This is a genomic window from Agrobacterium sp. 719_389 (assembly GCF_900188475.1).
Lineage (GTDB): Bacteria > Pseudomonadota > Alphaproteobacteria > Rhizobiales > Rhizobiaceae > Agrobacterium > Agrobacterium radiobacter.
In genome coordinates, this window is record NZ_FYEM01000002.1 from 57672 (window position 1) to 113181 (window position 55510).

Sequence of the window (55510 nt, forward strand, 5' to 3'; positions counted from 1 at the left end):
GCTGACGTCGGCTGTCAGGTCGAGATAGCGGTTGAGACCCCAGGTCAGGCCGGCGCCTGCGGTATATTCCACGGCATTTTCGATGTCGGAAGAGGGGAATGTGCGGTGCACGATCTGTCCCGTCAGGCGGGCGACGAGGTTGCTGCGCAATTCGTGGGTCAGGCCGGCATCCAGCCTGTAAGAAATCCAGCCACCCTGCGGCCCGCCGGCAAAGTCCTCTATCGTCGTGCGCAGGCCGAGGTTGACATTCGTGCCACGCTGGGGCGACCAGTTGAGTTCGCCATCCAGTGTCAATGCACCGATCGAGGCGAGGCGATCGTCATCATATTGCTTGCGCAGATAACCGATGGCGGCCTCGCCGCGTGTCTTCTCGCCAAGATCGACTTCCGCGCCGACCTTTGCCCCGTAGGAGTTGGAGGAACGGGCATAGCCCGAATTGTCGAGACGCCTGTCATATTTGGTCGTCCCCGCATTCAGCTCGAGGAAGGGGATGAGCGCCGGCGACAATTCGTAGCCGATGCGTCCGCGCAGGTTGGCGCCATTCTGGTCGCGGTCGCTGAGGCTGATCGGTCGTCCGTCTGTGCCCTTTGCATCGGTATAGACCGTGCGCGAGAGATCGAGCGCCGCCAGACCACGCAGCTTGCCGAAGTCCCGCTCTATCGACGCGCCCGTGGTGAAGCGGTGTTCGCCGCCCTGTACGGCAGCACCGGTCAGAGCGTTGGGGTCCGTCGTGTCCTCGCGGCTGAATTCGTAACCGGCCTTGAGATTGGCTGTCGTTTCTTCGCCGAGATCAAGACGCAGGTCGGCCTCTATCCTTGCCCGGGGCTCTTCGCCATCCTTGTCGCTGCCGAAGTTTCTTTCCCAGGCGCCGTCACCTGTCACCGTCAATGCGTGGCGGGACCAGTCGCTGGTGAGCGTGCCGCGTATACCGGTCGTCAGATAGTTGCGTCTGGAAGGGCCACCGGTATTCGTTTGTTTTTCCGTATTGATCGTCTGGCTGATCGAAGGCCGTAGCAGGAATGTACCGAGCCGGATGCCGGGCGTCTGTCCGGGCTGTGTCGCTATCCGTGGATTTTCGCCGCCGTCCATCGTCGGCTCATAGGGGTTTTCGGCGTCGGCATAGGGTTGGCCCGCGTCGTCCTGCTGTTCGTAGATCGGGTCGCCGGGATTGTTGGACGGACGCCAGAGTTGTGGTGTGGGCGCTGGCGTGGCTGTGGCCTGAACCGTGCCTGTGCTCACTCCTCCATTCGTCGCCGGCGGGGGTGAAGTTGTTCCGTCTCCGGCAGAAGCGGCGGTCGGCAATGCGGGCGTGGCCGTCGTTGCAGTCTGCGCGAAAGCGCTTCCCTGCGGGCAAAAAATCGTGCAGGCGAGCAGCAGGGTTGCTGCTTTCCGCGACGTCGGCAGACGTGTGGCGGTGCCCTTCACATTCATTCCTTTTCACCCGGCGAGTTTGGCCGATGCCGGATCGAAGGCCCGCCAGGGCATCTCCTCGGACCCGATGAGTGACAGGCCGATGAAATGACATGAAGAAACCAGGGACCAGACAGGCGACGCAAGTTTTAACATCGCTTTAACAATAGGTTTTTTATGGTTAACAGTTGATAAAGATCGCCGGGATTTCAGCGTTTTGGCAGGTGGCGGAAAAGCGGGAGCACCCATCCCCGGATCAGGCGGCTCGATTTCGTCCGCTCCGATGACTGGAGAAAAATAGTCATAAATGCAAAAAAATTCTAATATGAGAAGATTAAAACGTTTCAATTTGGCACGGAATCGCCCTATGATCTAACAGGGCTGATCTTCTATTGCCCACCAAGTCGTATTGAATTTATTTTGTGTGACAGCGTCGTTTCATGAATCCCGTTTTGAACATCAAGCAGGTCGGTTTTTATTGCTGGGATATTACCAATGACCGTTTCTATTTAGATGAAGTATGTGCTGATCTCTTCGGGATTCCACTAAGACAGGCGATGCAGGGTATCAGCATTTTTCAGATGCTCGAAAAAGTGGATCTGGATCATCGAAATCGTGTGATCGAAACGGCATTGGTCACCCTGAAGGCTGCGAGTTTTTATGATCAGGAATATGCCGTGCGCCGTAGCGACGGCTCGGTCTCATGGGTAAGGACGCTCGGGCGCTATCTGGTCGATGAGGAAAACATCCCTTTCAAGCGGCTGGGAACAATCGAGGAGATTTCTCCGCCGGACCGGCGTCATTGACGACATGCCGTCATACCGAAGCCGCCGAACATTTTCGGGTGGGATCTACTAAAACTCGGTGCTTGACGGCTGAAGAGTGGACTTATTCCGGCTGAAAGAGTAACAGTCGGCCATGATTACGCGCGCCGTCAAACTGGTCGAAGACAATGCCATCGAATCCGCCGTGCGGACGATTTCGATGGAACGGGCTGGCCTTGCCGCCCTTGAAGACGCTCTCCAGAACGGTCTTTCCGAGCCCTTCTGCAAGGCGATAGAGACCATCGGCCAGTCGAACGGCCGCCTCATCATCACCGGGGTCGGTAAAAGCGGCCACATAGGCGCAAAGCTTGCCGCTACCTTTGCCTCCACCGGCACGCCCGCCTTTTTTGTGCATGCGGCGGAAGCCAACCATGGCGATCTCGGCATGATCGGCGGCGATGACGTGGTGCTGGCGATCTCCAAAGGCGGCGAAAGCGCGGAATTGCGCAGCATCATCAATTATTCGCGCCGTTTTTCCATTCCGCTGATCGCGCTCACCTGCTCGGAAAATTCATCGCTGGCCCAGGCTTCAGATATCGTGCTGCTGGTTCCCAATGAGCAGGAAGCCTGCCCGCTCGGACTTGCGCCGACGACCTCCACATTGATGCAGCTGGCGCTGGGCGATGCCCTTGCCGTCGCGCTTCTCGAGGCGCGCAATTTCACGGCGGGCGATTTCAAGGTGTTTCATCCCGGCGGCAAGCTGGGGGCGAGCCTGACGCTGGTCAGCGATATCATGCATACCGGCGATCGCGTGCCGCTGGTCAATAAGGGAACGGCCATGCCGGAAGCGGTTGGTGTTCTCTCGCGCAAGCATTTCGGCTGTGTTGGCATTCTGGATGAGGATGGCCGTCTGTGCGGCATCGTCACCGAGGGTGATATGGCGCGTAACCTGTCGCGCAACCTCGCCGAAATGACGGTCGACGATATCATGACCCGCTCGCCGAAGACCGTCAAAAAATCGGTGCTTGCGACCAGCGCACTGGCGACGCTGGAAAAATTCCATATCGGCGCGCTGATTGTCATTGATGACGACAATCGACCGATCGGGTTGGTGCATTTCCACGATCTCTTGAGGATCGGGGTGGCTTGAAGCCTCGCCGATTTTGAGAAGCTGATCCTGAAACCTATCGGTCTATCGGCTCGACTGTCAGCGTGCGTCCGCGCGCAGAAGCGATCCTGACACGGGTTCCGGCCGGCAGGTCTTCGCCGTTTACCGGCCACCATGTATCGTCCAGCCTGATCCGGCCACGTCCTTCCACAATCGGCTCCTGAAGGGTCGCAGTGCGGCCGACAAGGCTTGCCTCCCGCTGATTAAGGAAGGGCTCGTCGCTTGCCCCGCGGTTTCGGCCGAAATATTTACGGCCGAGCAGGGCGAAGACGACGGAGAGCGTGGCAAACAGCACCAGCTGCAATTGCCAGGCCCAGATTGCGGCATCCCATAAGAACAGCGAAAAGACGCCGATGACCAGCGCTGCGATGCCGATCCAGATCAGGAAGACGCCGGGCGCGATGAGTTCTGCGGCGAGCAGCACGAAGCCGACGATCCACCAGCTCCAGGGTCCCAGCTCAGTGGCAAGCCGTTGCAGCATCGTCACTTCTCCGATGAAGAGCCGAAGGGATTACCCGGGATGGTAACATTGATGCTTTGGCCGGAAGACCGGGTCGGCGGCACGGAGCGGGATGACGTGGGGGCGGCGGGCGCGCTCGGTGCATCGCCCTTGTCACCGAAGACCTCCCGCGCAATCGTGCCGATGCCGCCGAGGGAACCGATGAGTGCCGAGGCTTCCATCGGCATCAGCACGATCTTGGAATTCTTGGCCGTGCCGATTTCGGCAAGCGCTTCGGTGTATTTCTGGGCGACGAAATAGTTGATGGCGTGGACGTTGCCGGAAGCAATGGCTTCCGACACCATGCGGGTGGCGTTGGCTTCGGCCTCGGCCAGACGTTCGCGTGCTTCGGCATCGCGGAACGCCGCTTCGCGCTGACCTTCCGCCTCCAGAATGGCGGATTGTTTGGCGCCTTCCGCGCGAAGGATCTGGGCGTTGCGGGCGCCTTCTGCTTCCAGCACCTGCGCGCGCTTTTCGCGCTCCGCCTTCATCTGCCGCGCCATGGAATCGACGAGGTCTTTCGGCGGCGCGATATCCTTGATTTCGATACGGGTCACCTTGATGCCCCAGGGCCCTACCGCCTCATCGACAACGCGCAGCAGGCGGTCATTGATGGCGTCGCGGTTCGACAGCAGCTCGTCGAGGTCCATCGAGCCCATCACCGAGCGGATATTGGTCATGGTGAGGTTTTCGATCGCCATTTCAAGGTTGGCGATCTGGTAAGCCGCCTGTGCGGCGTTCAGCACCTGATAGAAGGTGACGGCATCGGCAGAAACACTCGCATTGTCGCGGGTAATGACTTCCTGCGTCGGTATGTGGAGCACCTGCTCCATCACATTCATTTTCGAACCGATTCTTTCGAAGAACGGCACGATGAGGTTCAGGCCCGGTTCGAGCGTGCGGGTATAACGCCCGAACCGCTCAACGGTGTAACGATGCCCCTGCGGCACGGTCTTGATGCCGGCAAACAGCACCAGAATAACCAGAACAACCGCCGCTATGACGACGATGTCGAAACCGCCCAATGCAATCATCACTTTCCCTCCAAATCGGAACTATCGGGGATTTATCCCAACAACCTTATGGCAATATTACACCCAGCCTTGCAACTCCCGTCTTACAACCGTTTCGAGAACATTCATGCCCTCGACGCTGTCGTTGAGACACGGAATATGGGTGAATTTCTCACCGCCATTATGCAGGAATATTTCACCGGCTTCACCGGCAATTTCTTCCAGTGTTTCAAGACAATCCGAAACGAAGCCGGGATTCATGACGGCGATGCGCTTCACACCCTCGGAAGCCAGTTTTTCCACTGTTTTGTCGGTATAGGGCTGCAGCCATTCTTCCGGCCCGAAACGTGACTGGAAGGTGATCATGAAGTTCTTTTCGGTCCGGCCCAGCGCTTCCCGCAACAGACGTGCGGTTTTTTGGCAATGACAATAATAGGGGTCACCCTTTTTGAAATAGGATTGCGGAATGCCGTGGAACGAGGTGATGAGCATTTCCGGCTCCCAGTCCAGCGTCGCCAGATGGTTTCTGACGGAGGCCGCGAGCGCCTCGATATAGGCGGGGTCGTCATGATAGGGCGGCACGGTGCGAATGGCGGGCTGCCAGCGCAGCTTCATCAGATGCTCGAAAGCCTTGTCGTTCACGGTTGCGGTGGTCGATGCGGCATATTGCGGATAAAGCGGGAAAAGCAGGATTTTTTCGCAGCCCTGTTCCTTCAGCGCGTCGATCTTCGAGGCGATTGAGGGCTGACCGTAACGCATGCCCCAGTCGACCACGACATTAGGCAGATCTTTCAACGCTGCCGCCATCAACTCGCCCTGGCTGCGTGTATAAGTGCGCAGGTAGCTTTCATTGCGTTCGTGGTTCCAGATTTCCTCATAGGCCTTGCCGACCTTCTGCGGGCGCTTGTTGAGGACGATACCGTAAAGAATGGGATACCAGTAAAGGCGCGACCATTCGATTACGCGCTTGTCGCTCAGAAACTCCGCCAGATAACGGCGCATCGGCCAATAGTCCGTGCCGTCGGGCGTACCCAGATTGACGAGCAGGACGCCCACCTTGCCAAAAGTTACAAGGGGATGGTTTGCGGGGAGTGGGGATAGTTCTGTCGCCATGAATGATACCCTGAAACTCGGACTGGTTGTACGAGGAGCGGCCCGCCTCGGATAAAGGCCAGAAACGCTCCATCTTCTGTTTATCTGCCCGAACGCAAACCGATGAGGTTTGGCCGGAATGCCCGAGCTATACGCTCGGGTCGTCATTTTGTTCACCGTGTTCTAGACGAAATTCTTCAGGATTGAACCATCGGCGGCGGCAATTTCCGGGGTGAGGGGAGGCGAAGGCTGTCCCTTGGCAAATCTTTATCCTTAGCGCCTTGTTTTTAAACAGAAAACAAGAAGCCGGTCCCGATGTCCGGGGCCGGCTCTGTGTCTGCGGCAAATTGCCCTGTTCGTTCCCGCCCGGCTTATTGGGCCGGCAGTTCCAGCTCCTCGCCAATTTCAATGTGGTTCGGCTGCTTCAGCGTGTTTGCCTTGGCAATTCTGTGCCAGAGAGCGCCGTCGCCATATTTCTCCGCTGCGATCTTCCAGAGCGAGTCGCCCTTTTCGACGACGTATTTGCTGACGGCGGCAGCGGCCGCAGCAGGTGCCGGGGATGCCGGCGTGGTTGCAGCCGGTGCTGTGGCAGCAGGCGCCGCAGGTGCCGGAGCAGCAGCTGGGGCAGGCGTGGTTGCGGCTGGCGCTGGTGCCGCAGGCTTTGCCGGAGCAACATAACCGGCAGGCGTCACTTCACTGATACGGCCGTCGGTATAGGGCTTATAGGGGCTGTTGGCGGTGATATAGGCCGCAACTGCCTCTTCGAGGTTGGGGCCGAAGTCATAGGCATTGATCGCCTTGGTCGCGAAAACCTTGAAGCCATCACCGCCGGTGCGCACGTAATTATTGGCCGCCACGATATAGGTCTTGGCGGGATCGAGAGGCACGAAGGCGTCGCCTTCCTTGACGTCGACCGAAACGATACGGCTGCCGGCCGGCTTGGAACGGTCGAAGGAATATTTCATGCCGGAAACCTGCATGAAGCGGCCCGCGCCGTCGTCAATCTGGCTGACGCCGTTTTCGAGGGCGGCACGAATATCTTCGCCCTTGAGCTGGAAGGTTGCAACGGTGTTCTGGAACGGCAGAACCGTCAGCACTTCACCCATGGAGACATCGCCGCCATCAATGGAGGAACGCAGGCCGCCGCTGTTTGCAAAAGCGATGGTGACACCCTGATCTTTGACGCGGGCCAGCGTCGCATCGGCCACCAGATTGCCCATGGAGCATTCCTTCACGCGGCAAACCTTGCGGTCGCCCTCAATCGGGCCTTCCGAAGTGCCGACGACCTTTGCTTTCAGGGCTTCGATCGGCGCCTTCAGCTCGTCGATGCGCTTCAGCGTGGCTTCATCGGGTTTGAACGAGGAATCGACGAGGATCGGGTCGCCCTTGCTTTCCTTCACGACGCCGCTGTCATCGAAGACCACTTTGAGGTCGCCGAGATATTTGCTGTACTGCCCGGCCTGCACGACCGGAACCTTGTAACCGCCGGGATTGTCGACGAGCGTCGGATAAGGGCCTTCGGCCTTCTGGTCGGTGTTGGACAGCAGCGTGTGGGTATGGCCGCCAACCACGACGTCGACGTCAGGAATTTTGGCGATGAATTCGAGATCGCGTGGATAGCCGACATGGGTCAGCGCGATGATCTTGTTGACGCCGTCCTGCTTCAGCTTCTGCACCTGTTCGCTGATTTTCGCGACATCTTCGGCGATGGTGATATTGGGACCGGGCGTTGCCAGTTCCGCCGTGTCGTTGGCGACGGCGCCGACGATGCCGATTTTCTGTCCGCCGACTTCGAGCACGATGGACGGCTTGACGCGGTCGCCGATTTTCGAGGCGGCGGTGGCTACCACATTGGCGGTCACGACCGGGAACTGCACCTTGTCGAGGAAGCCGGCAAGGCCGTCTTCGCTATCGTCGAATTCATGATTGCCGACGGTCATGGCGTCGAACTTCATGGCGTTGAGCACTTCCGCTTCCACCGTGCCTTTATAGGTGGTGTAGAACAGCGATCCCTGGAAATTGTCGCCGGCATTCAGCAGCAGGACATTTTTCCCTTCCGCCTTCAGCGCATCACGGGTCTGGTTGATTGCGGTCAGCAGGCGCGCGGCGCCGCCGAAGCATTCGTTCTTGCCTTCTTCTTCCGCCGAGCAGGTCGAGTCGAATTTGTTGATCGATTCGATACGGGAGTGAAAATCGTTGATGTGAAGAATGTTGAGCTCATAATCGGCCAGAGCCGCTCCAGCTGAAAGCGTTATTGCCGAAACGCTCAGCATGCCCAGTCCCAAAATTTTCTTCATGGTCCCTCTCTCCTGTTCAAAGCGGAAGTCCAGGCCGGCTGATCATTCTCCGACCGAGCTCATTCTTTATTCCGAAAACATGTCAGTCTTTCGAAAACCGGATGTTTCCATTTAGCGGCAGCCGCCGCAAGCGAAATTATGACAGGTGGGCAATAAAGAAAAACGCACGCCGAAGGCGTGCGTTTCAGAAAGTCATATCACTGAAAAGACTAGATTATCAGCCTTGTCGCGTCAGCGAGAACTGGCTGTTTGTGTCGGTCGTGCAGTTCAATTGTGACGGGGAGACGAGGGCGCAGTTGACGCGCGACTGCGTGTTGCGCACCAACGACGTCATGTTGATTTCGTAAAGCGTCGGCGAAATCGTCACGTAGGTGCCGGAGGCCAGCAGCGTGTTGGTGTCTGTCGAACGCGTGGAGAAGGCGCCGTTCTGGAACGTGGATACGATGCCGTTGCGGTCGATCCAGCGGCCGTCAACGGCCGGGCCGCGGGAAAGCGAAGGCGCCATCGAGGTCTGCTGGGAGGGACCCGGCGCGACGCATGAAGACACCGCGATGGCGGCTGAAAGCAAAGCAGCGCTTGTCTTGAAGTTCATGAGCCTGTTCTCCTGCGATTCGATGAAACCTTCTGTGCTTCGACCATGCCGTGAAGCGTTCTTTATTTCAAGGCAACGTTGTTCGCTCTCCCCGGTTCCTGACGTCGTTCAGGAAAGCCCCGGCGTGGCAAATATGAGACTCTGCCCCTTCAGCGTACGAGGATGTTGCGGAACTGCCAGGGATCGGACGTGTCGATATTGTCGGGGAACAGTCCCGGGCGGCCATCGAGCGGCGTCCAGTCAGTATAATGTCCTTCGACGGGCCCGAGATAGGGGCGTTGCACCTCGAGGCAGCGGCGGTAATCCACCTCGTCCGCTTCAACGATGCCGGCCTGCGGATTTTCAATCGCCCAGACCATGCCGGCCAATACTGCGGAACTGACCTGCAGTCCGGTGGCATTCTGGCTGGGGGCGAGCGAGCGCGCCTCCTGCAGGGTGAGACGCGAACCATACCAATAGGCGTTCTTGTCATGACCATAGAGCAGAACACCCAGCTCGTCGGCGCCGTCGACAAGCTCGTCTTCACCGAGCACATGCTGGATCGGCTGGGGGTTGCCGCCATTGCCGAACAGCTCATGCAGCGACAGAATGGCGTCGTTGCACGGGTGATAGGCATAGTGACAGGTGGGCCGATAGGTCACATCGCCGTCATCGTTGCGGACGGTGAAATAGTCCGAAATCGAAATCGCCTCATTGTGGGTGACGAGAAACCCATATTGCGGTCCGAGCCCCGGGCACCAGGTGCGCACCCGTGTATTGGCGCCGGGCTGATCGAGATAGATCGCCGACTTGCTTCCCTTTTTCTGCTTTTTCGCGTTTTTCGGCATCCAGTTTTCATGCGTTCCCCAGCCGAGTTCGGCGGGCTGGAAACCTTCGGCGATAAAACCTTCCACGGACCATGTGTTCCAGAAAGCCCCGAAAGGCTTCGGCTCTTTCGCCCGCTGGGTATCGCGCTCGGCCACATGCACGCCCTTGACGCCAAGCTGCTTCATCAGCTTCGCCCAGCCTTCCCGGTCATGTGATTGCGGTTCCTCGATGTCGAGGCCGGTATCCTTGGCGAGATTGACGAGCGCCTGCTTCACGAACCAGGACACCATGCCGGGATTGGCGCCGCAGGTGGAAACCGCGGTCGTGCCGCCGGGCCTGCGCGCTCTTTCCTTCAGCATGGTTTCGCGCAGCGAATAATTGGTTCTGGCCGCATTGTCGGCATCGGCATCGAAATAAAAACCGGGCCACGGTTCCACCACGGTGTCGATGTAAAGCATGCCGTGCTTGCGACAGATCCGCATCAGGTCGACGGAGGCGGCATCAACCGAAAGATTGACGCAGAAGCCCTGGCCCTGAACGCCTTTGAGAAGCGGCTTGAGAACTTCCTTATAGTTCTCCTTGGTCAGATGCGTCTGGACGTGGCGAATGTTTCTCTCAGCCAGAAAGGCGGCTATATCTTCGCGCGGGTCGATGACGACGAGCCGGGTCCTGTCGAAATTGAAATGACGTTCGATCAACGGAAGAGTACCGCGCCCGATGGAGCCGAAGCCGATCATGATGATGGGGCCGTCAATATCGCCGTAAATCGGGTGGTTTGCGTCCGTCATTCGTCAATTTTCCTTTTTCAGCCAATAAGTAAGCTAGATCATAAAAGCGTGCCACAATAAAGGGCAGGTGGATGACGGACATATGACGATAATGACGGCGAGACGGGCGAACGCATTGTTTCCACCATTTCTGCCTCTTCGCATTTTAGAGAGTGCGTTTATAATTAAATTCTCCTTTTCGTTTGTACGTCCAGAGGCTTGGGGGCGCTCTGACCGGATGACGGCAGGGGAGTTTTTCGCCATCACAGGGGAGTTGCCTGTTGAATGATCTTTTAGAGCGTGTCGCAGCGCTTCAAAGTGCCACCCCCGTTCTTATCGCCCTTTACGATTCCGAGGACCGGTTGCGCCATGCCAATCCGTCGTTTCGGGAAAGCTTTCAGCTTGCCGACGGTGATTTGCCAACCTGGGCGGATATCATGCGGCTGAACCACCGGCTGCGCACCGGTGTCGTCATCCGCAACAATGATTTCGAGGGATGGCTGCTCTCGGCGCAGTCCCGGCGCGGCAAGCTGCCCTATCGCGCCTTTGAGATGGACCTCTATGACGGTCGCTGGTTCTGGATGACCGAGACGGTGCAGCAGGATGGCTGGATGCTGTGCGTCGCAAGCGACGTCACCGAACTTCGCCAGGGTTACAGAACCCTGCGGCAGGACAGGGATCTGGCGGTGCGCGCCTCGCAGACGGATGAATTGACGGGAACGGCAAACCGCCGGTTCGTCTTCGCCAAGCTCGCTCTGCAGGTGGAGCAGGTCGCCAAGGGGCGTGAGGCGCCCTTTTGCCTCTGCACGCTGGACATCGATTTTTTCAAGCAGATCAACGATCGCTTCGGTCACAAATGCGGTGATGCGGTATTGCGCGATTTTGTCACCATCGCCCACTCCGTCATCCGGCGGGTGGATTGTTTCGGCAGGATCGGCGGTGAGGAATTCATGCTCATTTTGCCGCGCAGTTCGGTTGCCGAAGGCCAGGAGATCGTTGAGCGGCTGCTGCAGAAAGTGCGCCTTTCCAGACCGCTTTCCGAATTCCCGGATTTTTCCTATAGCTGCTCGGCGGGTATGACCGTCTACCAGGCGGCGGAGAGCGCCGACGATGTTTTCCTGCGTGCCGATCAGGCCCTTTATGCGGCCAAGGAGAAAGGGCGGGACCGGCTTCTGGCGGTGACGGTTTAAACAAGCTCCGCCGCAATCAGCCCGTGCAGCGAATTCCCGACGAACAGCTTCCGGCCGGTAATGTCCTCCGGTTTCAGCGCCTGTCCGCGCGCCCTGCGTTCGCGGATCAGATCGGCGCGCAGCACACCCGGCAGAATGCCGCTGTCGAGTGGCGGCGTCAGCAATTGCCCATCCGGCATTTCGACAAAAATGCTGGTCGAGGAGCCCTCGCATAATTCACCGCGCTCGTTGAGCAGCAGCACCTCATCTGCCTCGTCAGCTGAAAATTCGGCTCGGGCGGCGTCATAGGGCTCCCTGCGAGAGGACTTGTGGCGATAGAAGGTGTCGGAGGAATCGAGCCTGGTCTGCCGCGCGATGCGAACCCGCCAGACCGCATCCTGCTGCAAGGGCTGGAAATCGGCGGTTTCGATATCGAGTTCGCCCTTGTAGTTCATCACCAGCCTGACGCAGAGCGGCTTTTCACCGCTCACCTTCTTCTCCAGCACCTGCACCGCATTGACCGGTGCGCGAAAGCCGAGTGCGTCGGCGGAGCGCAGCAATCGGCGCATATGCTGGTCGATGCGCTGAAAGCCGGTCTGCGGCTCCCAGCGCAGGGTTTCCCTCAAGGTCAGATCGGCGGGTTTGCGTTTCATAGCCTGTGTTCGTCGCCTGATTTGTCTACCGGTGTCTTCTGCCGGCAATATCAACCGGCTTGTCCCAAATAGGATAGCCCTGCCGGCGGAAGAGATTAAGCCTGTTTGTTATCCAGCGCTTCCAGTTCGTCAATCAGTCCTTCGATCATTGAAAGTCCCTTGTCCCAGAAGGACGGATCGGTCGCATCGAGGCCGAAGGGTTTGAGAAGCTCCGAATGGTGCTTGGTGCCGCCTGCCTTCAGAAGCTCGAAATATTTCTCCTGAAAGCCGGTCTCGGCCTTCTGGTAAACCGCATAAAGCGAGTTCACCAGGCAATCGCCGAAGGCGTAGGCATACACATAGAAGGGCGAATGGATGAAATGGGGGATATAAGTCCACCAGGTCTCGTAGCCCTCGGAAATCCGGATCGCCGGACCGAGACTCTCGGCCTGAACGGAAAGCCACAATTCGCCTATCTGTTCGGAGGTCAGTTCTCCCTGTTTGCGGGCGGTGTGCAGCTTTCGCTCGAATTCGTAGAAAGCGATCTGGCGCACGACCGTATTGATCATGTCCTCGACCTTGCGGGCGAGCATGGCCTTGCGTTCCCTGATGTCCTTGGTGTCGTCAAGCAGCTTGCGGAAGGTCAGCATTTCCCCGAAAACGGAGGCTGTCTCGGCAAGCGTCAGCGGCGTGGCGCACATCAAGGCGCCCTGTTCGCCGGCCAGAACCTGATGAACGCCATGACCAAGCTCATGGGCAAGCGTCATCACGTCACGCGGTTTGCCGAGATAGTTGACGAGCACATAAGGATGGGCCGAGGGCACGGTCGGATGCGCGAATGCGCCCGGCGCCTTGCCGGGGCGGGCCGGCGCGTCGATCCACTCTTCATCGAAGAAACGGCGGGCAATATCGGCCATCTCGGGGGCAAAATTGCCATAGGCGGAAAGCACGGTATCCTTGGCCTCATCCCAGGGGATGATCGTGTTCGACGTATCGGGAAGCGGCGCATTGCGGTCCCAATAATTCATCTGCTCCATGCCAAGCCATTTCGCCTTCATGGCGTAATAACGATGCGAAAGGCGCGGATAGGCCTTTTTGACTGCTGCCGCCAAGGCGTCGACCACCTCGCGCTCAACGCGGTTCGCCAGGTGGCGGCTATCGGCAATATCCTCGAACTTGCGCCAGCGGTCGGAAATATCCTTGTCCTTGGCAAGCGTGTTGGTGATGAGGGTGAAAACCCGCAGATTGTCCTTGAAAGTGGCGCTCAGCGCTTCCGCCGCTTTCTTTCGGGTTTCCGGTTCCGGCTCCTGCAACATGTTGAGCGTCACTTCCAGCGGAAGGCTTGCGCCGTCAATGTCGAAACGCAGATCGGCCATCGTCTCATCGAAGAGGCGGTTGAAGGCTGCCGCGCTGGTCATGGATTTTTCGAGGAACAGCTGCTCCAGCTGGTCGTCGAGCTGGTGCGGCTTGTCCTTGCGCAAATCCACGAGCCATGGGCGGTAGTGGCCCGCCGCGGCATCATTGGCCATGCAGGCGTCCATCGTGGCGTCATCAATGCGGTTGAGTTCAAGTGTGAAAAACAGGAGATGCGCGGAAATATCCGTCAGTTTCGCCTGGGCATCGCCGTAAAGCTTGCCGTTTGCCGGGTTCGACGTATCGGAAAAATAAGTGAGCCCGGCAAAGGAGCCGATGCGGCCGATGAGATCGTCCAGCGCCTCATATTCCTTCAGCGCGGTGCCGATGCCGTTTTCTCCCGTGGCCTTCGCGGCGGCTTCGAGCTTTCCCTTCCACTTTCCCTCGAAAGCCGCCGCCATCGACGCCGCCTTCTCGAGATCACCCTTATATTCCGGTGAATTCCCCGACGGATAGAGATCCGAGAGCTTCCAGCCGGGCAGATCGCCAAGCGCTGGGCCGGAGGTTTCGGCAAGGGAGAAGACGGGTTGCGGGGTAGCGCGGTTGAGGGTCATCCAACATGTCCTTCTGATTATGCGTGCGAAGCATATGGGGACCTTGTTTCCCGCGGCAATGGATAAAATGCAAGCAATTCTCAAAACTGGATGTTCAAGTCTCCCATGCCAGAGTGCGGAATAAGGGACCGCATGAAGCAGGTCCATAAACCGGAAACCGGAGCTAAAAATGACCGCGCATGTTCTCGTGATAGACGATGATCCCGTCCAGCGCCGCCTGCTCAAAAATGCGGTGGAACGTTATGGGCATCTCGCCTTGCTTGCCGAAAACGGCAAAGCGGGGCTGGAATTGCTCAAGCAATATAGCGGCGAGATCAATGTCGTCGTCCTTGATCTGATGATGCCGGAAATGGACGGGCTTAGCTTTCTGAAGGTCGTCGGCGAACTCGGCACAGACGTTCCCGTCATTGTCCAGACGGGACAGGGCGGCATCGATACCGTCGTGCAGGCCATGCGCGCCGGCGCCTTCGATTTCGTTGTGAAGCCGGTCTCGCCGGAAAGGATCGGCGCCGCCATCTCCAATGCGCTCAAGCTCGACAGGAGAGAGGCAAAAGCCCGCACGGGAAGGCGCGGACGGAGCAATGCAGTGAATTTTACCGATATCGTTTCCGCAAGCCCGGCAATGCTGAGGGTCATTGAACTCGCACAGCGCGCCGCCCAGTCCAGCATCCCCGTGGTGCTTGAAGGTGAATCCGGCGTGGGCAAGGAAATGGTCGCCCGGGCCATCCAGTCGGCCGGCGACAGGACGAACAAGCCCTTCATCACTGTCAATTGCGGCGCCATTCCCCATAATCTGGTGGAGAGCATCCTCTTCGGCCATGAAAAGGGAGCCTTCACGGGTGCTACGGAAAAACATGTCGGCAAATTCATGGAGGCGGATGGCGGCACGCTGTTCCTCGATGAAATCGGCGACCTGCCGCTGGACGTACAGGTAAAGCTGCTCCGCGCGGTCCAGCAGGGCGAAATCGAAACCGTCGGCTCCGCACGGGTGCAGAAGGTGAATGTGCGGCTGATTTCCGCCACCAACAAGAACCTCATCGAGGAGGTTAAGGAAGGCCGCTTCCGCGAGGACCTTTATTATCGCCTCAACGTCTTTCCGATCACCATTCCGGCACTGCGTCGCCGCAAGGAAGACATCCCGCATCTCGCACGGGTTTTCGCCGAGCGCTTTTCGGCGGAACAGAAATTGCCCAATCCCGTCGGCCTCAACGCCAGCGCGCTGGCGCTGCTGACCGCCTATGACTGGCCGGGCAATATCCGCCAGCTTGAGAACGCCGTTTTCCGCGCCGTGGTGCTGTCGCAGGGCGAGGAACTGTCAGATTCCGATTTTCCGCAGATCGCACTGCAGCTGCCGGAATTTGCGACCGGCGATGATGCGGATGATCTCATCCGCGCGCCTTCAGGGGCGTCGCTGAAGCTTGCGGCCTATTCACCGCCCCCGCCGGCGGCTGCTGAAAGCCATGCCGTCATCGAGGAGCCGTCGGATATTTCCACCACCATCTACCGGGGCGGAAATCTGATCTCCAGCATGGATGAGTCGGGCAATATCCGCAAACTGGCGGAAATCGAGGAAGAACTCATCCGTTTCGCCCTGCGCTTTTATCGCGGGCAGATGAGCCAGGTCGCCAGAAAGCTCGGCATTGGCCGCTCGACGCTTTATCGCAAGCTGAAGGATTATGGCATTGATCCCGACGATCCCCTTCGAGATGCAGCCTGAAGGCAGCGACCGCGTATTCGAAGGCAGATCGCAAATTCGTTAACTTCTGAGCAAGGATATCCGCTTACCGTCTATAAACCTCTTGTTAGTGGCTGATTCACTATGTAGAGGAAGGTTGTATGTGTGTGGCAATTTTGCCATCGTGTCACCGTATTTGACGTTCATTTGAGGCAATGTGACAGAAATTGTCTTCCAGGCGGGGATCGAATTGCCATATCTGCATCGGAATAACGCGCTTTCGACCAGGATCGCGCGCGGCTTGATCAAGGATATATGCACGAAGCTGTCGGCGCGCGCTGTCACCTTTGCCTGCCTGATGCTCGCCGCAATGCCCTTCGTAGGTGTTTCGGCGACGGAAGCCGCCGCCGAGACGCGCAGCCTCAAACTGTATTATATCCATACACGCGAGAAGGCGGTCATCACCTTCAAGCGCAATGGGAAATATGACCAGAAGGGCCTGCAGGAGCTGAACCGGTTCCTGCGCGACTGGCGTCGCAACCAGCCGACACGCATGGACCCGCGCCTTTTCGACCTCGTCTGGGAAGTTTATCGCCGCAGTGGTGCGACTGATTACATCAACGTCGTTTCGGCCTTCCGCTCGCCGGAGACCAACGGTCTGCTGCGGACGCGCACCAAGGGTGTCGCGGAAAAAAGCCAGCATATGCTCGGCAAGGCCATGGATTTTTATATCCCCGGTGTGAAGCTTGCCCGCCTTCGTGAAATTGGTATGCAGATGCAGATCGGCGGTGTCGGCTTCTATCCGACCTCGGGATCTCCCTTCGTGCACATGGATGTCGGCGGCGTTCGCGCCTGGCCGCGTATGAGCCGCCAGGAACTCGTCCGCATCTTCCCGAACGGCAATACGCTGCACCTTCCGTCCGACGGCAAGCCGCTTCCCGGTTATGAACAGGCGCTCGCCGATTACAAGAAGCGCGTCAACTCCTCCTCCATTCAGGTTGCTTCCAGCGCCGGTGCCGGCCCTGCCTCCTCCGGCGGCGGCAAGCGCAAGACCCTGTTGCAGGCCCTCTTTGGCGGTGGCGACGAGGATGAAGATCCCGATAGCATCGCAGCGCCGGAGCCCGCAGAACGCCCGGCTGTTGCTCGCCCGGCGGCTCCGCAGCAGGCAGCTCCCGAGCCTGAACCCACCATTGCAGTTGCTTCGGCACAGGCACTTCCCGGCGTGAATGATGCGCCGCTGCCGACGGCTCGTCCCGCATTCGGCAACCAGCCGCCTGCCAATACCGGCCTTGCAACAGCCCTTTATTCTCCGGCCCGTAATGCCGCGCAGGACGCCCTGCAGGCAGCGACCACGCCGACGCCGACGTCAGCTCCGGCCGAGCGCCAGCAATTTGCTGATCTCGCTGAGGTTTCCGTGCCCGTACCCACACTTCTCGGCCCGCGTGGCATGAAGGGTGATGCGGAAGGGTCTATCCTGACGGCTTCCGCCGATGGTGCGACACCGGCTGCGACCGGCGAACTCGCTTCCGTTCCGGTTCCGGCCAACCGTCCGGCCGTGGCGGAAGCCCTGCTCGCGGCTGCAAATGCCGATTCGGAAGGTGAGGACGATCTCGCCGAGGCGCAACAGGATACGCTTTCGCCGACGGTGGTTGCCGCTCTTGAACAGAGCGGTCAGGCTGCCCGGTCGCAGGTCCAGTCGGCTGCCATGCCGACAGCTGCGCCATTCCCGGCTGCCGTCAACCACAAGGTTACCGTCGCACCCGCCGAAACGGCCAAGGCCGAACCGCAGGCTGGCTTCGGTGATGCTTTTGACCTGAAGCCCGCCATCAATGGCGGCCTCAGCGCCGGCATGCCGACCAAGGGTTCGCGTCCAAGCAGGCAGGATGCCGCCGTTTCCCAACAGGCCATGGTGGGTGGTGGACGCCTGACGCAGGACCTTATTTCGGACTGGGCGCTCAACCAGAACAAGGGCGCGACCGGACGCTCCGTAAAAGCGCCGCGTGTTGTCGCCAACCGCATGCTCAGCAACGACATGTCGGCTTCCGCCACTTCGGCGAGCTTCAAGCCGGGCGCCGTGGCCATCGAATCCAGCCGCTTCAGCACGCCGGTGAAGATGCACTGAGCCAGTTCTATCAGATGGCTAAAAGCCAATAAAAAACCCGCCGGCGACGGCGGGTTTTTTCATGCTTATGTTGCGAGGCGTCAGACGCCGCTCTGGCCGTCCGAGCCAATATAGGCGATGCGCACCATGTTGGTCGCGCCGGGGGTGCCGAGCGGCACACCTGCGGAGATGATGATACGATCGCCCGGCTTGCCGAAACCTTCGGAAACCACGATGCGACAAGCGCGGTTCACCATGTCGTCGAGGTCGCTGGCATCGCCGGTGACGACGCAGTGCAGACCCCAGACGACCGACAGGCGGCGTGCGGTCTGGATGATCGGCGACAGCGCAATGATCGGTACCTGCGGCCGTTCGCGCGCGGCGCGCAGGCCGGTCGTGCCCGAGGACGTATAGGTGACGATCGCCGCAAGCTTCAGCGTTTCGGCGATCTGGCGGGCGGCAAGCGAAATGGCGTCGGCACCTGTCGGTTCCGGCTGGGCGCGCTGCGCATAGATGATATTGGAATAATAGGGGTCTTGCTCCACCGTGCTGGCGATGGAGGCCATGGTGGAAACCGCTTCGACCGGGTAGTCGCCGGAGGCGGATTCAGCCGACAGCATGATGGCATCAGCGCCTTCGAAGACGGCGGTCGCGACGTCGGAGACTTCGGCGCGTGTCGGTACAGGTGCAGTGATCATCGATTCCAGCATCTGCGTGGCGACCACGACCGGCTTGCCGGCGCGGCGGCAGGCGCGGGTCAACTGCTTCTGGATGCCGGGAACGGCTTCCAGCGGCATTTCGACACCCAGGTCGCCGCGGGCAACCATCAGCGCGTCGGAAAGCTCGATGATTTCCTCGATGCGCTCGACAGCCTGCGGCTTTTCGATCTTGGACATCAGGCCGACGCGGCCGCGTGCGATCTTGCGCACTTCCGCCAGGTCTTCCGGACGCTGGACGAAGGAAAGCGCCACCCAGTCGACTTCACCGGTTTCGAGGACTGCATCGAGGTCGACGCGGTCCTTGTCGGTCAGAACGCCGACGCCGAGCAGCGTATCCGGCAGGCTGATGCCCTTGCGGTCGGAAATGCGGGTGCCGGAAATGACTGTCGTGACGATGCTCTTGCCGTCGCTCTTTTCAGCGCGCAGATGCAGCTTGCCATCATCGATCAGCAGGCGGTGGCCGGGCTTGACCGCTTCAAGAATTTCAGGGTGCGGCAGGAAAACACGGGTGTTGTCGCCGGGGGTGTCGTTGTTATCAAGCGTGAAGGTCTGGCCCGGAACCAGATCGACCTTCGTCTCGGCGAATTTTCCGACGCGCAGCTTGGGACCCTGCAGGTCGGCCAGAATGCCGATGGGACGACCGGTACGGCTCTCGACGGAGCGGATGCGCTGAATGAGCGTCCGCATCACGTCGTGGCTCGCATGGCTCATGTTGATCCGGAAAAGATCGGCGCCAGCAAGATGCAGCTTCTCGATCATCGCCTCTTCGGAAGAGGCCGGGCCGAGAGTTGCAAGAATTTTGACTTTGCGGTTACGCTTCATCAGTTTTGATTTCCCTGTGTGCCTGGCGTATCGGAAAGCTGGACCATCCAGCTGCCCTGTCTGCCCGTGTCATATTCCTTGAAACCCATTCTCTGGAAGCTGCGGGCAAAACAATCGTCCACGCCGTTGATCTTGAACTCGTTCTCCGCCACGCACATGTTGACGTCACCGGTCCAGCGGCCGCCATGGGCGGCATCTTCGGCATAGAGATAATAATAACGTGACTGCAGCTCACCTTCGATCAGCGTCGCGCAGGTCGAAGAGGGGACCTGCCACCAGCCTTCGCTGACCCAGCCCTCCTGTGCCCGGTAGCCGATTGCGACCCCCACGAGGTTCTGCGTGCTGTTGCACACGCGAAAATCCGCATGCGCGGGTGCCGCGATCATGAACGGGGTCAAAAACAATGCCGCTGCGGAAAAAAGACGGGCGATATGCCTGAAGTGGCGAGGAAGAGCGAGAGATGACTGAGTCACGGCTTCCATCCGGATTCCATGGTTATAATGAACACACTTCTTGGCGTGGCCGCCCAAGAAAGTCAACGCGAGTTTAATCGATTATATTGTTCGTGGGATCATGAGTGCGATAAGGTAGATGGCTGTTCTGCCGCCGTAACTTGCGCCCGGCCTCAAGCCATGCCATCAAGCTTCTCTCCTCAATCCTGCCCCAGAAAATCATCGATGAACGACTTCATACCCTATGAAATCATAGAAGGCGATTATGACAAAGGCATGGTTCTTCTGGCGGACCATGCCATGAACCTCCTGCCGGCACACTACGGCAAACTTGGCCTTCCGCAAACCGCTTTTCATCGCCACATCGCATTTGATATCGGTATAGAAGGGCTGACGCGCTCGCTTGCCGCGCGCCTGGGCGTGCCGGCGGTGCTCGGGCGGTTTTCGCGGCTCCTGATCGATCCGAATCGCGGCGAGGATGACCCCACTCTCATCATGAAGATTTCGGACGGGGCGATCATCCCCGGCAATCATCCGATTTCGGACGAGGAATGGCAAAGGCGGATCGAGATTTTTCACCGGCCCTATCACAATGCCGTGGACCGTGTGCTTACCGGCGTGGCCGAGGCCTCGGAAGAAGCGCCTCTCGTCCTGTCGCTGCATTCCTACACGCCGTTCTGGAAGGAAACGCCGCGGCCATGGCATGCGGCGGTTCTCTGGGATACCGATCATCGGGCGGTCGATCCGCTTCTGGCGCATCTGCGCGCCACCGGGGATATCCTCGTGGGTGACAACGAACCCTATGACGGGGCGCTGAAGGGCGACACCATGTATCGTCATTGCATGATGAAGGGCATACCGCATGCGCTTCTCGAGGTTCGGCAGGATCTGATCGCGAATGAAGAGGGGATCGCCGAATGGTCGGATCGGCTCGCTCCCATTTTCGCCGCAATGAATGACGATCCCGTCTTGCATGAATATCAGCTTTTCGCCTCCCGCACCGGCCCCTATTGAGCCTGGAGTTTCGCCATGACGAAAGAGAACGACAACAGGCAGATCGAGTTTGAAGCGGCGGCCTTCCGCCGCCTCGTGAAGCACCTTCGCGAACGTCACGACGTGCAGAATATCGACCTGATGAATCTCGCGGGCTTTTGCCGCAACTGCCTTTCCAACTGGTATCGGGAAGCGGCCGAGGAGGCCGGCGCTCCTCTCAGCAAGGATGAATCCCGGGAAATCGTCTACGGCATGCCGTATGAGGATTGGAAAGAGAAATATCAGGCGGAGGCGAGTGATACCCAGAAAGCCGCCTTTGAGCAGAACCGGCCAAGGGAATAACCTCTGATCGACGGAAACGACTTGACGGGACGCCTTTCAGTGGGCAGTTCACAGGCCTGAATTTTGCTGCCCGCTGGCAGCGGCCGGCGAAGGCTTCGCCCGGAATGATGAACAAGGCTCGCATGCGGGCCGCCAATAAAGGATGATATGATGGACGATACCAGCACCACCGAAACCGTCGCCGCCGCAGAACTGCGCCAGATTATTGAGCGCATTGAGCGTCTGGAAGAAGAAAAGGCTGCCATCCAGGGCGATATCAAGGATGTCATCGGTGAGGCAAAGGGTCGTGGTTACGATACCAAGGCGATCCGCACCATCATCCGCCTGCGTAAGAAAGACGCCAATGAGCGCATCGAAGAAGAAACCATTCTTCAGACCTACATGGCTGCGCTCGGCATGGAATAATAATTAACAGCTAGCTGTGGGGCGACTTCCGCGTGCGCCCTACAGCTAAATCTTATTGTCCAACACGTCCTTGTTGGCGATAAGGAGCTCTAGGATTTTTTCACTTACGAATTTGTGCTCTTTTGACAATTCGGCTTGGCGCTCCTCCGCGGATCGTGAAATCTCTGCAAACATAACGACTGTGAACAGAAACTCCTCGAAGCCGCCTGGACGGGTCACTTCGGATGTGGCGCGTTCCGTCGTGAGAGTACGAAACAAATTGCGCTTCTCCTCGTCCGAAACGTGGAATACCAGTTTGTGCGCAAACCTGTTCCGTAAGTTATTGACCGCCCTTAGAACATTGCCGAATTCATCACGAAAATATCCCAGCGCCTGACATAGGCTGAGTTTCTCAGCGAACGATCTGTGGCCGTTGAAATATGATGCGGGATGATCGAGATGCGTGTTCAAAACTTCAGTGACGATGTGATCTAAATAGATATGGGCGACGATGAGTTTTCCCCAATCCTCAGCCACGGAAATCCGATCTATGAACTCGCTTATATCGAAACTCGGATTGTCTCCGATAGAGTTTAAAAGACTTTCGGCTGCTTTAAATTCATTCTGCTCTGCCAAAATAAAACCCTGCTAAGTCCAATAAATAAAATCAGTGGCTATCGAATTCAGCCGCGCGTACCCGCCAGCTTTTCCGAGAGGTCGGCAGCTTCCTTGCGGGCGTCCTTGTCCGCAGGATAAAGCGCCAGATAACGCTCCCAAGCCTTCAGCGCCAACTCGTCGCGGCCCGAGGCTTCGAGGATGTTGGCAAGGCTTGCGAGCGCCGGGAAATAGCGCGGCTCCCTTGCCAGCGTCAGATTGATGTCCGCCATCGCCTTGCGGGTATCGCCATCGGCGAAATGGACCATGGCGCGGCGATACGGCGCCTGCACATAGTCAGGATCGAGCAAAACAACCTGGTCGAGAAAATCGTAAGCGGCGGCGTTACGCTTTTCGTCGGCGGCTTCGCCCGCCCATTGCATCAGGAGATTGATTGTCGCGCTACCGGAATCATTCCATTCGGAGGCGATCTGGTTGGCAATGCTGCGCGCCTTGACTGCATTCCGTTCTTTTTTCAGCGATGCAAAAAGAGTGTCGATGGTTTTGGCGGGTGAAGGCGCGGAGTCCACCACGGCAGCTGGTTGTCCGTCCGCCGCATAGGCAATGGCAGCCATTCCCGGAAGCGGGAGGCTTGAAAGCAGGAAGCCCTGGGCGAGGATGATAGTCGTGCAAAAACGATTTGGGCGCATGGGTTAAAGCTTAACCCGGCTGCGCCCAATATCAAATGCAAACTTCTGCACTGTCAACAAAGTGATCCGCGAAACCATCGCGAACCGCAGTCAATCAGCCCTGACGAGCCTTGAAGCGCGGGTTCTGCTTGTTGATGATGTAGACGCGGCCCTTGCGGCGAACCAGGCGGTTATCGCGATGACGGGCCTTAAGCGCTTTAAGCGAATTCTTGATCTTCATTTTACTGGTCCGCAGTTTTGCACGGATTTTGCCGTGCTATTCAAACAATCAAAAGCGCGCAACGGGGCGCGCTCTTTTGGGTTGGCAGGCAGATACCCGTTTGAGCCCTGCCTGTCAACACTTGGCCGTGCCTTTGCCTTAAAAGACTAGGCTTTTCCTGTGTGCAGAAGCTCGGTCACATGGCCCATCTTGCGGCCTGGCCGTGCTTCCGTCTTGCCATAGAGATGCACGAGACAGTCTTTTTTCGACAGCCATGCCGGCACATCGTTGATGTCGTCGCCGATTAGGTTGGTCATGACGCAATCCGAATGGCGCTCCGTGCTACCGGGGGCGAGACCCGACACGGCTCGGATATGCTGCTCGAACTGCGAGATCACGCAGGCCGCTTCCGTCCAGTGGCCGGTATTGTGAACGCGCGGCGCCATTTCATTGGCGACCAGCGAACCATCCGGCAGGACGAAGAATTCGATGCCGATGACGCCGACATATTCGAGCGCGGCCAGAAGCTTCTCTGCTGACACCACCGCGACGGCCTTCGCAGCATCGGAGAGCGCTGCCGGAACAGTGGACGTGTGCAGAATGCCGTTCAGATGGACATTCTCGGCGGGATCATAACAGGTGACGGTCCCGTCCTGGAAACGGGCGGCGATGATCGAAATCTCCCGCTCGAAGGCCACAAAGCTCTCGAGAATGAGCGGCACGCCGCCAAGCGCTGCAAAGGCGCCCGCGAGGTCTTCGCCGCCCCGGAAGAGACGCTGGCCCTTGCCGTCATAACCCATGCGTCGGGTCTTCAGCACGCCCTTGCCGCCGAAAGCGGTGAGAGCAGTTTCCAGCTCTTCCTGGCTGTCCACGGCGCGGAAATCGGCGGTCGGGATGCCGCAGCCGTTGAGGAAGCGTTTTTCCGTCAACCGATCCTGCGAGGCGCTGAGCGCCTGTGGCGGCGGATAGACGGGAACGGAGAGGCTGAGCTTTTCGGCGGCCGCGACAGGCACGTTTTCGAACTCGTAGGTGACGACATCGCAGCGGCTTGCGAGTTCAGCAAGCGCTTTTTCGTCATCATATTCCGCGACGATCTGGTCGTTGCAGACCTGCGCAGCCGGACAATCGGCTTGCGGTTCCAGCACGATGGTGCGGTGGTTGAGACGGGCTGCGGCCATCGCCAGCATGCGCCCGAGCTGCCCGCCGCCGATGATGCCGATGGTCAGGTTGGTCGTCTTTGCCATCACTTCGGTCGTCACTGGGCGCTGTCCATGGGATATTCGGCGACGGCTGCCGACTGGCGCGCACGCCAGGCATCCAGCCGGTCGGCGAGGTCCTCGTCGCTCAGCGCCAGAACCGCAGCGGCAAGAAGGGCCGCATTGATCGCGCCGGCCTTGCCGATGGCGAGCGTGCCGACGGGGATGCCAGCGGGCATCTGCACGATGGAATAGAGGCTGTCCTGACCGGACATCGTCTTCGATTGGACTGGAACGCCGAACACCGGAAGCGGCGTCATCGAGGCCGTCATGCCGGGCAGATGGGCAGCGCCGCCGGCGCCCGCGATAATGACCTTGAAGCCTTCGTCCTTCGCGCCATTGGCGAAGTCATAAAGCCGGTCCGGGGTGCGGTGGGCGGAAATGATGCGGGCTTCGTATTCGATGTCGAGCGCATCCAGCGTATCGGCGGTGTTCTTCATGGTTTCCCAGTCGGACTGGCTGCCCATGATGATGGCGACGGGGGGCGTTTCTGCTGTCACGTAATCTCTCCGGCTCAGGCAATGATATCGGGAATGACCTGATCTTCAAGCTGGGTCATCTTGTCCTTGACGGCCAGCTTCTTCTTTTTCATACGCTGTATTCTCAGCGCATCGCAGCTGGTCTGGATCATCGCGTTGATCGCCGCGTCATAATCCTCATGCTCCTGGCGCAGCCGCGCCAGCGTGAGCCTGATGTCCGCCTGGTCCTGATCGGGCATCTCGTCATCCCCATTTTATGCTAGCCGGATCGGCTCCGGCGCGTCTGTGATCGTTCACGAGCCTCTATCATCAAATCGCGGTAACGGGAAGTTATCCCTTGCGACCAAATTGCCCACTTATTGCCTTCATTTCGCCTTCGACAAGACCAGCGATCCGTGTCACATTGTCGTCGCAAACCTGAAACTCCAGCGATGGAGAGCTGGAGGTAGGCTTAAAAATGGAAGGACGTGCCGCATGACCATTCAGGCTCATATTGCATCGCTCGAAAAGAAACACGGTGCTCTGGAGGAGGAGCTCGAAAGTATTCTTGCTTCCCCGTCCTCTGACGATAGAGAGATCGCCGACCTCAAACGCCGTAAACTGCGCCTGAAGGATGAACTGCAGAGGCTTAAAGCCTCCACAAGGCACTGATTGATGCCAAACCGCAGCCTTCAATGAAGGACTGACGGTACCTTTTCGGCCCTGACGGCACCTGCGTGCTGCCAGGGCCTTTTAGTGGCTCCCTGAGCCTAGAAAGGCAACCCGTCCCAAAGCAGTTTCAGTGCCGCAATCAGCGCCATGGAATACATCAGCGGGTAAAACACGGACGGTTTCAGATATTTCACCACCCTTGCACCAGCAAGCGTCGCCAGCATCGCCACCGGCAAGAGGCTGGCCGAGGTCTTGAGGTTGGTGGCGTCGAGCGCGCCGAGCGCGAAATAGGGAATGAGCTTGATCGCATTCATGATGGCGAAGAAGCGCACGCTCATGCCGGTATAGGTCTTTGGATCGAGCTTCAGCGGCAGAACATAGATCTGAAAGGGCGGTCCACCCGCATGGGCAACGAAGCTCGCATAACCGGAAAGGCTGGACCAGAGCGTGGCAGCAGCCGGTCTTTGCGGTTTGGCCGGAATTTCCTGCCCCTTACGGCTTTTGAAACTCTCGTGAAAATAACGCAGCACGAACAGGATCGTCACCGAGGCGACGACGAGACGCATGGCGTCAGCGGATATGAGGCTTGAGGTCGCCCAGCCGAGCGTGATGCCGGCGATTGCGCCGGGCAGTGTGATGAGGAGCGTTTCCCGGTGGTTGTGGTGCCGCCAGGCCCAAAGCGCCACGAGATCCATCACGATCAGGATCGGCAGGAAGATTGCGGCGGCCTGCACGGGCGATACGGCAAGCGCCATCAGCGGCACGCCCATCAGCGCCAGTGCGCCGCCCAGCCCGCCCTTGGAGAGGCCGACGAGCATGACTGCGGGGATGGCGACGAGATAAAAATGAAAATCGGTCAGCATGGATGGACAGTTGATCCTTTCGCCGGTCCGGTTTATCGGATTTGTCATATGAAAACGAGTGCAGATTGCGCAGCAAGCGTCTTCTGTCTGAAATGGACGAACCGATGACCCTAGTTGAAGATCGTTGCCGCCTTGTCCTGATCGTTCCGCAATCGGACGACGCGCAAAAGCAGGCGACGGAAGTGGAAGAAGCATTGCGGGGCGGCGATGTCGCTTCCGTCATCATTCCGCAATATGGTCTGGATGACGCCGCTTTCCAGAAACGCGCCGAATTGATCGTACCAGTTGTCCAGAAGGCCGGTGCGGCGGCGCTCATTGCCGGTGACAGCCGTGTTGCCGGTCGCGTGAAGGCGGATGGCCTGCATGTGGCCGGCAATGCCGAGGCGCTGGCAGAAGCCGTGGAAAAATTCACGCCGAAGCTGATCGTCGGCGGCGGCAGTGCGGATGACCGTCACAAGGCTCTTGAGCAGGGCGAGTCCAATCCGGATTATGTGTTTTTCGGAAAGCTGGAAGGCGACATCAAGCCCGAGGCGCACCCTAAAAACCTGGCGCTCGGTGAGTGGTGGGCGTCGATGATCGAAATTCCAGCCATCGTTATGGGTGGCACGGACGTGTCCTCAGTTGTTGCCGTGGCCGAAACCGGTGTGGAGTTCGTGGCGATGCGCAGCGGCGTTTTTGACAATGCTGGTGGCGCTGCCCAGGCCGTTTCTGAAATCAACGCCCTGCTTGACGAAAAAGCGCCACGGTTTGGCGGTTGATACAGGCGATGATCATGCGCTCGGTTCACCTCTGCTTTTCCGTTTCGCTGCTGACGCTTGCTTTCGGCGCGCCGGCGGGTGTCGCTTTTGCCCAATCCGGGCCGCAGAGCGAAAGTAATGCGCTTTCCCGCCAGCTGGAAAATGAGGCTCAGCCGACCCGTCAGGGCAGGGTGCAATCCGAAGAGCAGAAGGACTTGCAGCCGTCCGCAGGCGTCAATGTCTATCAGCGCATGGGCGCGGAGCTGCCCGCTTTGCCGCCTGAAAAAGAATTCAAGGGCCGGGTGGACGAAGCCTATGGGCATTTCCAGCGCGGCGAATATGTGCAGGCGCTCGACAAGGCGCTGAACCGTGCGCAGAACGGCGACGCATCCGCCCAGACGCTGGTGGCGGAAATGATGTCGCGTGGTCTGGGCATCGCCCGTGACGAGAAAACCGCCGCTTTCTGGTATCAGCAGGCCGCACAGGGTGGCGATCCCGTCGCCATGTTCAAATTCGCCCTGATCCTGATGGAAGGCAAATTCGTCACCCGCGACAAGGCGAAGGCCGACGATTTCATGCGCCGCGCCGCGGAAGGCGGTAACGCCTCTGCCCAGTTCAACTGGGGCCAGATTCTGGTTTCGGAAAATCCCGGCGCCAAGGGCCTGCTGATGGCATTGCCGTTCTACGAAAAATCCGCCGAACAGGGCATCGCAGACGCGCAATATGCGGTGTCGCAGATTTACTGGTCGGTGAAGGATGTACCAGCCGAAAAGAAGGCCAAGGCGCGGGACTGGCTGATGCGGGCCGCGAAAGCGGGTTACGACACCGCACAGGTCGATCTGGGCATCTGGCTGGTGAATGGTTTCGGCGGCGAGCGCAATCTGGATGAGGGCTTCCGCTGGCTCTACGGGGCGGCACAGCGCGGCAATGTCGTGGCGCAGAACAAGGTGGCGCATCTTTATATTCAGGCGCTTGGCACCCGGCCCGATGCGGTCGAAGCGGCCAAATGGTATGTGCTTTCCCGTCGCGCCGGGCTGAAGGATCCGTCCCTCGAGGACTTTTATCTCGGGATCACCGACGAGCAGCAGAAGAAGGCGATTGAGGCCGCAAATCGTTTCCGCCCAACGTGATGGAAGACGGGCCTAACCATGCCGGTGCTGCCCCATGGGCTTTTTGCCTTGAATTTCCGCGCGTTTTGTGGTCTTGAACCGCAAACTTTCAATTCAAGAAAATAATGACGTGCCTGCCCGGTGAGCTTCCGGGCGGTTCGCAAGCTTTCCAGGAAACAACATCGATGGCCCGTTCAGCCCTTCTCAATGTCATGGTTCAGGCCGCCATCAAGGCGGGTAAGTCTTTGTCGCGTGACTTCGGTGAAGTGCAGAACCTTCAGGTCTCGGTCAAGGGACCGAGCGATTTCGTCTCGCAGGCGGATCTGAAAGCCGAAAAGATCGTGCGGGATGAATTGATGAAAGCCCGCCCGACCTATGACTTCCTGGGTGAAGAAGGCGGCGAGGAAAAGGGTAGCGATGGCGCGCATCGCTGGATCGTGGATCCGCTTGATGGCACCACCAACTTCCTGCACGGCATTCCGCATTTTGCGGTTTCCATCGCGCTGGAGCGTAACGGTGAAGTCGTTGCCGGCGTGATCTTCAATCCGGCGACCGACGAACTCTACACCGCCGAGCGTGGCGGCGGCGCGTTCCTCAACGATCGTCGCATCCGTGTTGCCGCGCGCAAGGCGCTCACCGATTGCGTCATCGGCTGCGGCGTGCCGCATCTCGGTCGCGGCAATCATGGCAAGTTCCTGGTAGAGCTTCGCCATGTCATGGGTGAGGCTGCCGGCATCCGTCGCATGGGTGCGGCGTCGCTCGATCTGGCCTATGTCGCCGCGGGCCGTCTCGATGGTTACTGGGAAGCCGATCTTTCGCCATGGGATATGGCGGCCGGTCTGGTGCTGATTCGTGAAGCCGGCGGCTTTGCCTCCGACATCAAGGGCGGCACGGATATCTTCGGCAGCGGCACCGTTGCTGCTGGTAATGAATATATCCACAAGGCGCTCGTTGAGGTCGCCAACCGTCCGATCCCGGGCCGCTGATCGGTTTTTGGCGGAAAACCTGTCGTTTTCTGCAAGTTTTAGACGCCCGGCGAATGTTCGCCGGGTGTTTTTGTTTTCCATTGCCGGGTGCTCACACGTTTTCCTAAAACGCCAGTGACGAAAGACCGGCTTTTCGCTTCAAATCGTCGCAATTTTCAAATAGCTTCCGCTGGATACCTGACCAGAGGGAATGCGAACGTTATGGCGGATTCGGAGCTGCTCGATCTTGGCGTCGAGAAACCGGTGACCACACGGCAATACAGCCAAAAGCTGTCCAGCCCCACACCGTTTCTCTGGACGATGGTTCTGTTTCTGATCCTCGTCGGCTTCCTGGCGGCTATTCTCTATCGGCAGGCGCACACCGCCTTCATGACCAATCCGGGGCTCAACGGCTTCATTCTCGGCGTGCTGGCCATCGGCATCATTCTGGTGTTTACGCAGACGATGAGCCTGCGCTCGGAAGTCCGCTGGTTCAATGCCTTTCGCGCTGCCGGCAGCGTCGAAAAGGTCGGTCGTGCGCCAAAACTGCTTGCGCCGATGAGCACGCTGATCGGCAAGCGCGGCGAAGTCCTGCTTTCCACGGTCACGCAGCGGACGATCCTCGATTCCATCGCGACACGGCTCGATGAGTCACGTGATACCTCGCGTTATCTCGTCGGCCTGCTGGTGTTTCTCGGTCTGCTCGGCACCTTCTGGGGCCTGATCGGCACCATCGGCGCCATCAGCAATGTCATCCAGTCACTCGATCCGAGCGCGGGTGACAGCAACGATATTCTCGGTTCGCTGAAGGCCGGTCTCACCGCGCCGCTGGCCGGCATGGGAACGGCCTTCTCCTCGTCGCTGCTCGGTCTCTCCGGTTCGCTGATCCTTGGTTTTCTCGATCTTCAGGCCGGCCGCGCGCAGAACCGTTTTTATACCCAGCTTGAAAACTGGCTGTCATCAGTAACTGATACTTCGGTGGAAGGGCCGAGGGAGTTCAAGGTTGCCGAGCCGGGCGCCGTGGTCAGCACCGAGCGTTCGCTGGCGGCCATGACCAGCCTTGCCGAGGGCATTCAGGGTCTGGTCAAGAACATGCGCAGCGAACAGCAGATGTTGCGAGACTGGATCGAAGCGCAGCAGGAGGAATCGAAATCACTCCGCCGCACGCTCGACCGGTTGTCAGCGCGGATCGACGGCGACACGAAATCTTCCGGACGCACCCGGCACGATAACGGGAGCGAGTAGCCATGGCGCTTGCGCGCAACCGCCGCCGCGACAGGGGTGTGGATTATTGGCCGGGTTTCGTTGATGCGCTTTCGACGCTGCTGATGGCCATCATGTTTTTGCTGACGGTCTTCGTGTTGGCGCAATTCGTGCTGTCGCGCGAAATTACCGGCAAGGACGAGGTGCTGACACGCCTCAACAGCCAGATTGCCGAACTGACCGAACTTCTGGCCATGGAAAAAGGCAACAAGCAGGATATTGAGGACGCGCTGGCAAGCCTGCAATCGACGCTTGCGGCTTCAGAAAACGAGCGTTCCCGACTGCAGGCGCTCCTCGATGCGGGGTCGGGCAACAATGCCAGCGCCAATGCCCGGATTGGCAGCCTGACCGGCGAACTGGACGACCAAAGGCAGGCCAATTCCCGCGCCTCCGCGCAGATCGAATTGCTGAACCAGCAAATTGCGGCGCTGAGAGCGCAGATCGCTTCGGTGGAAGCCGCCCTGCAGGCGTCGGAAGCCAAGGATACCTCCTCTCAGGTCAAGATCGCCGATCTCGGCCGCCGCCTCAATGTCGCACTGGCGCAGCGGGTGCAGGAACTGAACCGCTATCGGTCCGATTTCTTCGGGCGGCTGCGTGAAATCCTGTCGGACCGCGAAAACATCCGCATCGTCGGCGACCGCTTCGTCTTCCAGTCCGAAGTGCTCTTCCCTTCCGGCGGCAATGAACTCAATCCGGAAGGGCAGGCGGAGATGGAGAAGCTGGCGGTCGCGCTGCTCGATCTCGCCAAGGAAATTCCGGCGGAGATCAACTGGGTCCTGCGCGTGGATGGCCACACGGATAATGTCCAGCTTTCCGGTTCCGGACGTTACCGGGACAATTGGGAACTATCCTCTGCCCGTGCCACCTCGGTGGTGAAATTCCTGATTTCCAAGGGCGTACCGGCAAACCGGCTGGTTGCCGCTGGTTTCGGCGAATATCAGCCGATTGCCGAAGGTGATACGCCGGAAGCGCGGCAGCAGAACCGCCGTATCGAACTCAAGCTCACCGAGCGCTGAAATCGCGAGCCGCGTCATGGCGGTTGCCTTCCGACGAAAGTGAATTTACGTTCGCGTAAAAGTAATTCCGTCATATCTGGGAGGGGCTGATGGAACGCTATGATGTGATCGTTGTCGGCGCGGGGCTTGCCGGGCTGGTGGCGGCAACCGAGGCTGCTGAGCGAGGTTTCAGCGTCTGTATCGTGGATCAGGAGGGCGAGCAGAACCTTGGCGGCCAGGCCTTCTGGTCGCTGGGCGGTCTGTTTTTCGTCGACAGTCCCGAACAGCGCCGGATGCGGGTGCGCGACAGTCTCGATCTTGCAAGGCAGGACTGGTTCGGCTCAGCCGGTTTCGACCGTCCGGAGGATTATTGGCCGCGCCGTTGGGCGGAAGCTTATCTCGATTTTGCCGCCGGTGAAAAACGCGAATGGTTGCACCGCATGGGCATGCGCTGGTTTCCCGTGGTCGGCTGGGCCGAGCGCGGCGGCAGCCTCGCTCATGGTCATGGCAATTCCGTTCCGCGTTTCCATGTCACGTGGGGCACGGGTCCGGGCGTACTCGCACCCTTCGTTAAAAAGGCGAAGGCCATGGCGGCAACCGGCCGGCTGACCTTCCGTTTTCGCCACCGGGTTGATCGTCTGGATATCACCGACGGCCGGGTGACCGGTATTTCAGGCGCTGTTCTTGCAGCCGACCCCGTGCAGCGCGGGCAGGAGAGCAGCCGGGAAGAGCAGGGCGATTTTACCTTCTCCGCTGCGGCGGTCATCGTCAGTTCCGGCGGCATCGGCGGCAATCAGGACTTGGTGCGGCGCAATTGGCCGGTGGAACGTCTGGGCGAGCCTCCTGCCGGCATGGTCTGCGGTGTCCCCGCGCATGTGGACGGCCGCATGGTCGCCATTACGGAAACGGCCGGCGGGGCCGTCATCAATCGTGACCGCATGTGGCATTATACCGAGGGCGTGAAAAACCATGATCCGATCTGGCCGGGTCACGGTATCCGCATCCTGCCCGGTCCCTCGTCCTTCTGGTGCGATGCGGATGGAAACCGCCTCGCCGCCCCCGCCATGCCGGGTTTCGATACGCTCGGCACGCTAAAAATGCTGGGTGAACGCGGCAGCGGCCATAGCTGGTTCATTCTGACCAAGGCGATCATCAAGAAGGAATTTGCGCTTTCGGGCTCGGAGCAGAATCCTGATCTGACCGGCAAGGATATACCGCTACTGCTCAAAAGGCTGGGCAAGGAGCCGCCGGGACCAGTGCGTGCCTTCATGGAGCGTGGCGAAGATTTCGCGGTTCGGGATATGCTCGAAGAACTCGTGACGGCGATGAACGCCATCAGTGGTGATAACCGGCTGCATATAGACCATATCCGCCGGCAGATAGAGGCGCGCGACCGCGAAATCGATAACGGTTTCAGCAAGGATGCGCAGGTAACGGCCATCCATGGCGCGCGTCGTTATCTCGGCGACCGGCTGATGCGGACGGCAAAACCGCACCGGCTGCTCGACCCGGCGATGGGGCCGCTGATTGCCGTGCGGCTGCATGTGTTGACGCGCAAGACGCTTGGCGGCCTTCATACCGATCTTGACGCGCGGGTGCTGGATGCTGCCGGTGAGCCGGTGCCGGGCCTTTATGCCGCCGGCGAAGTGGCGGGTTTCGGCGGCGGCGGCATGCATGGCTACAACGCCCTGGAGGGCACATTTCTTGGCGGCTGTCTGTTTTCAGGCCGTATTGCCGGACGCAGGGTGCTGGCGTGAGCCGTTGAGAGCGGAATGGCGAAACGCCAGCGGTTTTGCCTGAAATTCCGCTCTGATCGCGTGAACTAAGCCTGGGCGCGCAATTCGTCCGGCCCGGTCTGAAATTGCAGCCGGGCAAGCCGCGCATAAAGGCCGTTCTGGCGAATGAGGCTCTGATGCGTGCCTTCCTCGATGATGCGGCCCTCATCCATCACCAGAATACGGTCGGCCTTCAGCACGGTGGCGAGGCGGTGAGCGATGACGATGGTGGTGCGGGTCTTCATCAGTTCGTCGAGCGCCTTTTGAACCAGCGTTTCGCTTTCCGCATCAAGCGCCGAGGTCGCTTCGTCGAGCAGCAGGATCGGCGCGTTGCGCAGGATGGCGCGGGCAATGGCGATGCGCTGGCGCTGGCCGCCGGAAAGCGTCACGCCGCGTTCGCCCACCTGGGTGTCATATCCATCGGTGAGACGTTCGATGAAGCTGTCGGCCTGTGCGGCGATGGCGGCAGCGCGCACCTCCTCGCGTGTCGCGTCAGGTCGGCCGAAGGCGATATTGTCGTGGATGGAAGAGGCGAATATCGCCACATCCTGCGGAACGATGGACAGGCGCGCGCGCAGATCGGCGAGGGTGACGTCGCGGATATCCGTGCCGTCGACGGTGATGCGGCCCTGCTGCGGATCGTAAAAGCGCATCAGCAGCGAAAAGACCGTGCTCTTGCCCGCACCTGAAGGCCCGACGATGGCGACGGTTTCGCCGGCGCTGACCTTGAAGGAGAGGCCGGAGACGATTGGCCGCCCTGTCGCGAGCGGATAGACAAAATCGACATTTTCGAATTCGGCTTCGCCGCGCGGCGGCTGCGGCATGGCGACGGGTGTTGTAGGTTCTGCGACGGGCGAGCGCTCGTTCAGCAATTCGGAAAGCCGTTCGGCTGCACCACCCGCCTGCGCCAGTTCCCCCCAGACTTCCGAGAGCTGGCCGAGACCGCTTGCGGCGATGACCGAATAAAGCACGAATTGACCGAGCGTGCCTGCCGTCATGCTGCCCGACAGGACGCTTTGCGCGCCATACCAGAGAATGCCGACGACGCTGCCGAAGACCAGCGCGATGGCGACGGCTGTGAGAATGGAGCGTGCGCCGATCGCCGCCCGAGCGCCCTGATAGGCGGCTTCCACGGAAGCGCCGTAACGGGCATTTGCCAGCATCTCGGCGTTAAAGGACTGCACGGTGCGGCTCGCAGCGATCGTCTCGGAAGCATAGGCGGCGGAATTGGCCAATGTATCCTGCGTAGTGCGGGAGCGGGCGCGAACCGAGCGCCCGAAGGCGATCAAAGGAAAAACGATGAAGGGAATGGCAAGCAGTGCGAGGCCGGAAAGGCCGGGGCTGGTATAGATCATCATCGCCACGGCGCCACAGCACATGATGATGTTGCGCAAAGCCACGGAGGCGGACGATCCAAAAGCCGAGCGGATCTGCACCGTATCGGCGGTCAGTCGCGAGGTCAGTTCGCCGGATCTGTTGCTATCGAAAAACTGCTGCGACAGGGTGGTGAGATGGGCAAAGACATCGCGACGCAGATCGGCAACGACCCTTTCACCAATGGTCATGACGTAATAATAACGCATGGCGCTGGTGAGCGCGAGGACAACGGCAATCGCCAGAAGCACGGCGAAATAGCTATTGATCATGCCGCCATCCGGCGTCTGGAAACCGTGGTCGATGATGCGGCGAACGGCGAGCGGCAGGGCCAATGTCGTGGCGGAGGACAGCACAAGCGCGAAAAGGGCTGCCGCCATCAGGCCGCGATAACGGCTCAGATAGGGGAAGAGGCCAAGAAGCGGCTTCAGGCTTCTCTGTTTCGCAGCTTTCTGCTCGTCAATGTCTGCCACGTCCTCTATGCTCCTCGTTCAATGCCGTTTTTGGGCCTTTTGCGGATGAATTTCCGGCGTGCGGTAAAATTCCAGCCCCTGCGGCCATCTCCTTTCACAAGGGGATAGCAGGCTCTTGTTATCTGGGCGACCTTCATGTATAGGCTCCGCATCGAATTGGGAAGCCATAGCCCATCTGGTCTATGGCTTCATTTATTAAAATGGCTCAGTTGACGCAATTGCGGCAAATGGACCGCACGTCACTTAACCAGGAAGATTGTCATGAAGGCTGATATCCATCCCGCTTATCACACGATCAAGGTCGTCATGACCGATGGCACCGAATACGAAACCCGCTCTACCTGGGGTTCGGAAGGCGCAGTCATGAACCTTGAAATCGACCCCAAGTCCCATCCGGCATGGACGGGCGGCAACCAGCAGCTTATGGACCGCGGTGGTCGCGTTTCCAAGTTCAACAAGCGTTTCGGCGGCCTCGGCCTCTGATCCACTTGCGGACGGATCGTTTAAAAAAAGCCCGGTTTTACCGGGCTTTTTTGTTGTCTGATTTTCGCGGCTGTACATATGGGTGTAACGACCAAAACAAAAAAGCAGGCTTTTCAGCCTGCTTTTCAAATTGTCCGGATAAGGTCGTCTTTTCTCAGTTGATCGAGAAAGCCGTGCGCAGAAGGTTGAGCTGCGCCTGCACGCTGTTTTCATTGTCCGGCACCTTGGCGGCTTCGGACGGGCGATAGATTTCGCGGTCGAGCAGGGCGATGCGGTTCTGGAGGCGCAGCGACCGTTCGATGAGGTCGCGGAAGGATTCGGGCAGGTCGTTCCAGCCGGGCGCGTTACGGTCGACATTGAAGCTGTCGAGCCGCACCTTGTTCTTTTCGCTCAGAACCTGGTCGCGCGTCATCTCGCCATTGTTGACGGCGCGCTGCAGAAGCAGCCAGGAGGCCATCTGCATCAGGCGGGTGGTGAGGCGCATTGATTCCGCCGCATAGAGCACAGAGGCCATGCGCGGCAGCACCTTGGAGGCGGCGCGGCCGGCGCCATCGAGATAACTTGCCGTTTCCTCAACCAAGGTCATGCCTTCGGTATAGAGGGTCTTGAACTGGTTGGAAGCAGCCGCGCGACCCGCAAAGCTTATGGTATTTAAAACCTGTTCCGACATTTTCTTTAAATCCCTGCTCACGCACCACACTGTCAGGCAACGACGATCCGGATATTTTGTTCCGGCCTTTAGTGTTTTCAGGATGGTATCTTTACCTGAAATGCGCAAGGCAATTATTAAAGAAGGGTTAATACCCACAGTTTTACGGAATCCGGCGAGCGGCAAAAAAAGAGCCGCGAAAGCGGCTCTCAAGGTAAAACAGGGAGAAAAATCAGACCAATTCGCCGTATGGAGAAGATGCCTGAGGTCCAGAAGAACTGGACATGTATAGTAATCTCTCAGAAAGCTTAATTTTTGGTTAATGGTAAACGAAAGACTGCCCCGGATATTCACTTCCAGATACCGCCTGAGCCGCAGCTTTAGGCATTGGAAGTGCAGTCCCATGTCTATTCTCAAGTGCGCGTCAGGATCGGAAGAGATTCTCAGCCGCCTGCCTGCCGGCGGATTTCCGTGTCCTCTCCTCTTCCAGCCGGGTGATTTCGGCTTGCAGAAGATCGATACGGCTGCTCAGTTCGTCCACCGAAAGAAGGCTGAGATCGCCGCCGATCTCGTGCGCTACCGGCTTTTGCGGACGGTCATCGTCAAAGAGGCTCATATGCCTGCTCCTTTTTCCACATAGTCGCCATCGTCTGCGGGATATTGCTGCGCGCGCGGGTCAAGCGCAATACTCTCCGGCGTGACGAGCGGTGAGGGCGTCGTCGGCATCATGGTCGAGAAATTGTCTTTTTCCTCGGTTGAAAGTGCTGCGCGCTGGCGACTTCTGATGATGGCGTAGGCGGTGATGAGCAGATGCGCCACAGCCGTCACCAGAAACAGGGCATAGGGGCCAGAATGGGTCATGATCGCGCCGCCGAGTGTCGGGCCGATGATGGTGCCGATGCCGTAAAGCAAGAGCAGGCCGCCCGAGACCTTGACGAAGTCTTCCGAGGCGGCGAAGTCGTTGGCATGCGCCACGGCGATGGGATAAAGCGCGTTGGCGGCAGCGCCGTAAATGGCGATCATGAAAATCAGCACATAGACGTCATGCGGTTGCACCACCGCGACAGCGAGACCCGCGACCGCGCCAAGCCCGGCAAGTCCCGCCAGCACGTATCGGCGGTCTATCCGGTCTGAAAGCCTTCCCGCCGGAAATTGCGCCAGCGCACCGACGAAAATCGTGACCGAAACCATGATGGCGATCATGGTCGGGTCCAGACCTGCGCGCGCGCCGAAGACGGCGCCGAGCGTACCGTAAGCGCCGTTGGCAATGCCGATCATCAGGATGCCGACGAAGGAGACCGGCGAGTTGCGGTAAAGGGCCGGCAGATCCAGCTTCACCTTCTGCAACGGTTGCGGACTGGCCGCTTTCGAAAGCGTGGCCGGCAGAATGGCGATGCAATAGATGATGCCGCAGATCATGAACAGCGACGTATTGCTGATATCGCCCATTGGCACGATCATCTGCCCCGCCACGACGCCGAGCAGCGTGATGGCGATATAGAGCGAGAAGATCATGCCACGGCTTTCATTGGTGGCGCGCTCGTTCAGCCAGCTTTCAATGATCATCGAGGTGCCGGCCGTGCAGAAGCCGGTAAGCGCGCGCAGTGCAATCCACGACGTGTCGTCGATGATAAGGCCGGTCATCAGCACCGTCAGGCACACCAGCGCCACGAAGGAGCCGAATGCCCGCACATGCCCCGCACGGCGCACGATGGCAGGCGCGACAAAGCAGCCGACGACGAAGCCCGCCGCCCATGAAGTGCCCAGAAAGCCCAGAATTTCATTGGAGTAACCTTCCGCCGAACCACGAACGGGCAGGATGAGACCCTGAAGGCCGTTGCCGAGAAAAAGAAACAGAGTGCTGGATAAAAGAGCGAATACGGGTAGAAGATTTCTGCTCATGAAAACACTCTCATGCGTTCGGACGGACGGTCGGACAGGCCATAGACGGGCATTGCCCGAATGAGTTGCACTCTTCTGGTGAACGGTAAAAATGTCCAGCCTGTGACGATGCAGAAATAAAGAAAAGGCTCAATAAATGACGAAGGCGATCGGCCTTTTTTTACTGCTGGCCATGGCGATCCAGATCATCCGGCCGCTCGGCCTGCCGGGCCTGAAGAAAAGAGGCGATTGCTGGAAGATCGCGGTTGCCGCCTTTGTCATATGGTCGGCGACGCTGCTTCTGCGCCCTTAACGAAAAAGCCGCCCCTGAGGGCGGCTTTTATTTGACTAAATGCCTGCCGGCGAGGGCCTCAGGCTGCCTTTTCGAGTTCCTGCTTCCAGTTGCCCTTGGCGGCAAGGCTGTTCATCGCGGCGCGGTGCGTGAAGGCGCGCTGGCCGGCGGCGACATTTTCCTGCTTGCCGCCCCAGGTCTTGAGGGCTGTATCCTGAAGCGCGCGGCCGTAGGAATAGGTCAGCGACCAGGGCAGGTCGTAGCCGGCATTCATGGCGGAGAGATGCGCCGTCGCCTCTTCGGAGGACTGGCCGCCGGAAAGGAAGGCGATGCCCGGAACGGCTGATGGCACGGTCGCCTTCAGAACCTTTACAGTCTTTTCCGCTACTTCCTCGACGGAAGCCTTGCGGGCTTTCTTGCCGTCGATGATCATGTTCGGCTTGAGGATCATGCCTTCCAGGTTGACGCGGGCGTCGAACAGATCCGCGAATACGGTCTGGAGAACCCATTGCGTGACCTCCGCACAGCGGTCGATGTCGTGCGTGCCCGGTTCGCCGTCCATCAGCACTTCGGGTTCCACGATCGGCACGATGTCTGCCTGCTGGCAGAGAGCGGCGTAACGGGCGAGCGACTGGGAGTTTGCCTTGATAGAACCCCAGCTCGGGCGCTGTTCACCGATGGTGATGACGCCGCGCCACTTGGCGAAGCGGGCGCCGGCTTCATGATATTTGCGCAGGCGCTCGTAAAGACCGTCGAGGCCTTCGGTGATGAATTCGTGAGGGTGGAAAGCCATCGGCTTCGCGCCGATATCCACCTTGATGCCCGGCAGGCTGCCGGCTGCCTTGATGATATCAACGAAAGGCGTGCCGTCGGCGGCCTTCTGGAACAGGGTCTCTTCGTAGAGAATGACGCCGGAGATGTATTTCTTCATGGCGTCGTCGGAGCGGAACAGCATTTCGCGGTAGTCGCGGCGGGCGGTCTCGGTGGACTCCAGATTGATGCTGTCGAAACGCTTTTTGATCGTTCCTGTGGATTCGTCGGCTGCGAGCAGGCCCTTGCCGTCGGCAACCATTTTGATGGCGATGTCTTCGAGACGTTCGGTCATTTGCTATTCTCCCAAGGCACAATAAATTTCCGATAACAGAAGTTCCAGGGCAGGGAAATGGCACGCTAACTCATTGAAACGATTGAAATCATTTCAATCGTTTGAAACTTTTCCTCAAGGTGCCGCTTACCAAAAGACAAGGCCGGACAAGCATGGCTTGTCCGGCCTTGTGTCAGGCAAGTAGGGTAAGTTTACTTGGCGGCGGTCAGGATGGCAACGCCTGGCAATTCCTTGCCTTCCATCCATTCGAGGAAGGCGCCGCCTGCCGTCGAGATATAGGTGAAATCGTCCGAAACGCCGGCATGGTTGAGTGCCGCCACGGTATCACCGCCGCCGGCGACGGAGACGAGCTTGCCGGCCTTCGTGCATTCGGCTGCGTGTTTCGCGGCAGCCACAGTCGCTGCGTCGAAGGGCTCGATTTCGAAAGCGCCGAGCGGGCCGTTCCAGACCAGCGTTTCCGCACGTGAAATCCAGGCCTTGATGCTTTCAACCGATTTCGGGCCAACATCGAGAACCATGGCGTCGGCGGGAATGGCGTTGATGTCGACGGTTTCATTGGCCGCACCGGCCTTGAACTCGCGGGCGACCACGCCGTCTTCCGGCAGCACGATGGCGCAGCCGGATGTCGCCGCCTCGATCATGATCTGCTTTGCGGTCTCGGCCAGATCATGCTCGCAGAGCGATTTGCCAACATTTGTGCCGCGGGCGGCGAGGAAGGTGTTGGCCATGCCGCCGCCGATGACGAGGGCATCGACCTTCTTGACGAGGTTCATCAGCAGATCGATCTTGCTCGAAACCTTGGCGCCGCCGACGATGGCGACCACCGGACGGACCGGCTGGCCGAGGCCCTTTTCCAGCGCCTCAAGCTCGGCCTGCATGGTGCGGCCGGCATAAGCGGGCAGGTGGCGCGCAAGACCTTCGGTGGAGGCGTGGGCGCGGTGGGCGGCGGAGAAGGCGTCGTTCACATAGATATCGCCATTGGCCGCCAGAGCTTCGACGACGGCCGGATCGTTCTTTTCTTCGCCCTTGTGGAAACGGGTATTTTCCAGAAGCAGGATATCGCCATCGTTCAGTTTCGCGACGGCATCCGCCGCCGGTGCGCCGATGCAGTCGGCCGCGAAGGAAACGGCGTGATCCAGCACTTCCTCGACGGCGGGCACGATCTGGGAAAGTGACATGTCGGCGACCGGTTCGCCCTTCGGACGGCCGAAATGAGCGAGCAGGATGACTTTCGCGCCCTTGGAGGAGAGCTCCAGAATGGTCGGCGCAACGCGTTCGATGCGGGTTGCGTCCGTCACCTTGCCATCTGCGACCGGTACGTTGAGATCAACGCGGACGAGAACGCGCTTTCCGGCAATGTCGTTGAGGTCGTCGAGGGTCTTGAAAGCGGGCATAGGTCGATCCTGATTTGTTGCGAGTTCGGCACGGACCATACTATGCCTGATTGACGACGCAAGCCGGTCAGGCCTCATTTTCTCTCACTGTATTGGCCGGGGCGGAGGCGTTTTCTTCAACGCCGGCGGGGCGTGGCTGACGCTTCTGCGCCAGATAATCACGTACACGGTTGAGGATTTCCGAAAAGCTGATGAAGATCGGCAGGCTGGTGGCCGGTTCCACCGGTTCGAGCGAAATTCCGACGCCGGTGATTGCCTCATGCTCGTCCAGTGTGCGGACGATCAGAACGATGGAGCCGAGGCGCACACGGTCGGCATAGTCGGCCTTTCCGGCAAGACGCGCCTCGATGAGTTCGGCGACGCTCATCACCTGTTCGGCGGGCGAAAGCAGGCCGGGACCATAGGCCGCGTCCAGCTCCTTCGCCGGGCGGGCGGGTGAGATCGCGAAGGTGCCGAAGAAATCGGCGTCGTCATCAGCAACCGGCAGGGCGCTGGCGAACAGCCGGTCGATCAGGCGGGAATAGCCGGGCGCGATGAAAAGATAAACAAGATCGTTTTCACGCAGCCGTCCGGCATATTGGTAGCGGATCGACTTGCCGTCGCGCACAACCAGCGAGGGCATGGCCCAGCGGGGAATACGTTCACCCTGCATGATGGCGCTGCCCTTGGCGACCCGGTAGGAAATCAGTTCATGATTGGCGGTGCCCGGAAGGTCCACCTCGAGCTTGTCCACCTCGCCCATGCGCGGCGGCACGATCAACCCCAGCCTTGTCGCCACCGGCTTGATGGTCCAGCCCTGCATCAGCAGCGACACCAGCACGATGATGAAGGCGGCGTTGAAATAGATCTGCGCATTATCAAGCCCGCCGAGAATGGGCATGATGGCGAGCAGGATGGAGACCGCGCCGCGCAAGCCCACCCAGGCCACGAAGGATGTTTCCTGCTGGGTATAGTTGAAGGGCATAAGGCTCAGCCACACCGCGAGCGGGCGGGCGACGAAAATCAGGAACAGCGCCAGCAGGACGGCGGGGATGGCGATCGCCGGAAATTGCGACGGTGTGGCGAGAAGGCCGAGCATCAGGAACATGATGATCTGGGCAAGCCAGGTCAGCCCCTCATGGAAACGGCGTATGGTTTCCTTGGCGAAAATCCGGCGGTTGCCGGCGACGATGCCCGCCACATAGACCGCCAGAAAACCGCTGCCGCCAATGGTGCCGGTGAAGGAGAAGACGAGCAGCGCCAGCGCCAGCACGAAGATCGGCGCGAGCCCGCGGTCGGCGGCGAATCGATTGACGACGGTGGCGATCATGATCCCGCCGAGCAGGCCGAAAATCACGCCAAGGCCCATCTGCTCGATGAAAAGCAGCAGAAAGCCGCTGTCGATGCCGGCAAGCCCCTGACCTTTGGCGATGATTTCGACCAGGGCGATGGTGAGGAAGATCGCCATGGGATCGTTGGTGCCGGATTCGACTTCCAGCGTGGAGCGCACCTGATCGCGGATATGAATGCCGCCGATGCGCAGCAGGAAGAAAACGGCGGCCGCATCCGTGGAGGCGACGATGGCGCCAAGCAGCAGGCCCTCCAGCCAGGAAAGCCCGAGCAGCAGGGCGGCCGCGCCCGCGAAAAAGACGGATGTGAGAATGACGCCGACCGTGGCGAGAGCGACGGCGGGTGCTGCCGAAAGCCGGAAGGATTGTATCGACGTACCGAAACCGGAATCGAAAAGAATGACGGCAAGCACGAGCGAACCGAGCATATAGGCCAGTGGATTGTTGGTGAATTCAATGCCGAGGCCATCCACACCCGCCGCAAGGCCGATCATCAGGAAGAGTAACAGGAGAGGTGCGCCGAAGCGGAAGGCGATGAGGCTCGAAAACGCCGCGACGAGAACCAGAACAGTTGCGACCAGCAACAGAAGATAAAATGATTCCATGTCCACCGCCTCATTCAAACCGCCTTGACCGCCGCAATGAATGCTCTGCGCGTCTGCAGTCAATGCGCCACGGGTTGCGGTCTGTCAGCGCTGTTTCGGGTGGCGTTGAAAGGCGACGCAAGGCGGGGTGTATCGAATGATACGGCAGGGCCGAAGTGCATTGCGCACGACCGTTATCCCTGTGTCTCTTGTCCGTCTCAAAGTGGACCAGACAAAGGCAGGAAAAGGGAATTTTCTCGGCCTGTGGACGAAAAAATACATGGCGTGGATAGCGGCGGATACCCCCGCAGAAACAATTCATCTTCCGTCGTCTCGACGTAACATAGAGACAATGCAGCTGCGTTAGTTCTCTCGTCCGAATTGCTTTTCAACATTACCGGAGCGATCGGATGAAACGGATAAATATTACTGGAATTATTATAGTATTGGCGGCGGGCGCGATCGTTTCGGGTTGCTCCAGTACGGAACAGACGGCTGAAAACATGGCCGCGCAACGCGAGCGCTGCCGCTCCTTTGGTTACCCTGAAGGCTCGCGGGATGCTGCCGACTGCATGATGAAACTTTCCATGCAGCAAAGTGAGTTGAGGCAACAGACTTTCGATACGATCTGGAGCAATGCCGGCTCGCGGGACCCAATCATCATCAACAACAGAAGGTGACGGTTGCGCGCCGGCGCTGGCTGCGGGTTGGCCCGTCTTGCCCCAACGATGGTTTCGATCCGAAGCGCCCCGCCTTGCTTCCGGATCGATGCCGACGGGTTTCCTCGTTCCCGTCGGCATTTTTACAAATAAAAAGCCGGCAGGATTGCTCCTGCCGGCTTTTTGATCGAACTGAGTTCCGCTTAGATGGTCTTCGCGAATGCGACGGCCGTGTCCGACATGCGGTTGGAGAAGCCCCACTCGTTGTCGTACCAGGACAGAACGCGCACGAATTTGCCTTCCATGACTTTCGTCTGGTCGATCGCGAAGATCGAGGAATGGCTGTCATGGTTGAAGTCGCGGGAGACCAGCGGCTCTTCGGTGTAGCCGAGGATGCCCTTCAGCTTGCCGTTGGATGCGGACTTGATCGCTTCGTTGACTTCCTCAACCGTCGTGTCGCGCTTGGCGATGAACTTGAAGTCGACAACCGAAACGTTCGGGGTCGGAACGCGGATCGACGTGCCGTCCAGCTTGCCCTTGAGGTGCGGCAGAACGAGGCCAACGGCCTTGGCTGCACCCGTCGAGGTCGGGATCATGGAAAGGGCTGCGGCGCGGGCGCGGTACAGATCCTTGTGCATGGTGTCCAGCGTCGGCTGGTCGCCGGTGTAGGAGTGGATCGTGGTCATGAAGCCATGATCGATGCCAACGACGTCATCGAGAACCTTCACAACCGGCACGAGGCAGTTGGTGGTGCAGGACGCGTTGGAAATGACCAGATGGTCCTTCGTCAGCTGATCGTCGTTGACGCCGAAGACGACCGTGAGGTCTGCGCCGTCAGCAGGAGCCGAAACGATGACGCGCTTGGCGCCTGCCGTCAGGTGTGCTGCCGCCTTGTCGCGGGCGGTGAAGATACCCGTGCATTCGAGCGCGATATCAACGCCGAGTTCCTTGTGCGGCAGCGTTGCCGGATCGCGAACGGCCGTCACCTTGATCGGCTTGCCGCCGCCAACGATGATCGTGTCGCCTTCGACCTTCACGTCGGCAGGGAACTTGCCGTGGATCGAATCGTAGCGCAGCAGATGGGCGTTGGTTTCAACCGGGCCGAGGTCGTTGATGGCAACGACTTCGATATCGGTGCGGCCGGATTCGACGATGGCGCGCAGAACATTGCGGCCGATGCGGCCAAAGCCGTTAATGGCAACTTTTACAGTCATTTACAGTCTCCCGAACAAGATATGTGCTTGGTCTTTGTGGAATGTGAGGGCTTGGGAAGCCCTCATGCAAGTTTTGCCTCGACTGCGGCGACAACGGCTTCCGCCGTGATGCCGAAGTGCTTGAAGAGATCCTTCGCCGGTGCGGATGCACCGAAGGAATGCATGCCGACGAATGCGCCGTCGGAGCCGATGAAATAATCCCAGCCCTGACGGATGGCGGCTTCGACTGCGATCTTGACCGGAGCCTTGCCGATGATGGCGTTGCGGTAGGTTTCCGGCTGTTCCTTGAAAAGCTCGAAGCAGGGAACGGAAACGACGCGGGCGGAAACGCCGTTGTCCTTCAGCATCGCGGCGGCCTTGAGCGCCACTTCAACTTCCGAACCGGACGCGAAGATCGAAACCTTGGCGTCGCTTGCGGATACGAGTTCGTAAGCGCCGTAAGCGGAAAGGTTCTTCTCTTCATATTCCTTGCGCGAGGGCGCAAGGTTCTGGCGGGTGAGCGCCAGCGCAGACGGACGATGCTTTTGCTCAAGCGCCAGCTGCCAGCATTCCGCCGTCTCGGTTTCATCCGCCGGGCGGAAGAGGAGAAGGTTCGGAATGGCGCGCAGCGCTGCGATCTGCTCCACCGGCTGGTGGGTCGGGCCGTCTTCGCCGACACCGATGGAATCATGCGTCAGGACGTGCACGACGCGGATGCCCATGAGTGCGGCAAGGCGGATCGACGGACGGCAATAATCCGAGAAGATCAGGAAGCCGCCGGCATAGGGGATGAGACCGCCATGCAGCGCGATGCCGTTCATCGCCGCCGCCATGCCGTGCTCGCGGATACCGTAATGCAGGTAACGACCGGAGAAGTCCGTCGGCGTGATGGACTTCATTTGGCTGGTCTTGGTGTTGTTGGACGGCGTCAGGTCAGCCGAACCGCCGACCATTTCCGGCAGGATGCCGTTGATGACTTCAAGCGAGTCTTCAGAAGCCTTGCGGGTGGCGACGGTCGGGTTGTTTTCGATGATCTTCTTCTTGAAGGCATCGATCGCGCTGTCGAAGTTGCCGGGCAGATCGCCGGCGAAACGGCGCTTGAACTCGGCCTTCTTGCCGGCTTCGGTCGCTTCGAGGCGGGCTTCCCAGTCCTGGCGGGCCTTGGTGGAGCGCAGGCCGGCGAGGCGCCATGCATCGAGCACATCTTCCGGAATGACGAAAGCTTCGGCTTCCCAGTTGAGGCTCTTGCGGGCGGCGGCGATTTCTTCGGCGCCGAGCGGGTTGCCGTGGACCTTGTGGGTGCCCTGCTTGTTGGGCGCGCCGAAACCGATCACGGTCTTGCAGGCGATGAAGGTCGGCCGGTCGGATTTCTGTGCGGCTTCGATGGCGGCTGCAATCGCATCCGGATCATGGCCGTCGACGCGGATGGTGTTCCAGTGCACGGCCTGGAAGCGGGCGATCTGGTCGGTGCTGTCGGAGAGGCCAACTTCACCGTCGATGGTGATGTTGTTGTCATCCCAGAACAGAACGAGCTTGTTGAGCTTCAGGTGGCCGGCAAGCGCGATGGCTTCGTGGCTGATGCCTTCCATGAGGCAGCCGTCGCCGCACAGCACATAGGTGAAGTGGCTCTGCAGGTCGGAGCCGAATTCCTCTTCCAGCTTGCGTTCGGCAATAGCCATGCCGACGGCGTTGGCGATGCCCTGGCCGAGCGGGCCGGTGGTCGTTTCGATGCCGGTCGCATGGCCATATTCGGGGTGGCCGGCGGTTTTGGAACCGAACTGACGGAAGCGCTTGATCTCGTCGATCGTCATGTCCTCGTAGCCCGTCAAATAGAGCAGCGAGTAAAGCAGCATCGAACCATGGCCTGCCGACAGCACGAAGCGGTCACGGTCAGCCCAGAGCGGCGCCTTGGGATCGAATTTCAGGTAACGGGTGAAAAGAACGGTGGCGACATCGGCGGCGCCCATCGGCAGTCCGGGATGGCCGGAATTGGCCTTCTCCACTGCATCCATGGCAAGAAAGCGGATCGCATTGGCCATCCGGTTGTGTTTGTCGCGAGAAATCATGGCTTTTCCGTCTGTTTCCGGGTGAAAGGAGATAGTTTTACGCAACTATCCAAAAAGCGGGTTGATCCATAGCAGGTGAGGCAGGCAAGTCAATAAATCCACGGGCGTTTGCGGTTCCCTCAGGGAGAAAAAATCGTTTAGAAAATCGGGCATCCTGACAAAATCCATGCGATATGTGCCGCTGCTCCTTCGTTCATCCACAGAGCAAAACGCCTCAATGCACTGGTTTGATTGACGGGATGGTAAATCGGGTAATAACCTCGTGATTGTTGAAAAGGCCTGAAACCGGACGATTCGGCCGGTTGCGTGCGAGTTGGAAAAAACGATGTCGGCTGAGAAGACCGTACAATCTGCGCTGACGGAGCTGAATGCTGCCATCACAAATCTCGAAAATGCCATCGATATGCGTATCGAGCGGCAAAGGGAGACGGGCGAGATCGATAATGAGGTCAAGCGGGTTCATGTTGACCGCGCAAGGCTCGCGCATGAGCTGGATCAGGCCGAATTTCGCGCCAATCGTCTTGAAGAAGTCAACCGCGAGGTTTCCCGCCGGCTGGTAACGGCCATGGAGACGATCCGCGCGGTGCTGGATCGATAGGAGCGGGCTCATGGCGCAAGTCACAGTTATGATCGACGGCAAGGCGTATCGCATGGCGTGCGAGGCGGGGCAGGAAGACCATCTGACCGATCTCGCAACCAGGTTCGACCGGTATGTCGGGCACCTCAAGAGCCAGTTCGGCGAAATAGGCGATCTGCGCCTCACCGTCATGGCCGGCATCATGGTGATGGACGAGCTTTCCGAACTCAACCGCAAGATCGAGAAGCTGGAAGGAGAGGTCGCATCCCTTTCCCGCAACCGTGACGGCATGGCCGAGCACAGGGCGAAATCGGATGAAGTCGTGGCGCTCGCCATCGGTGATCTGGCCGACCGCCTGAACGGTATTACCGAAAAACTGCTGGCGCGGCCGAAGCCCGCGGCGCATTGACGGCGCAAAGAGTTCTAAGGCGGCAAAATTTCGCTCGTTGCCCTCTGGCGGTTTCCCCTGATCCGTCCTATATCTTGGATGCGTTCTGCGCTTCCCGACAGGAACCACAATCCCTGGGGCCATACTCGATCCAAAGGGAGCTGTCCCTGGCCAGTCCCGTGGGACTGGACACACGGCGCCCACCTACTTTTGTAGGCACCCAGGATCGTAAATCTCCATCGGTCGCCGTGGATCGCGCTTGAAGTTTCGTATCAACCCCGATGCTTCACCATATCCTTGATATATTCGACAGTGATTTTTCATAACTGCCGGACGCGGCTTTTTTATATTGCCGTCATTGCAATGGCGGAACAATTCCCTATTATCCGGATTGGTATGTCTGTCATGCCCTTTAAAAAAGGGCGCTGCGGTCAAAACCGCGACGTGCCGTTCAACAGCCCAAAGAGCTAAACTTGTTTACTGAAATTATGATCGTGGTCCTGCTCACCGTATTGAACGGTGTGCTTGCCATGTCCGAGCTTGCCGTTGTCTCCTCCAGACCGGCGAGGCTCAAGGTGCTTGCCACGCAAGGCAGCAAGGGCGCCACACAGGCGCTCAGCCTTTCTGAAAATCCCGGACGCTTTCTTTCCACAGTGCAGATCGGCATCACGCTGGTCGGCGTCCTTTCCGGTGCTTTTTCCGGTGCCACGCTCGGTGCCCGCTTCACGGCGTGGCTGCTGGAACAGGGTGTTCCCGACCGTGCCGCCGATGCGCTTGGCGTCGGCTCGGTTGTCGTCGCCATTACCTATCTGTCGCTGATCGTCGGCGAACTGGTGCCCAAGCAGATTGCGCTGCGCGATCCCGAAAAGGTCGCCGCCCGCGTCGCACCCACCATGATGCTGCTGTCCAAGGTCGGCGCGCCGCTGGTATGGCTGCTCGACAAGTCGGGCAAGACGGTTCTTGCCCTTCTCGGCCACAGCGGCGAGTCCAACGCATCGGTCACGGACGATGAAATCCGCACGGTTCTGGCAGAAGCCCATAGCGCCGGCGTGATCGAGACCGAGGAATCGGCGATGATCACAAGCGTCATGCGCCTTGCCGACCGCAATGCGCGTGGCCTGATGACGCCGCGTCGTGATGTGGAAGTGGTCGATATCGAAGACAGCGCCGAGGAAATCCGCGAGCAGCTTCGCCAGACGCAGCGTTCGCGCCTGCCGGTGCGTAACGGCGCTTCGGATGAGATTCTCGGCGTGCTTTTCGCCAAGGATGCTTTCGATGCGCTGGCCTCCGGCAAGGAGCTCAATATTCGTGAGCTTCTGCGCGAAGTTCCTGTCGTATCGGATTTGACGAGTGCGGTGGACGTCATCCAGTCGCTGCGTCGCTCCACCGTGCACATGGTGCTGGTCTACGACGAATATGGCCATTTCGAAGGTATCGTCAGCTCCGGCGACGTTCTGGAGGCCATCACCGGCGCATTCCAGGAAGATAATGACGAGGAGCCGGCCATTGTCGAGCGCGAGGACGGTTCGTTCCTCGTTGCCGGCTGGATGCCCGCCGATGAGTTCGCTTATCGCATGGGCTTCAAGATCGACGAGGATGCCGAGTTCGAAACCGTTGCCGGTCTGGTTCTGGACGAGTTCCGTCGCCTGCCGGAACTTGGTGAGCACGTCACCCGCAACGGGTGGCGTTTTGAGGTCATCGACCTCGACGGTCACCGCATCGACAAGGTTCTCGTGAGCCGGGCTGCCTGATGTCCGGCGACGTTGCCGAAAAAGCGAGACTGCGCGGCGAAAGGCTCGCCGCGCGCGATGCGCTGACGCCGACGGAGCGGCAGCAGAAGAGTCAGTCTATAACGGCACATGGCGCCTCCGACATTGCCTTTGCGCGTGGCGCCGTGATTTCCGGCTTCATGCCGATCCGATCCGAGGCCGATACACGGCCGCTGATGGAAGCATTGCGTGAGCGGGGCGGGCGTCTCGTCCTTCCCGTTGTGCTGGATCGCGAAACCATCGTCTTCCGTTGCTTTGAGGCGGATACGCCATTGGTGAAGACCGGCTTTGGCACGACCGGTCCGGGCGAGGATGCGGAGGTTCTCGATCCGGATATTCTGCTCGTGCCTCTCTCGGTCTTCGATGGGCGAGGGCAGCGGGTCGGTTATGGCGCGGGCCATTACGACCGCGCCATTGCACGGTTACACGCGAGAGGCAAACAGCCAGTTCTCATCGGCGTCGCCTTTGATTGTCAGGAAGTGCCATCCGTACCGGCGGAGCCGCATGATGTCTCGCTTCACGCCATTCTGACGGAAAGCGGCCTGCGCTGGTTTTCCGCTCCGTTGTCGATCGCCGATCGTGGACAAAAGGCGCTTTAGCACTTTTTAAAAGACGGATTACCCGCTAGAGGGGACGAAATATAGAAACATGCGCAAGATCGGGGCGGGTGAATGAGGCTTCTTTTTCTCGGAGATATGGTTGGCAAGACCGGACGCACGGCTGTCTGGGAACGATTGCCGGGGCTGATTTCCGATCTGAAGCTCGATTTTGTGATCGTCAACGGTGAAAACGCCGCCGGCGGCTTCGGTATCACCGAAGATATCTATCTCGAGACCATCAATGCCGGCGCCGATGTCGTCACGACCGGCAACCATGTCTGGGACCAGAAGGAAGCGGTTTCCTTCTGCGAGCGTCATGACCAGTTCCTCCGGCCCGCCAATTATCCTGACGGTACGCCGGGCAAGGGTTCGGGCATTTTTTATGCTCGCAACGGCGCACGCATATTGGTCGCCAACATCATGGGGCGGGTCTTCATGCATCCGGAACTGGACGATCCCTTCAAGTCTGCGGAAAACATTCTTGCCGCCTGTCCGCTGAAGGAACAGGCCGACGCCATCATCTTCGATTTCCATGCGGAAGCGACGAGTGAAAAACAGTGTTTCGGCCATTTCGTGGATGGCCGCGCGAGCTTCGTCGTCGGCACCCATACCCATGTCCCGACGGCGGATGCGCAGATCCTTAATGGCGGCACGGCCTATATGTCGGATGCCGGCATGTGCGGCGATTATGACAGCTCGCTTGGAATGGAAAAGGAAGAGCCGATCAACCGCTTCATCTCCAAAATGCCGAAGGGCCGTTTCGAGGCTGCCAGCGGGCCAGCGACGATCTGCGGCGTCGGCGTCGAAATTTCCGACCGCACCGGGCTTGCAGAAAAGATCGCGCCGCTGCGCATCGGTCCCCGGCTCTCGGAGACCCTGCCCTCCTTCTGGGCGTGATCTCTCCCTGAAGCGTTCACAATGACGAGAGTGTGAGCCTTCCGGCACTCTTGTAACTGGACGCTCCGCAAAACCTGCCTCATCCTCCCACCCTTCGCAAGTTCAGGGAGTGGCATGATGCTGCGCGTGCTAATGCTTGCAATATCGGGGCTGATCGCCTCATCAGGAGCGGCCTTCTCCCAGACGGAAAGCCGCCCGCCCATCAGTCAATGCCAGGCGATAGCCAGCAACATTCCCGGCGTCATGTTTGCGAGCTTCAATCCGCCGGGTGTTCAATTGGCTCAGGCGGCGGCGAAGGAAGAGGTGAAGATCAGCTTCATCGGCCATTCCACCTATCTGATCGAAAGCCCCGGCGGGGTAACGATCGCCACGGACTATAACGGCGTCTATCGCCCGCCCGTCATGCCGACGGTCGTAACGATGAACCGGGCGCATTCGACCCACTTCACCCTTAGTCCGGACCCTGCCATCCAATATGTGCTGCATGGCTGGAGCGATACGCCGGGAGAAAAGGCCGAACACAAGGTTCTGGTAGGCGATGTCTATATTCGCAATGTCGCAACCGATATCCGCAACCGCTGGGGCGATTACGAATCCTTTCAGGAAAACGGCAATTCCATCTTCATCTTCGAAGTTGCGGGCCTGTGCATCGGTCATCTCGGCCATCTGCATCATGAGTTGACGGATACGCATTATGCCGAAATCGGCCGCCTCGACGTGCTGATGGTGCCGGTGGATGGCGGCTTGACCATGGGCGCCGACAGCATGAGCCGGGTGGTCAAGCGCCTGCGCTCCGCGCTGATTTTGCCGATGCATCGTACCGGGCCGCCGCTGGAGCAGTTTCTCACAATGTTCGGCGAAAGTTTCCGCATTGCCTATGCGACCGACCCGGTGATCCGGGTTTCGATGAGAAACCTTCCCCGCCAGCCGCAGATACTCGTGCCGAAAGGCATGTAGCATGGCGGTGGGCGAGGAAAGATGGTGGGAGATGTTGATCAGGCAAAGTTGAGATGCTGGCGAACGCCGACATCCGGCGTCTTGTCATCCGACATGTTCGCCTTGGCGATTTCCCAGCCGAATTTGAGCGTGCTGTCCGTCGAAGCCCAGATATCGGCATCATCGACATGCAACGCCAGCATTGTCAGTTGCGGATCGCTCTTGCCATGCTCGTACCAGGCGGCCGTGACGGAATTCCAATATTCATCGATCTTGGTTTTGTCGTCGCGTACTTCAAGAACGCCTGAAAGGCACGCGTGGTAGTCATGGTCCTTGCCCACCACGCAGAAATGCGCCCGGGAACCTGATTTCAGTGACTTCACCAGATCGGTGTCTTTTTTGGAGAAGAACCAGATCGTGTTGGTCTTGGGATCAGCATGAGGCGCCATGGGCTGCATGTGATTGTGCAGGCCTTCAAGACCGAGCATGCCGGCGTGGACGGAGTTGATCTCGTCCCAGAGCTGACGGGCCGGGGCTTCTCTTGCTTCAGTCAGGCTGACCATATGTTTTCTCCTTCCGGTCTGATGCTGCGATGGAGAGAAATCATGTGCCCTTCCGCCGCGTTCATGATCAGAACGAAGAGCGGATAAATCAGTTCCTTCTGATGTTGCGGCAAGAGAAAGCGCTTGCGGGGTTGAATGGCGCGGCTATCGCAATTATAAGGCCCGCAATCTCCAAATTACGACAATCAGGTTTTCCATGGCTGGTCATTCACAGTTCAAGAACATCATGCACCGCAAGGGCAAGCAGGACTCCGTACGGTCCAAAATGTTTTCCAAGCTTGCACGCGAAATCACCGTTGCGGCAAAGACGGGCATGCCCGACCCGAACATGAACCCGCGCCTGCGTCTGGCGATCCAGAACGCCAAGGCTCAGTCCATGCCGAAGGACAATATCGAGCGCGCGATCAAGAAGGCCTCCGGCGCGGACGGCGAAAACTATGATGAAGTCCGCTACGAAGGTTACGGCCCGGGTGGCGTTGCCGTCATCGTCGAAGCCCTGACCGACAACCGCAACCGCACCGCCTCCAACGTGCGCTCCATCTTCACCAAGGCCGGTGGTGCTCTTGGCGAAACCGGTTCGGTGTCCTTCTCCTTCGACCGGGTCGGCGAAATCTCTTACAAGGCTGAAGTCGGCGATGCCGACAAGGTCATGGAAGCCGCCATCGAGGCCGGTGCAGACGATGTCGAATCCAGCGAAGACGGCCACACCATCATCTGCGGTTTCGAAGCGATGAACGAGGTGTCCAAGGCGCTGGAAGGCGTGCTGGGTGAAGCCGAAAGCGTCAAGGCCATCTGGAAGCCGCAGAATACGGTGCCGGTGGATGAGGAAAAGGCGCAGTCGCTGATGAAGCTCATCGACAATCTCGAAGACGATGACGACGTACAGAACGTCTATTCCAACTTCGAAGTATCCGAAGAAATTCTCGCCAAGCTTTCTGCCTGACGTTTCAGATTTCAAAAAAAAGCCCCGGCAGCGATCCGCTCCGGGGCTTTTTGTTTACGCGGCCTTTTTTATGGAGGTTCGCACGTCTGCGAAAATCTCGACCGACCGCAGCCGCTTTTCGATGTCATGGATCGGCATCGAGACAATGAGTTCATCCGCCTGCGTTTCCGCAAGGAAGCCGTCGAGATGGCGTTGGATCGTCTCAGGCGAGCCGACGGCCGCGAAACGCAACGTGTGTTCGACAGAGAAACGCTCCATCTCGTTCCAGTAGTCATCCATGCTGTGCACGGGTTTCGGAAACTGCGTGCGCACATTGCGGCGCAGGTTGACGAATTGCTGCTGCGAGGAGGTGAAGAGATGCTGCGCCTCCTCATCCGTATCGGCGCCGACACCCATTACGCCCACCATCACATAGGGCTTGTCCAGCACTTCAGAGGGCTGGAAGCGCTCGCGATAGATATGGATCGCTTCCATCAGCATATCGGGCGCGAAATGCGAAGCGAAGGAATAGGGCAGGCCAAGCGCTGCGGCGAGATGCGCGCTGTAGGTGCTGGAGCCGAGCAGCCAGAGCGGCACGTTGGAATTCATGCCCGGTACGGCAAGGATTGCCTGATCCGGCTGCGGCGGACCAAGATAACGCTGGAGTTCGACGATATCGTGCGGGAAGTTTTCCGCGCCAGCATCAAGGTTGCGGCGCAGGGCTCGCGCCGTGCGCATATCGGTTCCCGGAGCGCGGCCCAGACCGAGATCAACGCGGCCGGGAAGGAGCGCTGCAAGCGTGCCGAACTGCTCGGCGATGACAAGCGGGGAATGGTTGGGCAGCATGATGCCGCCGGAACCGACGCGAATATGTTTCGTGGCCGCGCCCACATGGGCAATGACGAGCGACGTTGCCGCGCTGGCAATGCCCGGCATGCCGTGATGCTCTGCCAGCCAGATGCGGTTATAGCCGTGTTCTTCGGCCTTGATCGCCATTCGGCGGGAATTTTCAAGCGCCTCGCTGACGCTCTCGCCTTCGCCGATCGGCGAAAGGTCGAGAATGGAAAAGGGTATCATCCGACGCTCCTGCGAAATTTAAATCTTTGCTGCGGATGTAAGGCGCGTGTCCCGATTTACCAGTGAAGTCGCGCAGAATTGAAGGATGGTTCAAAAAAATTGGGGCCTCCGAAGAGGCCCCGGTCTTTTGCCGGCTGGCCTGTCTCAACCCGCCCGCCTGAATTGCCTGTTCGCGCGATGTCCAGTGGCCTCGTTCTCAGGAGCCAATACGAACTGTCCGAGCCTGCCGTCCATTTCACCCGCTTCGGAAGCGAGATTGTGAATGGCGGCCGTCGTTTCTTCCACCATGGCGGCGTTCTGCTGGGTCATGGTGTCGAGGCTGGTGACGGTACTGTTGATTTCCGAAAGCGTGTGCGCTTCCTCGCGGGTAGACTCCATGATCTCTTCGATACGCGTGCTGATGGTCTGCACGTGTTTGCCGATGCCGGTCAGCGAAGCGCCTGCCTTTTCCACCAGCACCACGCCCGAGGAAACCTCGTCGGTGGAGCGTTTCAGCAGGCTGGTGATTTCCTTTGCGGCGGCGGCCGAACGCTGCGCCAGTTCGCGCACTTCCTGGGCCACGACCGCAAAACCCTTGCCTGCGTCGCCTGCGCGCGCCGCCTCCACGCCGGCATTCAGCGCCAGAAGGTTGGTCTGGAAGGCGATTTCGTCAATGACGCCGATGATCTGGTTGATCTGGCGTGACGAGGTCTGGATCGCCTCCATGGCGGCGATGGTCTGTTCCATCACGCGGCTGGATGCCGTCGCCTCCGTGCTGGCGTCGCGGGCGATCCGCGTTGCCTGTTCGGCGCGTTCGATCTGGTCGCGGACGGCTTCGGTGATCGCCTTGATGGCGCTTGCCGTTTCGGTAATGGAGGCTGCCTGCCGTTCGGTGCGTTCTGCGAGCTGGTCGGCTCCCACCCGCATTTCCTCGGAGCCGCCACGAATGGCGGCGGAATTGCCGCCGATGGCCTGCATGGTTTCGCTGAGCCGGGCAAGCGCGGTGTTGAAGTTATGGCGCAGGCTTTCGAGATCGTCGGGGAAGACGGTCTCGATGCGAT

The 55510-nt window shown here is 59.2% G+C and carries 56 protein-coding genes and 1 other RNA gene (2 of these 57 only partly in view); 26 read left to right on the top strand and 31 right to left on the bottom strand.

The window, feature by feature from the left end; all coding sequences use genetic code 11:
* On the bottom strand, nucleotides 1–1431 hold the 5' portion of the coding sequence (gene uppP, locus CFB10_RS03955) for a polysaccharide biosynthesis protein UppP (protein WP_020012254.1). The gene continues 69 nt to the left of window position 1, outside the view; the window shows 1431 of its 1500 coding nt (coding positions 1–1431); its start codon is at nucleotides 1429–1431; its stop codon lies beyond the left edge, outside the window.
* 6 nt (nucleotides 1432–1437) lie between these two features.
* Nucleotides 1438–1758: a hypothetical protein gene (locus CFB10_RS03960; RefSeq protein ID WP_170940895.1), complete on the bottom strand. Its 321-nt coding sequence runs from the start codon at nucleotides 1756–1758 to the stop codon at nucleotides 1438–1440.
* A 92-nt stretch (nucleotides 1759–1850) separates the two neighbouring features.
* On the opposite strand from CFB10_RS03960, the gene CFB10_RS03965 reads away from it, so the two are divergent.
* On the top strand, nucleotides 1851–2216 hold the full coding sequence (locus CFB10_RS03965) for a PAS domain-containing protein (RefSeq protein WP_020012253.1): 366 nt from the start codon (nucleotides 1851–1853) through the stop codon (nucleotides 2214–2216).
* A 112-nt stretch (nucleotides 2217–2328) separates the two neighbouring features.
* Nucleotides 2329–3324, top strand: a complete 996-nt coding sequence (locus CFB10_RS03970; RefSeq protein ID WP_003506123.1) for an SIS domain-containing protein — start codon at nucleotides 2329–2331, stop codon at nucleotides 3322–3324.
* 34 nt (nucleotides 3325–3358) lie between these two features.
* Here the strand turns inward: CFB10_RS03970 and CFB10_RS03975 are convergent, their stop codons facing one another.
* The 6 genes from CFB10_RS03975 to CFB10_RS04000 all read right to left on the bottom strand — a co-directional run bounded on the left by CFB10_RS03975 (nucleotide 3359) and on the right by CFB10_RS04000 (nucleotide 10430).
* Nucleotides 3359–3823, bottom strand: coding sequence for an NfeD family protein (locus tag CFB10_RS03975; RefSeq protein WP_020012252.1), 465 nt, complete (start codon nucleotides 3821–3823; stop codon nucleotides 3359–3361).
* 2 nt (nucleotides 3824–3825) lie between these two features.
* Nucleotides 3826–4875: an SPFH domain-containing protein gene (locus CFB10_RS03980; RefSeq protein ID WP_020012251.1), complete on the bottom strand. Its 1050-nt coding sequence runs from the start codon at nucleotides 4873–4875 to the stop codon at nucleotides 3826–3828.
* Between the two features lie 57 nt (nucleotides 4876–4932).
* Nucleotides 4933–5967 (bottom strand): ferrochelatase, encoded by a 1035-nt coding sequence (gene hemH, locus CFB10_RS03985; protein ID WP_026364048.1) that lies wholly within the window; start codon nucleotides 5965–5967, stop codon nucleotides 4933–4935.
* A gap of 350 nt (nucleotides 5968–6317) precedes the next feature.
* A complete protein-coding gene (locus CFB10_RS03990; RefSeq protein WP_020012249.1) occupies nucleotides 6318–8243 on the bottom strand; it encodes a 5'-nucleotidase C-terminal domain-containing protein in 1926 nt (641 codons plus the stop codon).
* 217 nt (nucleotides 8244–8460) lie between these two features.
* The gene (gene omp10 / locus CFB10_RS03995) at nucleotides 8461–8835 is read right to left on the bottom strand and encodes an outer membrane lipoprotein Omp10 (RefSeq protein WP_003506132.1); all 375 of its coding nucleotides are present in this window, start codon (nucleotides 8833–8835) and stop codon (nucleotides 8461–8463) included.
* A 149-nt stretch (nucleotides 8836–8984) separates the two neighbouring features.
* Nucleotides 8985–10430, bottom strand: a complete 1446-nt coding sequence (locus tag CFB10_RS04000) for a homospermidine synthase (protein ID WP_020012248.1) — start codon at nucleotides 10428–10430, stop codon at nucleotides 8985–8987.
* 260 nt (nucleotides 10431–10690) lie between these two features.
* Here CFB10_RS04000 and CFB10_RS04005 point away from each other — a divergent pair, with 260 nt between their 5' ends.
* Nucleotides 10691–11599, top strand: coding sequence for a GGDEF domain-containing protein (locus CFB10_RS04005; protein WP_020012247.1), 909 nt, complete (start codon nucleotides 10691–10693; stop codon nucleotides 11597–11599).
* On the opposite strand, the gene CFB10_RS04010 is transcribed toward CFB10_RS04005, so the two are convergent.
* Nucleotides 11596–12231 carry an aminotransferase class IV family protein gene (locus CFB10_RS04010; protein WP_020012246.1) on the bottom strand — a complete coding sequence of 212 codons (636 nt, stop codon included), beginning with the start codon at nucleotides 12229–12231 and terminating at the stop codon, nucleotides 11596–11598. The two genes, CFB10_RS04005 and CFB10_RS04010, sit on opposite strands and share 4 nt — an antisense overlap.
* A 95-nt stretch (nucleotides 12232–12326) precedes the next feature.
* Nucleotides 12327–14177, bottom strand: a complete 1851-nt coding sequence (locus tag CFB10_RS04015; protein WP_020012245.1) for a M3 family oligoendopeptidase — start codon at nucleotides 14175–14177, stop codon at nucleotides 12327–12329.
* 169 nt (nucleotides 14178–14346) lie between these two features.
* On the opposite strand from CFB10_RS04015, the gene CFB10_RS04020 reads away from it, so the two are divergent.
* Both CFB10_RS04020 and CFB10_RS04025 read left to right on the top strand, forming a co-directional pair.
* Complete coding sequence (locus CFB10_RS04020) at nucleotides 14347–15894, top strand: sigma-54 dependent transcriptional regulator (protein WP_020012244.1); 1548 nt, start codon at nucleotides 14347–14349, stop codon at nucleotides 15892–15894.
* A 175-nt stretch (nucleotides 15895–16069) separates the two neighbouring features.
* Entirely contained in the window at nucleotides 16070–17974 is a 1905-nt protein-coding gene (locus CFB10_RS04025; RefSeq protein ID WP_020012243.1) for a DUF882 domain-containing protein, read from the top strand.
* Between the two features lie 80 nt (nucleotides 17975–18054).
* Here CFB10_RS04025 and pyk read toward each other — a convergent pair whose 3' ends face one another.
* Nucleotides 18055–19494, bottom strand: a complete 1440-nt coding sequence (gene pyk / locus CFB10_RS04030; RefSeq protein WP_003506145.1) for a pyruvate kinase — start codon at nucleotides 19492–19494, stop codon at nucleotides 18055–18057.
* A complete protein-coding gene (locus CFB10_RS04035; RefSeq protein ID WP_020012242.1) occupies nucleotides 19494–19880 on the bottom strand; it encodes a DUF1036 domain-containing protein in 387 nt (128 codons plus the stop codon). Before CFB10_RS04035 ends, pyk begins: the two co-directional genes overlap by 1 nt.
* A 291-nt stretch (nucleotides 19881–20171) precedes the next feature.
* Here CFB10_RS04035 and CFB10_RS04040 point away from each other — a divergent pair, with 291 nt between their 5' ends.
* From CFB10_RS04040 to CFB10_RS04050, 3 genes are all read left to right on the top strand, one after another.
* On the top strand, nucleotides 20172–20960 hold the full coding sequence (locus tag CFB10_RS04040) for an N-formylglutamate amidohydrolase (RefSeq protein WP_020012241.1): 789 nt from the start codon (nucleotides 20172–20174) through the stop codon (nucleotides 20958–20960).
* A gap of 15 nt (nucleotides 20961–20975) precedes the next feature.
* Nucleotides 20976–21281: a DUF1244 domain-containing protein gene (locus tag CFB10_RS04045; protein WP_020012240.1), complete on the top strand. Its 306-nt coding sequence runs from the start codon at nucleotides 20976–20978 to the stop codon at nucleotides 21279–21281.
* A gap of 147 nt (nucleotides 21282–21428) precedes the next feature.
* A complete protein-coding gene (locus tag CFB10_RS04050) occupies nucleotides 21429–21686 on the top strand; it encodes a DUF2312 domain-containing protein (protein WP_026364047.1) in 258 nt (85 codons plus the stop codon).
* Between the two features lie 45 nt (nucleotides 21687–21731).
* On the opposite strand, the gene CFB10_RS04055 is transcribed toward CFB10_RS04050, so the two are convergent.
* The 6 genes from CFB10_RS04055 to CFB10_RS04080 all read right to left on the bottom strand — a co-directional run bounded on the left by CFB10_RS04055 (nucleotide 21732) and on the right by CFB10_RS04080 (nucleotide 25142).
* A complete protein-coding gene (locus CFB10_RS04055) occupies nucleotides 21732–22301 on the bottom strand; it encodes a hypothetical protein (RefSeq protein WP_020012239.1) in 570 nt (189 codons plus the stop codon).
* A 47-nt stretch (nucleotides 22302–22348) separates the two neighbouring features.
* Nucleotides 22349–22969, bottom strand: coding sequence for a tetratricopeptide repeat protein (locus CFB10_RS04060; protein ID WP_020012238.1), 621 nt, complete (start codon nucleotides 22967–22969; stop codon nucleotides 22349–22351).
* A gap of 94 nt (nucleotides 22970–23063) precedes the next feature.
* Entirely contained in the window at nucleotides 23064–23189 is a 126-nt protein-coding gene (ykgO, locus tag CFB10_RS04065; RefSeq protein WP_003497670.1) for a type B 50S ribosomal protein L36, read from the bottom strand.
* 146 nt (nucleotides 23190–23335) lie between these two features.
* Nucleotides 23336–24412, bottom strand: coding sequence for a 5-(carboxyamino)imidazole ribonucleotide synthase (locus CFB10_RS04070; RefSeq protein ID WP_026364046.1), 1077 nt, complete (start codon nucleotides 24410–24412; stop codon nucleotides 23336–23338).
* 11 nt (nucleotides 24413–24423) lie between these two features.
* On the bottom strand, nucleotides 24424–24891 hold the full coding sequence (gene purE / locus CFB10_RS04075; protein ID WP_034501397.1) for a 5-(carboxyamino)imidazole ribonucleotide mutase: 468 nt from the start codon (nucleotides 24889–24891) through the stop codon (nucleotides 24424–24426).
* Between the two features lie 47 nt (nucleotides 24892–24938).
* The gene (locus CFB10_RS04080) at nucleotides 24939–25142 is read right to left on the bottom strand and encodes a YdcH family protein (protein ID WP_003497661.1); all 204 of its coding nucleotides are present in this window, start codon (nucleotides 25140–25142) and stop codon (nucleotides 24939–24941) included.
* A 235-nt stretch (nucleotides 25143–25377) separates the two neighbouring features.
* Here CFB10_RS04080 and CFB10_RS04085 point away from each other — a divergent pair, with 235 nt between their 5' ends.
* Entirely contained in the window at nucleotides 25378–25554 is a 177-nt protein-coding gene (locus CFB10_RS04085; RefSeq protein ID WP_003506164.1) for a YdcH family protein, read from the top strand.
* Nucleotides 25555–25652: 98 nt separating this feature from the next.
* Here CFB10_RS04085 and CFB10_RS04090 read toward each other — a convergent pair whose 3' ends face one another.
* A complete protein-coding gene (locus tag CFB10_RS04090) occupies nucleotides 25653–26417 on the bottom strand; it encodes a sulfite exporter TauE/SafE family protein (protein WP_026364045.1) in 765 nt (254 codons plus the stop codon).
* Nucleotides 26418–26521: 104 nt separating this feature from the next.
* On the opposite strand from CFB10_RS04090, the gene CFB10_RS04095 reads away from it, so the two are divergent.
* The 6 genes from CFB10_RS04095 to CFB10_RS04120 all read left to right on the top strand — a co-directional run bounded on the left by CFB10_RS04095 (nucleotide 26522) and on the right by CFB10_RS04120 (nucleotide 33243).
* Entirely contained in the window at nucleotides 26522–27175 is a 654-nt protein-coding gene (locus CFB10_RS04095) for a thiamine phosphate synthase (protein ID WP_026364044.1), read from the top strand.
* 8 nt (nucleotides 27176–27183) lie between these two features.
* Entirely contained in the window at nucleotides 27184–28284 is a 1101-nt protein-coding gene (locus tag CFB10_RS04100; protein WP_020012233.1) for a tetratricopeptide repeat protein, read from the top strand.
* A 164-nt stretch (nucleotides 28285–28448) separates the two neighbouring features.
* A complete protein-coding gene (locus tag CFB10_RS04105) occupies nucleotides 28449–29249 on the top strand; it encodes an inositol monophosphatase family protein (RefSeq protein WP_003506172.1) in 801 nt (266 codons plus the stop codon).
* Between the two features lie 201 nt (nucleotides 29250–29450).
* Nucleotides 29451–30473: a hypothetical protein gene (locus tag CFB10_RS04110; protein WP_020012231.1), complete on the top strand. Its 1023-nt coding sequence runs from the start codon at nucleotides 29451–29453 to the stop codon at nucleotides 30471–30473.
* A 2-nt stretch (nucleotides 30474–30475) separates the two neighbouring features.
* Nucleotides 30476–31507: a peptidoglycan -binding protein gene (locus CFB10_RS04115; RefSeq protein ID WP_020012230.1), complete on the top strand. Its 1032-nt coding sequence runs from the start codon at nucleotides 30476–30478 to the stop codon at nucleotides 31505–31507.
* 89 nt (nucleotides 31508–31596) lie between these two features.
* Nucleotides 31597–33243: an FAD-binding dehydrogenase gene (locus CFB10_RS04120; RefSeq protein ID WP_020012229.1), complete on the top strand. Its 1647-nt coding sequence runs from the start codon at nucleotides 31597–31599 to the stop codon at nucleotides 33241–33243.
* A 65-nt stretch (nucleotides 33244–33308) separates the two neighbouring features.
* Here CFB10_RS04120 and CFB10_RS04125 read toward each other — a convergent pair whose 3' ends face one another.
* Entirely contained in the window at nucleotides 33309–35108 is a 1800-nt protein-coding gene (locus tag CFB10_RS04125; RefSeq protein ID WP_020012228.1) for an ABC transporter transmembrane domain-containing protein, read from the bottom strand.
* A 261-nt stretch (nucleotides 35109–35369) separates the two neighbouring features.
* Between CFB10_RS04125 and rpmE the strand changes: the two genes are divergently transcribed.
* The gene (rpmE, locus tag CFB10_RS04130) at nucleotides 35370–35591 is read left to right on the top strand and encodes a 50S ribosomal protein L31 (RefSeq protein ID WP_003506183.1); all 222 of its coding nucleotides are present in this window, start codon (nucleotides 35370–35372) and stop codon (nucleotides 35589–35591) included.
* Nucleotides 35592–35745: 154 nt separating this feature from the next.
* Here the strand turns inward: rpmE and CFB10_RS04135 are convergent, their stop codons facing one another.
* From CFB10_RS04135 to CFB10_RS04145, 3 genes are all read right to left on the bottom strand, one after another.
* The gene (locus CFB10_RS04135) at nucleotides 35746–36261 is read right to left on the bottom strand and encodes a DUF1465 family protein (RefSeq protein WP_003506184.1); all 516 of its coding nucleotides are present in this window, start codon (nucleotides 36259–36261) and stop codon (nucleotides 35746–35748) included.
* A 403-nt stretch (nucleotides 36262–36664) separates the two neighbouring features.
* The gene (locus tag CFB10_RS04140; RefSeq protein WP_020012227.1) at nucleotides 36665–36856 is read right to left on the bottom strand and encodes a DUF1192 domain-containing protein; all 192 of its coding nucleotides are present in this window, start codon (nucleotides 36854–36856) and stop codon (nucleotides 36665–36667) included.
* On the bottom strand, nucleotides 36853–38142 hold the full coding sequence (locus CFB10_RS04145) for an MFS transporter (protein ID WP_020012226.1): 1290 nt from the start codon (nucleotides 38140–38142) through the stop codon (nucleotides 36853–36855). The genes CFB10_RS04140 and CFB10_RS04145 overlap by 4 nt, the downstream gene beginning before the upstream one ends.
* A gap of 136 nt (nucleotides 38143–38278) precedes the next feature.
* On the opposite strand from CFB10_RS04145, the gene CFB10_RS23975 reads away from it, so the two are divergent.
* Nucleotides 38279–38434, top strand: a complete 156-nt coding sequence (locus CFB10_RS23975; protein WP_003506189.1) for a hypothetical protein — start codon at nucleotides 38279–38281, stop codon at nucleotides 38432–38434.
* Nucleotides 38435–38492: 58 nt separating this feature from the next.
* Here the strand turns inward: CFB10_RS23975 and CFB10_RS04150 are convergent, their stop codons facing one another.
* The 3 genes from CFB10_RS04150 to CFB10_RS04160 all read right to left on the bottom strand — a co-directional run bounded on the left by CFB10_RS04150 (nucleotide 38493) and on the right by CFB10_RS04160 (nucleotide 42845).
* Entirely contained in the window at nucleotides 38493–39518 is a 1026-nt protein-coding gene (locus CFB10_RS04150; RefSeq protein WP_003523197.1) for a class I fructose-bisphosphate aldolase, read from the bottom strand.
* Nucleotides 39519–39709: 191 nt separating this feature from the next.
* The gene (gene pgk, locus CFB10_RS04155; protein ID WP_020012225.1) at nucleotides 39710–40912 is read right to left on the bottom strand and encodes a phosphoglycerate kinase; all 1203 of its coding nucleotides are present in this window, start codon (nucleotides 40910–40912) and stop codon (nucleotides 39710–39712) included.
* Between the two features lie 67 nt (nucleotides 40913–40979).
* Nucleotides 40980–42845 carry a potassium/proton antiporter gene (locus CFB10_RS04160; RefSeq protein ID WP_026364042.1) on the bottom strand — a complete coding sequence of 622 codons (1866 nt, stop codon included), beginning with the start codon at nucleotides 42843–42845 and terminating at the stop codon, nucleotides 40980–40982.
* A 389-nt stretch (nucleotides 42846–43234) separates the two neighbouring features.
* Between CFB10_RS04160 and CFB10_RS04170 the strand changes: the two genes are divergently transcribed.
* A complete protein-coding gene (locus CFB10_RS04170) occupies nucleotides 43235–43504 on the top strand; it encodes a hypothetical protein (protein ID WP_020012223.1) in 270 nt (89 codons plus the stop codon).
* A gap of 182 nt (nucleotides 43505–43686) precedes the next feature.
* On the opposite strand, the gene gap is transcribed toward CFB10_RS04170, so the two are convergent.
* Both gap and tkt read right to left on the bottom strand, forming a co-directional pair.
* Nucleotides 43687–44697 carry a type I glyceraldehyde-3-phosphate dehydrogenase gene (gap, locus tag CFB10_RS04175; RefSeq protein ID WP_003511409.1) on the bottom strand — a complete coding sequence of 337 codons (1011 nt, stop codon included), beginning with the start codon at nucleotides 44695–44697 and terminating at the stop codon, nucleotides 43687–43689.
* Nucleotides 44698–44759: 62 nt separating this feature from the next.
* Nucleotides 44760–46742 (bottom strand): transketolase, encoded by a 1983-nt coding sequence (tkt, locus tag CFB10_RS04180; protein ID WP_026364041.1) that lies wholly within the window; start codon nucleotides 46740–46742, stop codon nucleotides 44760–44762.
* 325 nt (nucleotides 46743–47067) lie between these two features.
* On the opposite strand from tkt, the gene CFB10_RS04185 reads away from it, so the two are divergent.
* From CFB10_RS04185 to CFB10_RS04220, 7 genes are all read left to right on the top strand, one after another.
* Nucleotides 47068–47340, top strand: coding sequence for a DUF4164 domain-containing protein (locus CFB10_RS04185; protein ID WP_003506205.1), 273 nt, complete (start codon nucleotides 47068–47070; stop codon nucleotides 47338–47340).
* A 10-nt stretch (nucleotides 47341–47350) separates the two neighbouring features.
* Nucleotides 47351–47728, top strand: a complete 378-nt coding sequence (locus tag CFB10_RS04190; RefSeq protein ID WP_003506206.1) for a cell division protein ZapA — start codon at nucleotides 47351–47353, stop codon at nucleotides 47726–47728.
* A gap of 79 nt (nucleotides 47729–47807) precedes the next feature.
* Nucleotides 47808–47966: non-coding RNA, 6S RNA (ssrS, locus tag CFB10_RS04195), on the top strand.
* Between the two features lie 229 nt (nucleotides 47967–48195).
* Complete coding sequence (locus tag CFB10_RS04205; protein ID WP_020012220.1) at nucleotides 48196–49458, top strand: hemolysin family protein; 1263 nt, start codon at nucleotides 48196–48198, stop codon at nucleotides 49456–49458.
* A complete protein-coding gene (locus CFB10_RS04210) occupies nucleotides 49458–50075 on the top strand; it encodes a 5-formyltetrahydrofolate cyclo-ligase (protein WP_020012219.1) in 618 nt (205 codons plus the stop codon). Before CFB10_RS04205 ends, CFB10_RS04210 begins: the two co-directional genes overlap by 1 nt.
* 72 nt (nucleotides 50076–50147) lie before the next feature.
* A complete protein-coding gene (locus CFB10_RS04215; protein WP_020012218.1) occupies nucleotides 50148–50972 on the top strand; it encodes a TIGR00282 family metallophosphoesterase in 825 nt (274 codons plus the stop codon).
* Nucleotides 50973–51086: 114 nt separating this feature from the next.
* The gene (locus CFB10_RS04220) at nucleotides 51087–51929 is read left to right on the top strand and encodes an MBL fold metallo-hydrolase (protein ID WP_020012217.1); all 843 of its coding nucleotides are present in this window, start codon (nucleotides 51087–51089) and stop codon (nucleotides 51927–51929) included.
* 38 nt (nucleotides 51930–51967) lie between these two features.
* Here CFB10_RS04220 and CFB10_RS04225 read toward each other — a convergent pair whose 3' ends face one another.
* Nucleotides 51968–52471 (bottom strand): pyridoxamine 5'-phosphate oxidase family protein, encoded by a 504-nt coding sequence (locus CFB10_RS04225; protein ID WP_020012216.1) that lies wholly within the window; start codon nucleotides 52469–52471, stop codon nucleotides 51968–51970.
* Nucleotides 52472–52667: 196 nt separating this feature from the next.
* Between CFB10_RS04225 and CFB10_RS04230 the strand changes: the two genes are divergently transcribed.
* Entirely contained in the window at nucleotides 52668–53414 is a 747-nt protein-coding gene (locus tag CFB10_RS04230) for a YebC/PmpR family DNA-binding transcriptional regulator (protein WP_003523214.1), read from the top strand.
* Nucleotides 53415–53468: 54 nt separating this feature from the next.
* Here CFB10_RS04230 and CFB10_RS04235 read toward each other — a convergent pair whose 3' ends face one another.
* Both CFB10_RS04235 and CFB10_RS04240 read right to left on the bottom strand, forming a co-directional pair.
* Entirely contained in the window at nucleotides 53469–54470 is a 1002-nt protein-coding gene (locus CFB10_RS04235; RefSeq protein ID WP_020012214.1) for an LLM class flavin-dependent oxidoreductase, read from the bottom strand.
* 144 nt (nucleotides 54471–54614) lie between these two features.
* Nucleotides 54615–55510, bottom strand: partial view of a methyl-accepting chemotaxis protein gene (locus CFB10_RS04240; protein ID WP_020012213.1) — the end only. Its footprint extends 1414 nt past the window's final position; only the last 896 of its 2310 coding nucleotides appear in the window; its start codon lies beyond the right edge, outside the window; it ends in the stop codon at nucleotides 54615–54617.

Bases quoted from the DNA above. Each gene is read 5' to 3' on its own strand.
- CFB10_RS03965 (WP_020012253.1), top strand. From the start codon at position 1,851: ATGAATCCCGTTTTGAACATCAAGCAGGTCGGTTTTTATTGCTGGGAT.
- CFB10_RS03970 (WP_003506123.1), top strand. From the start codon at position 2,329: ATGATTACGCGCGCCGTCAAACTGGTCGAAGACAATGCCATCGAATCC.
- CFB10_RS03975 (WP_020012252.1), bottom strand. From the start codon at position 3,823: ATGCTGCAACGGCTTGCCACTGAGCTGGGACCCTGGAGCTGGTGGATC.
- CFB10_RS03980 (WP_020012251.1), bottom strand. From the start codon at position 4,875: ATGATTGCATTGGGCGGTTTCGACATCGTCGTCATAGCGGCGGTTGTT.
- hemH (WP_026364048.1), bottom strand. From the start codon at position 5,967: ATGGCGACAGAACTATCCCCACTCCCCGCAAACCATCCCCTTGTAACT.
- CFB10_RS03990 (WP_020012249.1), bottom strand. From the start codon at position 8,243: ATGAAGAAAATTTTGGGACTGGGCATGCTGAGCGTTTCGGCAATAACG.
- omp10 (WP_003506132.1), bottom strand. From the start codon at position 8,835: ATGAACTTCAAGACAAGCGCTGCTTTGCTTTCAGCCGCCATCGCGGTG.
- CFB10_RS04000 (WP_020012248.1), bottom strand. From the start codon at position 10,430: ATGACGGACGCAAACCACCCGATTTACGGCGATATTGACGGCCCCATC.
- CFB10_RS04010 (WP_020012246.1), bottom strand. From the start codon at position 12,231: ATGAAACGCAAACCCGCCGATCTGACCTTGAGGGAAACCCTGCGCTGG.
- CFB10_RS04015 (WP_020012245.1), bottom strand. From the start codon at position 14,177: ATGACCCTCAACCGCGCTACCCCGCAACCCGTCTTCTCCCTTGCCGAA.
- CFB10_RS04020 (WP_020012244.1), top strand. From the start codon at position 14,347: ATGACCGCGCATGTTCTCGTGATAGACGATGATCCCGTCCAGCGCCGC.
- pyk (WP_003506145.1), bottom strand. From the start codon at position 19,494: ATGAAGCGTAACCGCAAAGTCAAAATTCTTGCAACTCTCGGCCCGGCC.
- CFB10_RS04035 (WP_020012242.1), bottom strand. From the start codon at position 19,880: ATGATCGCGGCACCCGCGCATGCGGATTTTCGCGTGTGCAACAGCACG.
- CFB10_RS04040 (WP_020012241.1), top strand. From the start codon at position 20,172: ATGAACGACTTCATACCCTATGAAATCATAGAAGGCGATTATGACAAA.
- CFB10_RS04045 (WP_020012240.1), top strand. From the start codon at position 20,976: ATGACGAAAGAGAACGACAACAGGCAGATCGAGTTTGAAGCGGCGGCC.
- CFB10_RS04050 (WP_026364047.1), top strand. From the start codon at position 21,429: ATGATGGACGATACCAGCACCACCGAAACCGTCGCCGCCGCAGAACTG.
- CFB10_RS04060 (WP_020012238.1), bottom strand. From the start codon at position 22,969: ATGCGCCCAAATCGTTTTTGCACGACTATCATCCTCGCCCAGGGCTTC.
- ykgO (WP_003497670.1), bottom strand. From the start codon at position 23,189: ATGAAGATCAAGAATTCGCTTAAAGCGCTTAAGGCCCGTCATCGCGAT.
- CFB10_RS04070 (WP_026364046.1), bottom strand. From the start codon at position 24,412: ATGGCAAAGACGACCAACCTGACCATCGGCATCATCGGCGGCGGGCAG.
- purE (WP_034501397.1), bottom strand. From the start codon at position 24,891: ATGGGCAGCCAGTCCGACTGGGAAACCATGAAGAACACCGCCGATACG.
- CFB10_RS04080 (WP_003497661.1), bottom strand. From the start codon at position 25,142: ATGCCCGATCAGGACCAGGCGGACATCAGGCTCACGCTGGCGCGGCTG.
- CFB10_RS04085 (WP_003506164.1), top strand. From the start codon at position 25,378: ATGACCATTCAGGCTCATATTGCATCGCTCGAAAAGAAACACGGTGCT.
- CFB10_RS04090 (WP_026364045.1), bottom strand. From the start codon at position 26,417: ATGCTGACCGATTTTCATTTTTATCTCGTCGCCATCCCCGCAGTCATG.
- CFB10_RS04095 (WP_026364044.1), top strand. From the start codon at position 26,522: ATGACCCTAGTTGAAGATCGTTGCCGCCTTGTCCTGATCGTTCCGCAA.
- CFB10_RS04100 (WP_020012233.1), top strand. From the start codon at position 27,184: ATGATCATGCGCTCGGTTCACCTCTGCTTTTCCGTTTCGCTGCTGACG.
- CFB10_RS04105 (WP_003506172.1), top strand. From the start codon at position 28,449: ATGGCCCGTTCAGCCCTTCTCAATGTCATGGTTCAGGCCGCCATCAAG.
- CFB10_RS04110 (WP_020012231.1), top strand. From the start codon at position 29,451: ATGGCGGATTCGGAGCTGCTCGATCTTGGCGTCGAGAAACCGGTGACC.
- CFB10_RS04115 (WP_020012230.1), top strand. From the start codon at position 30,476: ATGGCGCTTGCGCGCAACCGCCGCCGCGACAGGGGTGTGGATTATTGG.
- CFB10_RS04120 (WP_020012229.1), top strand. From the start codon at position 31,597: ATGGAACGCTATGATGTGATCGTTGTCGGCGCGGGGCTTGCCGGGCTG.
- rpmE (WP_003506183.1), top strand. From the start codon at position 35,370: ATGAAGGCTGATATCCATCCCGCTTATCACACGATCAAGGTCGTCATG.
- CFB10_RS04135 (WP_003506184.1), bottom strand. From the start codon at position 36,261: ATGTCGGAACAGGTTTTAAATACCATAAGCTTTGCGGGTCGCGCGGCT.
- CFB10_RS04140 (WP_020012227.1), bottom strand. From the start codon at position 36,856: ATGAGCCTCTTTGACGATGACCGTCCGCAAAAGCCGGTAGCGCACGAG.
- CFB10_RS04145 (WP_020012226.1), bottom strand. From the start codon at position 38,142: ATGAGCAGAAATCTTCTACCCGTATTCGCTCTTTTATCCAGCACTCTG.
- CFB10_RS23975 (WP_003506189.1), top strand. From the start codon at position 38,279: ATGACGAAGGCGATCGGCCTTTTTTTACTGCTGGCCATGGCGATCCAG.
- CFB10_RS04150 (WP_003523197.1), bottom strand. From the start codon at position 39,518: ATGACCGAACGTCTCGAAGACATCGCCATCAAAATGGTTGCCGACGGC.
- pgk (WP_020012225.1), bottom strand. From the start codon at position 40,912: ATGCCCGCTTTCAAGACCCTCGACGACCTCAACGACATTGCCGGAAAG.
- CFB10_RS04160 (WP_026364042.1), bottom strand. From the start codon at position 42,845: ATGGAATCATTTTATCTTCTGTTGCTGGTCGCAACTGTTCTGGTTCTC.
- CFB10_RS04170 (WP_020012223.1), top strand. From the start codon at position 43,235: ATGAAACGGATAAATATTACTGGAATTATTATAGTATTGGCGGCGGGC.
- gap (WP_003511409.1), bottom strand. From the start codon at position 44,697: ATGACTGTAAAAGTTGCCATTAACGGCTTTGGCCGCATCGGCCGCAAT.
- tkt (WP_026364041.1), bottom strand. From the start codon at position 46,742: ATGATTTCTCGCGACAAACACAACCGGATGGCCAATGCGATCCGCTTT.
- CFB10_RS04185 (WP_003506205.1), top strand. From the start codon at position 47,068: ATGTCGGCTGAGAAGACCGTACAATCTGCGCTGACGGAGCTGAATGCT.
- CFB10_RS04190 (WP_003506206.1), top strand. From the start codon at position 47,351: ATGGCGCAAGTCACAGTTATGATCGACGGCAAGGCGTATCGCATGGCG.
- CFB10_RS04205 (WP_020012220.1), top strand. From the start codon at position 48,196: ATGATCGTGGTCCTGCTCACCGTATTGAACGGTGTGCTTGCCATGTCC.
- CFB10_RS04210 (WP_020012219.1), top strand. From the start codon at position 49,458: ATGTCCGGCGACGTTGCCGAAAAAGCGAGACTGCGCGGCGAAAGGCTC.
- CFB10_RS04215 (WP_020012218.1), top strand. From the start codon at position 50,148: ATGAGGCTTCTTTTTCTCGGAGATATGGTTGGCAAGACCGGACGCACG.
- CFB10_RS04220 (WP_020012217.1), top strand. From the start codon at position 51,087: ATGATGCTGCGCGTGCTAATGCTTGCAATATCGGGGCTGATCGCCTCA.
- CFB10_RS04225 (WP_020012216.1), bottom strand. From the start codon at position 52,471: ATGGTCAGCCTGACTGAAGCAAGAGAAGCCCCGGCCCGTCAGCTCTGG.
- CFB10_RS04230 (WP_003523214.1), top strand. From the start codon at position 52,668: ATGGCTGGTCATTCACAGTTCAAGAACATCATGCACCGCAAGGGCAAG.
- CFB10_RS04235 (WP_020012214.1), bottom strand. From the start codon at position 54,470: ATGATACCCTTTTCCATTCTCGACCTTTCGCCGATCGGCGAAGGCGAG.